This window comes from Enterobacter sp. ODB01 (genome assembly GCF_001623605.1).
In the GTDB taxonomy this organism is placed as follows: domain Bacteria; phylum Pseudomonadota; class Gammaproteobacteria; order Enterobacterales; family Enterobacteriaceae; genus Enterobacter; species Enterobacter kobei.
In genome coordinates, this window is the sequence record NZ_CP015227.1 from 2,868,233 (window position 1) to 2,924,192 (window position 55,960).

The 55,960-nt window shown below is 56.0% G+C and carries 61 protein-coding genes and 1 other annotated feature (2 of these 62 cut by a window edge); of the genes, 34 read left to right on the forward strand and 27 right to left on the reverse strand.

What is annotated here, in order from left to right:
* Nucleotides 1-142, reverse strand: the beginning of a protein-coding gene (locus A4308_RS13655) for a pyrimidine (deoxy)nucleoside triphosphate diphosphatase (protein WP_045281786.1). The gene continues 275 nt to the left of window position 1, outside the view; 142 of the gene's 417 nt are visible here — the first part of the coding sequence; it begins with the start codon at nt 140-142; its stop codon lies beyond the left edge, outside the window.
* Nucleotides 143-217: 75 nt separating this feature from the next.
* Between A4308_RS13655 and A4308_RS13660 the strand changes: the two genes are divergently transcribed.
* Complete coding sequence (locus A4308_RS13660) at nt 218-787, forward strand: carboxymuconolactone decarboxylase family protein (protein WP_045281787.1); 570 nt, start codon at nt 218-220, stop codon at nt 785-787.
* On the forward strand, nt 780-1,397 hold the full coding sequence (locus tag A4308_RS13665) for a CDP-alcohol phosphatidyltransferase family protein (RefSeq protein WP_045281788.1): 618 nt from the start codon (nt 780-782) through the stop codon (nt 1,395-1,397). The genes A4308_RS13660 and A4308_RS13665 overlap by 8 nt, the downstream gene beginning before the upstream one ends.
* Here A4308_RS13665 and A4308_RS13670 read toward each other — a convergent pair.
* The 6 genes from A4308_RS13670 to xthA form a co-directional block, all read right to left on the reverse strand.
* Nucleotides 1,394-2,701, reverse strand: a complete 1,308-nt coding sequence (locus tag A4308_RS13670; protein WP_014883460.1) for a sulfurtransferase — start codon at nt 2,699-2,701, stop codon at nt 1,394-1,396. The two genes, A4308_RS13665 and A4308_RS13670, sit on opposite strands and share 4 nt — an antisense overlap.
* Before the next feature lie 73 nt (nt 2,702-2,774).
* Entirely contained in the window at nt 2,775-3,395 is a 621-nt protein-coding gene (locus A4308_RS13675; protein ID WP_023332753.1) for an ATP-binding cassette domain-containing protein, read from the reverse strand.
* The gene (locus A4308_RS13680) at nt 3,395-4,924 is read right to left on the reverse strand and encodes a thiamine ABC transporter permease (protein ID WP_045281789.1); all 1,530 of its coding nucleotides are present in this window, start codon (nt 4,922-4,924) and stop codon (nt 3,395-3,397) included. The genes A4308_RS13675 and A4308_RS13680 overlap by 1 nt, the downstream gene beginning before the upstream one ends.
* The gene (locus A4308_RS13685) at nt 4,897-6,057 is read right to left on the reverse strand and encodes an ABC transporter substrate-binding protein (RefSeq protein WP_121528309.1); all 1,161 of its coding nucleotides are present in this window, start codon (nt 6,055-6,057) and stop codon (nt 4,897-4,899) included. The genes A4308_RS13680 and A4308_RS13685 overlap by 28 nt, the downstream gene beginning before the upstream one ends.
* 15 nt (nt 6,058-6,072) lie before the next feature.
* Entirely contained in the window at nt 6,073-6,756 is a 684-nt protein-coding gene (locus A4308_RS13690) for a TVP38/TMEM64 family protein (RefSeq protein WP_045281791.1), read from the reverse strand.
* A 6-nt stretch (nt 6,757-6,762) separates the two neighbouring features.
* Nucleotides 6,763-7,569 (reverse strand): exodeoxyribonuclease III, encoded by an 807-nt coding sequence (gene xthA, locus A4308_RS13695; protein ID WP_045281792.1) that lies wholly within the window; start codon nt 7,567-7,569, stop codon nt 6,763-6,765.
* Between the two features lie 433 nt (nt 7,570-8,002).
* On the opposite strand from xthA, the gene astC reads away from it, so the two are divergent.
* The 7 genes from astC (at nt 8,003) to ves (ending at nt 15,710) form a co-directional block, all read left to right on the forward strand.
* The gene (astC, locus tag A4308_RS13700; protein WP_023332757.1) at nt 8,003-9,223 is read left to right on the forward strand and encodes a succinylornithine/acetylornithine transaminase; all 1,221 of its coding nucleotides are present in this window, start codon (nt 8,003-8,005) and stop codon (nt 9,221-9,223) included.
* On the forward strand, nt 9,220-10,254 hold the full coding sequence (gene astA, locus A4308_RS13705; protein ID WP_023332758.1) for an arginine N-succinyltransferase: 1,035 nt from the start codon (nt 9,220-9,222) through the stop codon (nt 10,252-10,254). Before astC ends, astA begins: the two co-directional genes overlap by 4 nt.
* Entirely contained in the window at nt 10,251-11,738 is a 1,488-nt protein-coding gene (astD, locus tag A4308_RS13710; protein WP_045281793.1) for a succinylglutamate-semialdehyde dehydrogenase, read from the forward strand. Before astA ends, astD begins: the two co-directional genes overlap by 4 nt.
* The gene (gene astB, locus A4308_RS13715; RefSeq protein WP_023332760.1) at nt 11,725-13,050 is read left to right on the forward strand and encodes an N-succinylarginine dihydrolase; all 1,326 of its coding nucleotides are present in this window, start codon (nt 11,725-11,727) and stop codon (nt 13,048-13,050) included. Before astD ends, astB begins: the two co-directional genes overlap by 14 nt.
* A gap of 10 nt (nt 13,051-13,060) precedes the next feature.
* A complete protein-coding gene (gene astE / locus A4308_RS13720) occupies nt 13,061-14,026 on the forward strand; it encodes a succinylglutamate desuccinylase (RefSeq protein ID WP_045281794.1) in 966 nt (321 codons plus the stop codon).
* A gap of 337 nt (nt 14,027-14,363) precedes the next feature.
* Nucleotides 14,364-14,855, forward strand: a complete 492-nt coding sequence (spy, locus tag A4308_RS13725; RefSeq protein WP_014883470.1) for an ATP-independent periplasmic protein-refolding chaperone Spy — start codon at nt 14,364-14,366, stop codon at nt 14,853-14,855.
* Between the two features lie 297 nt (nt 14,856-15,152).
* On the forward strand, nt 15,153-15,710 hold the full coding sequence (gene ves, locus A4308_RS13730; RefSeq protein WP_014883471.1) for an environmental stress-induced protein Ves: 558 nt from the start codon (nt 15,153-15,155) through the stop codon (nt 15,708-15,710).
* Here the strand turns inward: ves and cho are convergent.
* Both cho and nadE read right to left on the reverse strand, forming a co-directional pair.
* Nucleotides 15,688-16,566: an excinuclease Cho gene (gene cho / locus A4308_RS13735; protein ID WP_014883472.1), complete on the reverse strand. Its 879-nt coding sequence runs from the start codon at nt 16,564-16,566 to the stop codon at nt 15,688-15,690. The two genes, ves and cho, sit on opposite strands and share 23 nt — an antisense overlap.
* A 179-nt stretch (nt 16,567-16,745) precedes the next feature.
* On the reverse strand, nt 16,746-17,570 hold the full coding sequence (gene nadE / locus A4308_RS13740; RefSeq protein ID WP_023332763.1) for an ammonia-dependent NAD(+) synthetase: 825 nt from the start codon (nt 17,568-17,570) through the stop codon (nt 16,746-16,748).
* A 232-nt stretch (nt 17,571-17,802) separates the two neighbouring features.
* Here nadE and osmE point away from each other — a divergent pair, with 232 nt between their 5' ends.
* From osmE to chbG, 7 genes are all read left to right on the forward strand, one after another.
* Nucleotides 17,803-18,147 (forward strand): osmotically-inducible lipoprotein OsmE, encoded by a 345-nt coding sequence (gene osmE / locus A4308_RS13745; RefSeq protein ID WP_010430142.1) that lies wholly within the window; start codon nt 17,803-17,805, stop codon nt 18,145-18,147.
* A gap of 281 nt (nt 18,148-18,428) precedes the next feature.
* Nucleotides 18,429-18,746 carry a PTS N,N'-diacetylchitobiose transporter subunit IIB gene (gene chbB, locus A4308_RS13750; protein ID WP_014883474.1) on the forward strand — a complete coding sequence of 106 codons (318 nt, stop codon included), beginning with the start codon at nt 18,429-18,431 and terminating at the stop codon, nt 18,744-18,746.
* Nucleotides 18,747-18,825: 79 nt separating this feature from the next.
* Nucleotides 18,826-20,184, forward strand: a complete 1,359-nt coding sequence (gene chbC / locus A4308_RS13755) for a PTS N,N'-diacetylchitobiose transporter subunit IIC (RefSeq protein ID WP_014883475.1) — start codon at nt 18,826-18,828, stop codon at nt 20,182-20,184.
* A gap of 47 nt (nt 20,185-20,231) precedes the next feature.
* Nucleotides 20,232-20,579, forward strand: coding sequence for a PTS N,N'-diacetylchitobiose transporter subunit IIA (gene chbA / locus A4308_RS13760; protein WP_014883476.1), 348 nt, complete (start codon nt 20,232-20,234; stop codon nt 20,577-20,579).
* Nucleotides 20,580-20,584: 5 nt separating this feature from the next.
* On the forward strand, nt 20,585-21,427 hold the full coding sequence (gene chbR / locus A4308_RS13765; protein ID WP_071819744.1) for a transcriptional regulator ChbR: 843 nt from the start codon (nt 20,585-20,587) through the stop codon (nt 21,425-21,427).
* Between the two features lie 110 nt (nt 21,428-21,537).
* Nucleotides 21,538-22,893, forward strand: coding sequence for a 6-phospho-beta-glucosidase (locus tag A4308_RS13770; RefSeq protein WP_023332765.1), 1,356 nt, complete (start codon nt 21,538-21,540; stop codon nt 22,891-22,893).
* 11 nt (nt 22,894-22,904) lie between these two features.
* Nucleotides 22,905-23,654: a chitin disaccharide deacetylase gene (chbG, locus tag A4308_RS13775; RefSeq protein ID WP_023332766.1), complete on the forward strand. Its 750-nt coding sequence runs from the start codon at nt 22,905-22,907 to the stop codon at nt 23,652-23,654.
* A 92-nt stretch (nt 23,655-23,746) separates the two neighbouring features.
* Here the strand turns inward: chbG and katE are convergent, their stop codons facing one another.
* A complete protein-coding gene (gene katE / locus A4308_RS13780) occupies nt 23,747-25,996 on the reverse strand; it encodes a catalase HPII (protein WP_045281795.1) in 2,250 nt (749 codons plus the stop codon).
* A 203-nt stretch (nt 25,997-26,199) separates the two neighbouring features.
* On the opposite strand from katE, the gene cedA reads away from it, so the two are divergent.
* Entirely contained in the window at nt 26,200-26,439 is a 240-nt protein-coding gene (gene cedA, locus A4308_RS13785; RefSeq protein WP_014883481.1) for a cell division activator CedA, read from the forward strand.
* Between the two features lie 47 nt (nt 26,440-26,486).
* Here cedA and tcyP read toward each other — a convergent pair whose 3' ends face one another.
* The 3 genes from tcyP to hxpB form a co-directional block, all read right to left on the reverse strand.
* Nucleotides 26,487-27,878 (reverse strand): cystine/sulfocysteine:cation symporter, encoded by a 1,392-nt coding sequence (gene tcyP / locus A4308_RS13790; RefSeq protein ID WP_014883482.1) that lies wholly within the window; start codon nt 27,876-27,878, stop codon nt 26,487-26,489.
* A 127-nt stretch (nt 27,879-28,005) separates the two neighbouring features.
* The gene (locus A4308_RS13795; protein ID WP_014883483.1) at nt 28,006-28,596 is read right to left on the reverse strand and encodes a metal-dependent hydrolase; all 591 of its coding nucleotides are present in this window, start codon (nt 28,594-28,596) and stop codon (nt 28,006-28,008) included.
* Nucleotides 28,597-28,696: 100 nt separating this feature from the next.
* Entirely contained in the window at nt 28,697-29,368 is a 672-nt protein-coding gene (hxpB, locus tag A4308_RS13800; protein ID WP_023332770.1) for a hexitol phosphatase HxpB, read from the reverse strand.
* A gap of 148 nt (nt 29,369-29,516) precedes the next feature.
* Between hxpB and A4308_RS13805 the strand changes: the two genes are divergently transcribed.
* Entirely contained in the window at nt 29,517-30,053 is a 537-nt protein-coding gene (locus A4308_RS13805; protein WP_014883485.1) for a YniB family protein, read from the forward strand.
* Between the two features lie 36 nt (nt 30,054-30,089).
* On the opposite strand, the gene A4308_RS13810 is transcribed toward A4308_RS13805, so the two are convergent.
* The 3 genes from A4308_RS13810 to pfkB form a co-directional block, all read right to left on the reverse strand.
* Nucleotides 30,090-30,950 (reverse strand): fructosamine kinase family protein, encoded by an 861-nt coding sequence (locus A4308_RS13810; protein WP_014883486.1) that lies wholly within the window; start codon nt 30,948-30,950, stop codon nt 30,090-30,092.
* Between the two features lie 105 nt (nt 30,951-31,055).
* A complete protein-coding gene (gene ghoS, locus A4308_RS13815) occupies nt 31,056-31,346 on the reverse strand; it encodes a type V toxin-antitoxin system endoribonuclease antitoxin GhoS (RefSeq protein WP_014883487.1) in 291 nt (96 codons plus the stop codon).
* Nucleotides 31,347-31,449: 103 nt separating this feature from the next.
* Entirely contained in the window at nt 31,450-32,382 is a 933-nt protein-coding gene (gene pfkB / locus A4308_RS13820; RefSeq protein ID WP_045281796.1) for a 6-phosphofructokinase II, read from the reverse strand.
* Nucleotides 32,383-32,678: 296 nt separating this feature from the next.
* Between pfkB and A4308_RS13825 the strand changes: the two genes are divergently transcribed.
* Complete coding sequence (locus A4308_RS13825) at nt 32,679-33,437, forward strand: DUF481 domain-containing protein (RefSeq protein ID WP_045281797.1); 759 nt, start codon at nt 32,679-32,681, stop codon at nt 33,435-33,437.
* Nucleotides 33,438-33,498: 61 nt separating this feature from the next.
* Here the strand turns inward: A4308_RS13825 and yniD are convergent, their stop codons facing one another.
* Nucleotides 33,499-33,606 carry a small membrane protein YniD gene (gene yniD, locus A4308_RS22520; protein WP_008500658.1) on the reverse strand — a complete coding sequence of 36 codons (108 nt, stop codon included), beginning with the start codon at nt 33,604-33,606 and terminating at the stop codon, nt 33,499-33,501.
* Nucleotides 33,607-33,704: 98 nt separating this feature from the next.
* Nucleotides 33,705-33,797, reverse strand: a complete 93-nt coding sequence (gene yncL, locus A4308_RS21985; protein WP_071819746.1) for a stress response membrane protein YncL — start codon at nt 33,795-33,797, stop codon at nt 33,705-33,707.
* A gap of 321 nt (nt 33,798-34,118) precedes the next feature.
* Between yncL and thrS the strand changes: the two genes are divergently transcribed.
* From thrS to selO, 14 genes are all read left to right on the forward strand, one after another.
* Nucleotides 34,119-36,047 (forward strand): threonine--tRNA ligase, encoded by a 1,929-nt coding sequence (thrS, locus tag A4308_RS13830; RefSeq protein ID WP_063308637.1) that lies wholly within the window; start codon nt 34,119-34,121, stop codon nt 36,045-36,047.
* A 3-nt stretch (nt 36,048-36,050) separates the two neighbouring features.
* Nucleotides 36,051-36,593, forward strand: coding sequence for a translation initiation factor IF-3 (gene infC / locus A4308_RS13835; RefSeq protein ID WP_059287945.1), 543 nt, complete (start codon nt 36,051-36,053; stop codon nt 36,591-36,593).
* Between the two features lie 97 nt (nt 36,594-36,690).
* Entirely contained in the window at nt 36,691-36,888 is a 198-nt protein-coding gene (rpmI, locus tag A4308_RS13840; protein ID WP_001124225.1) for a 50S ribosomal protein L35, read from the forward strand.
* 50 nt (nt 36,889-36,938) lie between these two features.
* The gene (gene rplT, locus A4308_RS13845; RefSeq protein ID WP_000124850.1) at nt 36,939-37,295 is read left to right on the forward strand and encodes a 50S ribosomal protein L20; all 357 of its coding nucleotides are present in this window, start codon (nt 36,939-36,941) and stop codon (nt 37,293-37,295) included.
* A 117-nt stretch (nt 37,296-37,412) separates the two neighbouring features.
* Nucleotides 37,413-37,537, forward strand: a sequence feature (Phe leader region).
* Nucleotides 37,418-37,462: a pheST operon leader peptide PheM gene (gene pheM / locus A4308_RS22525; protein ID WP_001386830.1), complete on the forward strand. Its 45-nt coding sequence runs from the start codon at nt 37,418-37,420 to the stop codon at nt 37,460-37,462. Its footprint overlaps the feature before it by 45 nt.
* Nucleotides 37,538-37,599: 62 nt before the next feature.
* The gene (gene pheS, locus A4308_RS13850; RefSeq protein ID WP_063308638.1) at nt 37,600-38,583 is read left to right on the forward strand and encodes a phenylalanine--tRNA ligase subunit alpha; all 984 of its coding nucleotides are present in this window, start codon (nt 37,600-37,602) and stop codon (nt 38,581-38,583) included.
* Nucleotides 38,584-38,598: 15 nt separating this feature from the next.
* On the forward strand, nt 38,599-40,986 hold the full coding sequence (pheT, locus tag A4308_RS13855) for a phenylalanine--tRNA ligase subunit beta (RefSeq protein ID WP_014883491.1): 2,388 nt from the start codon (nt 38,599-38,601) through the stop codon (nt 40,984-40,986).
* Nucleotides 40,987-40,990: 4 nt separating this feature from the next.
* Complete coding sequence (ihfA, locus tag A4308_RS13860; protein WP_003857805.1) at nt 40,991-41,290, forward strand: integration host factor subunit alpha; 300 nt, start codon at nt 40,991-40,993, stop codon at nt 41,288-41,290.
* A gap of 103 nt (nt 41,291-41,393) precedes the next feature.
* On the forward strand, nt 41,394-42,374 hold the full coding sequence (btuC, locus tag A4308_RS13865) for a vitamin B12 ABC transporter permease BtuC (RefSeq protein WP_014883492.1): 981 nt from the start codon (nt 41,394-41,396) through the stop codon (nt 42,372-42,374).
* A 33-nt stretch (nt 42,375-42,407) separates the two neighbouring features.
* Nucleotides 42,408-42,959 (forward strand): glutathione peroxidase, encoded by a 552-nt coding sequence (locus A4308_RS13870; RefSeq protein WP_014883493.1) that lies wholly within the window; start codon nt 42,408-42,410, stop codon nt 42,957-42,959.
* Nucleotides 42,959-43,714 (forward strand): vitamin B12 ABC transporter ATP-binding protein BtuD, encoded by a 756-nt coding sequence (btuD, locus tag A4308_RS13875; RefSeq protein ID WP_023332773.1) that lies wholly within the window; start codon nt 42,959-42,961, stop codon nt 43,712-43,714. Before A4308_RS13870 ends, btuD begins: the two co-directional genes overlap by 1 nt.
* A gap of 74 nt (nt 43,715-43,788) precedes the next feature.
* Nucleotides 43,789-44,253, forward strand: a complete 465-nt coding sequence (locus A4308_RS13880) for a C40 family peptidase (RefSeq protein ID WP_014883495.1) — start codon at nt 43,789-43,791, stop codon at nt 44,251-44,253.
* Nucleotides 44,254-44,545: 292 nt separating this feature from the next.
* A complete protein-coding gene (locus A4308_RS13885) occupies nt 44,546-45,256 on the forward strand; it encodes an EAL domain-containing protein (protein ID WP_045281799.1) in 711 nt (236 codons plus the stop codon).
* A gap of 67 nt (nt 45,257-45,323) precedes the next feature.
* A complete protein-coding gene (selO, locus tag A4308_RS13890; RefSeq protein WP_045281800.1) occupies nt 45,324-46,766 on the forward strand; it encodes a protein adenylyltransferase SelO in 1,443 nt (480 codons plus the stop codon).
* A 44-nt stretch (nt 46,767-46,810) separates the two neighbouring features.
* Here the strand turns inward: selO and A4308_RS13895 are convergent, their stop codons facing one another.
* From A4308_RS13895 to A4308_RS13915, 5 genes are read right to left on the reverse strand one after another with little or no spacing between them, the layout of a single operon-like run.
* Complete coding sequence (locus A4308_RS13895; RefSeq protein WP_023332776.1) at nt 46,811-47,581, reverse strand: 3-hydroxybutyrate dehydrogenase; 771 nt, start codon at nt 47,579-47,581, stop codon at nt 46,811-46,813.
* A 10-nt stretch (nt 47,582-47,591) separates the two neighbouring features.
* Complete coding sequence (locus tag A4308_RS13900; RefSeq protein WP_023332777.1) at nt 47,592-48,983, reverse strand: GntP family permease; 1,392 nt, start codon at nt 48,981-48,983, stop codon at nt 47,592-47,594.
* Between the two features lie 44 nt (nt 48,984-49,027).
* Nucleotides 49,028-50,209, reverse strand: a complete 1,182-nt coding sequence (locus A4308_RS13905; protein WP_023332778.1) for an acetyl-CoA C-acetyltransferase — start codon at nt 50,207-50,209, stop codon at nt 49,028-49,030.
* 9 nt (nt 50,210-50,218) lie between these two features.
* Nucleotides 50,219-50,875 carry a 3-oxoacid CoA-transferase subunit B gene (locus tag A4308_RS13910; RefSeq protein ID WP_014883500.1) on the reverse strand — a complete coding sequence of 219 codons (657 nt, stop codon included), beginning with the start codon at nt 50,873-50,875 and terminating at the stop codon, nt 50,219-50,221.
* 2 nt (nt 50,876-50,877) lie between these two features.
* On the reverse strand, nt 50,878-51,585 hold the full coding sequence (locus tag A4308_RS13915) for a CoA transferase subunit A (protein WP_014883501.1): 708 nt from the start codon (nt 51,583-51,585) through the stop codon (nt 50,878-50,880).
* 140 nt (nt 51,586-51,725) lie between these two features.
* On the opposite strand from A4308_RS13915, the gene A4308_RS13920 reads away from it, so the two are divergent.
* Nucleotides 51,726-52,649 carry a LysR family transcriptional regulator gene (locus A4308_RS13920; RefSeq protein ID WP_023332779.1) on the forward strand — a complete coding sequence of 308 codons (924 nt, stop codon included), beginning with the start codon at nt 51,726-51,728 and terminating at the stop codon, nt 52,647-52,649.
* On the opposite strand, the gene A4308_RS13925 is transcribed toward A4308_RS13920, so the two are convergent.
* The 4 genes in view from A4308_RS13925 to A4308_RS13940 are tightly spaced (each overlapping or abutting the next) and all read right to left on the reverse strand, a layout consistent with a single transcriptional unit that may run on beyond the window.
* Nucleotides 52,616-53,395, reverse strand: coding sequence for a heme ABC transporter ATP-binding protein (locus A4308_RS13925; RefSeq protein WP_023332780.1), 780 nt, complete (start codon nt 53,393-53,395; stop codon nt 52,616-52,618). The genes A4308_RS13920 and A4308_RS13925 overlap by 34 nt on opposite strands.
* On the reverse strand, nt 53,388-54,380 hold the full coding sequence (locus A4308_RS13930; protein WP_023332781.1) for a FecCD family ABC transporter permease: 993 nt from the start codon (nt 54,378-54,380) through the stop codon (nt 53,388-53,390). The genes A4308_RS13925 and A4308_RS13930 overlap by 8 nt, the downstream gene beginning before the upstream one ends.
* Nucleotides 54,380-55,201, reverse strand: coding sequence for a heme/hemin ABC transporter substrate-binding protein (locus A4308_RS13935; RefSeq protein ID WP_045281801.1), 822 nt, complete (start codon nt 55,199-55,201; stop codon nt 54,380-54,382). The genes A4308_RS13930 and A4308_RS13935 overlap by 1 nt, the downstream gene beginning before the upstream one ends.
* Nucleotides 55,198-55,960: the 3' portion of a hemin-degrading factor gene (locus tag A4308_RS13940; protein ID WP_045281802.1), read on the reverse strand. 266 nt of this gene lie beyond the right edge of the window; the window shows 763 of its 1,029 coding nt (coding positions 267-1,029); its start codon lies beyond the right edge, outside the window — the gene reads right to left on this strand; its stop codon occupies nt 55,198-55,200. The genes A4308_RS13935 and A4308_RS13940 overlap by 4 nt, the downstream gene beginning before the upstream one ends.

The following is a 55,960-nucleotide window of genomic DNA, read 5'->3' on the forward strand; positions in this document are numbered from 1 at the left end:
GAGGCTGGGTTTCACCGGCCTCGACTTTTCCGCCAGCGAATTCCCACATTCCCGGTTGATCGGCGTGAGCAGGGCGCTGCGCCAGTAAAATTTTGTCGTCTTTTTCGATGATGGCCGCAACGACATCGACTGTTTTTAGCATGGTCGTCAATACTTGATAGCGAAAAACGACATATTATCGTGCCCTTTCAAAGAGTCCAGTCATCAGGAGAAACAGGTGAAAGAGTCGTCCACCTGGGTAGAACCCATCCCAACCCTTCCGGCGAGCGTAAAACCGATTGCCGCCATGCAGCGAAAACACTTTGGTGCGGTCCTGAATCCCACGCGCTGGTGGGGGCGCATGCCGCGTCTGTTCTGGCTGGTCGTATTGTTTGTCGGTTTTCTGGAGCGAAGAAACGCGCGCCTGACGCCGCAACTCCGCTCGCTGCTGATGACGCGGGTATCGCAGCTGTGCCACTGTGCTTTTTGCATTGATGCTAACAGCCTGCGTCTGGCCGAGCGCAGCGGGGCGCTGGATAAAGTCCAGGCCGTGAGCGACTGGTCAGACTCTGACCTGTTCAGTGAACAAGAGCGCGCGGCGCTGGCCTATGCTGAGGCGGTCACCGCCACGCCGCCCAGGGTGGATGAAGCAATCAAAACGGCGCTGAAACGCCACTTTACCGATGAGGTTATTACTGAAATGACGGCGCTCATCGCCTTTCAGAATCTCTCCGCCCGCTTTAACGCCGCGCTGGATATTCCGGCGCAGGGGCTGTGCGCCACGTTTAAAGGGAAGCCTGATGCTTGACCGTCACCTGCACCCACGGATAAAACCCGGGCTGAATCGTCTGGTCTCTGCGCTGGATAAGCCGGGCATTACGCCCGACGGACTTACCCTGGCGGGGTTTGCCATCGGCCTGCTGACGTTGCCATTTCTGGCCCTCGGCTGGTACCCGGCAGCACTGGTCGCCATCGTCCTGAACCGCCTGCTGGATGGTCTTGACGGTGCGCTGGCGCGCCGGAGAGGGCTCACGGATGCGGGAGGGTTTCTGGATATCGCGCTCGATTTCCTGTTCTATGCGCTGGTGCCGTTTGGCTTTGCGCTGGCGGCACCTGAGCAGAATACGCTGGCTGCCGCCTGGCTGCTGTTCGCATTTATTGGCACCGGGAGCAGCTTTCTGGCCTTTGCGGCACTTGCGGCGAAGCACAATATCGACAACCCCGGCTATGCGCACAAGTCGTTTTACTACATCGGCGGGTTAACGGAGGGGACGGAGACCATCGTGCTGTTCGTGCTCTGCTGCCTGTTTCCGGCCCATTTTGCCGTGTTCGCGTGGATATTTGGCGCGTTGTGCTGGCTGACCACCACAACGCGCATCTGGAGCGGTTATGTGACGCTAAAGTCACTCAAACCTTAACGCGTACTCTCGGGCCCGCGCTCACCGCGGGAGACCGGGTTCTGCGGGTGACTGCTCCACTCATACCAGCCGCCGTCATAGACGGCGACGTTCTTCCAGCCCATCGCCCGGGCGTACATAAAGGTTTCAGCCGCTCGCCAGCCGGTGCCGCAGTAAAAGGCGACGTGCTGCTCCGGCAGGATATCCCACGTTTTCCACATGGCGGTGATGTCGTCGGCGCTGCGCATGGTGCCGTCCGGGTTGTGGAAATCTTCCATGTGGGTGGCATCGCTTCCCGCGTGGCCCCAGCGGGCGCCGGCAATGTCACCTTTTGGCTTGATGTAGCTGTAGCCGCTGGTTTCGCCGATAAATTCCGGCCACGAACGAATACTGACGAGAGAGGCATCCTGGCGGTGCAGCATACCGCGCGCCTGTTCCATATCCACCATCAGTTGCGGCTGACCAGGGATCGGTGCGCCAAAATCAGGGGCGGGTTTCACTTTCCCTGGCGTACCGCGTTCAACCGGCAGACCCGCATCTGACCACGCCTTCCAGCCGCCATCGAGTATGCGCACATCCTTCACGCCTGCATACAGCATAATCTGCGCCACGCGCGCGGCGGCGTAAACGTCACGACCATACAAAATGACGGTGGTATCGTGACGGATCCCGTGCTTCGCCAGCATCGCTTTCAGCTTGTCGTCGGAGACTTTATTCCACAGCGGCTCGCTTTCCACTTCGTTGGTGTCGATGTATCCCGCGCCGGGAATATGGTTCAGCAGATAAAACTTCGGCGCGCCCCAGGCCGCTTCTATGACTTTCCATTCACCCGCGGGCGCGGCTGTCACCGGTTTACCCTGCTGGAGCTGGTGGATCCACTGTGGATAGACCAGCTGTTCAAAGTGCGGCAGACGCTGCAGGCGGTCCGGGGTTTGCAGGGCATCGCTGAGCAGCGAGATAGCGTGATATCCGGCTTTCTCCAGGCGCGCTTTCACCGCAAGGTTGGCGCTATCGTCGCCGTACAGCGCGACAGGCGTCGCAGGCGAAAGCTGATGCTGTTTAGCCCAGCGCGCCAGCTGTTCGTCGCTCATTGCGTCAAGCCAGCTGGCCGCAAGGTTGAGCGCTGCGGGTTCATGCCCGGAAGGACCGCTGAGGGTCTGCGGCCAGCCGTTGTAGAACGCGCTGGCGCGGGTGTCGACAGGCGTACCGTGCTGCGCCTGAAGCTGGGACAGCGTGAGTGAATTGGCCATTTCAGCCGCCTGAGAGGAAAACGAAGCGAGGCCGCAGAGCAGGGCCAGCGCGGTCAGTTGAGAAACACGTTTCATCGAATAACCTGACGTCAGTAAAAGAGGGGGGCATTGTCGTCTCTCCCGAAACGGAAAACATTGCGTTAGCACATTATTGCCAGCGAGAAATCTCAATCACCTCGCCGGCGGGCGGAATATCGTCCTCATCATGGGTGACCAGCACCACCGGAATATTGCGCGCCCGGACGGTGTCAAACACCCAGGCCCGAAACGTCGTGCGTAACGCTTTATCGAGGCGACTGAAGGGCTCATCCAGCAGCAGTGCCTGCGGTTCAGCGAGCAGGGCGCGCAGCAGACTCACCCGGGCGCGCTCACCGCCGGAAAGGGTTGCCGGGTCGCTGGCGTAACGGTCGCCAAGCCCGGCGGAATTCAGCGCCAGCTCGACGGCTTCCCGACGTGCGCGTCCGGCGATCCGCTCAGGCAACGCCAGCAGCAAATTTTGTCCGACGCTGAACGCGTCAAACAGCAGCGCGTCCTGAAAGAGAATGCCCAGCCCGCGAGATTCGACGGGAAGGCCGTCGCAGCGACGCTCATCGAGCCACAGCTCGCCCCGTGCCTGAAAATCATCTGACAGCGCGCCGACCATCCAGGAAAAAAGGGTCGATTTTCCGCTGCCGGAGGGGCCCATCAGGGTGACGATCTCCCCGCGGGGAACGCAAAAATTGACCTCGCGGAAAAGCGGTTCGATGGTGAGATCCTTTACCTTCAACATTAACGTAATCCCTGACGATAGCGGCCCGCAAGGCGGGAGAAGAGTGAGGCCAGACCGAACACCGTGCCCGTGACCAGCAGTAAACCCAGCGCCCGGTTAGCGAGAACCGGGATGCTGCCCCCGCTGCTGAGCGCGACGGTCTCGGTGGTCAGCGTGGCGAAACGACCTGCGCCCAGCCACAGCGTCGGCATATATTGCGCCATGCTGACTGAAAAACCGGTGGCAAAGGCCAGCAGCGCAGGGCGCACCAGCAGAGGGCATTTCAGCAGGCAGAAGATTTTTGCCCGCCGCCAGCCGAGCGTCCTGGCGGTAAGAATAAGCCGGGGATCGAGCCTTTGCCAGGCCGGTTGCAGCACCAGCAGCATCCAGGGGAGTACCCAGAGCAGATGGCTCCAGAGCACGGCGGCATAGTGCCCGTCGAGGCCCAGATGTAACGCAATGGCATATTGCCCCGTGACCAGCGGTAGCGCCGTGAGCGCGAGCGGTAACCACACCCACGGAGCGCCTCGCTGCGGCCCCCATTCCAGCCAGAGAAAAATGACGATCAGGGCGACAAGGCTCGACAGCAGACCGAAAGAAAGGCTGGTACTCACCGGGCCAACATCGTCCCGTTGGGCCAGCATCAACAGCACCGCGGCGCAAAGTATCCCGCACGCGGGCAGAAATCCGCTGAATACACGCTCTGGCAGGGCGAGATGTGACCTGTGGCGTGCGCCCGTCGGATGTGCAAACGTGCGACGCCACACCTTCCGCAGCCCGTAGCCCAGCGCAGCAAGCGCGGCCAGCAGCAGAAGGAGAAGCAGGCACAGCAGCGTCCCTTTTGCCTGCTGCTGTACGTCTCCCTGGCTCAGCCACTGCCAGGCCAGCACGGCCAGCGTCGGCGGGTTACCGGGCCCGAGAACGATCGCCACGTCCACGACGGACAGCGACCACGCCAGCACCGCCAGCATCACCGCGCCGAGTACCGGCGCGATCGCCGGAAGGAGCAGCCAGTTAAGCGTCTGAAAACGCCCGTAGCCGAAGGTCTGCAGGACAATCTTCTGCGGTGCGAGCCGTTTTTCCGGCAGCACGGCGTAAATCGCCCACAGTACAAACGCGCTCTCTTTGACCGCGAGCGTCAGACCCAGCCCGATGCCGTAGCGGTCATACGGAGGTGAACAGACGGTGCAGACCTGATAAAACAGACCGCCTTCGGCAAACAGCAGCAACGCGCTGGAGGCGAAAGCCACATGGGGCACGGCCAGCAGCCACGGCAGGCGCGTACTGAGACGCCGCCAGCGTTTGCCGGGCCAGAAAAGGGCCACGAGAGAAAGGGCGATAAACAACGCCCCCAGCGTGGCGATAAGCGTTGAAACCAGGGTGGCGATGGCTGCCTGAGGCAATTGTGGGTCGTTCAGCAGCCGCTGCCAGTTAACGACAGAAAATGCCGGAGCAAGCAGCATGGCACCGGCGGGCAGGAGCGGCAGATAAATAATCGCCATCGCCAGCCAGACAAGCCAGCTTAACGGGTGCCGTAACGACGCAGCCATTCCTGCTCCAGCGCGTTAACCCAGGCGGACTGCGGCTCTGCCAGAACCTTCGGCAGCCCCTGCGGCGTATGAGCCAGCAGCTGTTTTGCTTCATCTTCGGGCAACGTTTTCACATCCAGCACGCTCGGGTCACCCCAGATGGCCGGGTCGGCCTTGCGGATTTGCGCCCGCGGTGACAGCAGGAAGTTGGCGACGACTTTTGCGCCAGCGCTTGCGCTGGCATTGGCCGGAATCGCCACAAAATGGACGTTGCCGAGCATCCCGTTGCGAAAACCAAAGCTGTAGCTGTCGGCAGGCAGTTCGCCGCTCGCCACTTTCTGCTGCCCATGCGCCGGGTTAAAGGTCAGCGACAGATTCAGGCTCCCGCTGGCAAGCAGGGTATCCATCCGGGCGGGCGAGGGAGGGAAGTCTTTCCCTTCACGCCACAGCAGCGGGTGCAATTTATCGAGATACGCCCAGAGCGGGGCGGTCACCTGAGCAAAGGTGTCATCGGGTGCTTTTTGCAACGCATCCGGATGAGCCGTGAGCGTCATCAGCAGCTGCTCAAGGAACGCGGTACCGGTAAAATCGGGCGGGCGGGGATAGCTGAGCTTGCCGGGGTTCTGCCTTGCGTAATCCAGCAACGCCTGCGGATCTTCTGGCGGCGTCGGCATGCTGGTTTTGCGGGCGATAAAGGTTAGCTGCGCGCCGCCCCACGGCGATTCCGCGCCGTCTGTGGGAATGGCGAAATCTTCGGTGACAGGTTTGCGGGTATCGACATAGCGCCAGTTGGGCAACCTCTGCGCCCACCCGGTTTGCAGGAGATTAGCCTCTTTTAGCGTGCGGAAGTTTTCGCCGTTGACCCACAGCAGGTCGACCGAGCCATTCGTTTTGCGCCCCGCGGCGGCTTCGGTCTGGATCCGTTTTACCGCATCGGCAGCGTCGGCCAGCGGGACGATTTTAAGGGTAATGGCGTAGTGCGTTTGCATCTCGCCGCTCACCCACTCAAGGTAGCGGTTGACCGCCGGATCGCCTCCCCAGGCGTTAAACCAGACAGTCTGCCCGTTGGCTTGTTGCTGGATACTTTGCCAGCTGTCGGCGGCATACAGGGGGGCGGCCAGCAGCAGGCCTGTCAGAAACGTGCAAAAACGCACACGGCGCATAATGCCTCACTTTTTGAACGAAGAGGTGTAACGGGAATACAGCCAGCGGGTAGCCAGCGGCAATAACCCCAATAGTGTAAAGGCGAAGACCATACCCGGCGACACAATATCGTGCAGCGATGTCACTTTTCCCAGCTCGCGCCCGGCGTTGAGGAAGACAACCGTGGCGGGCAGCATGGCGACCTGGCTAACCCACCAGTAGCGCCTCACCGTGATGCGGGTCACCCCCATCAGCAAATTCACCACAAAAAACGGGAACAGCGGCATCAGGCGCAGGGCAAAAAGATAGGCCGTACCCTCGCGCGCCATACCGGTATTCACCGTATTCATCTGTCGGGCAAAGCGCTGCTGAACCCAGTCGCGAAGGAGATAACGGCTGGCAAGCATGGCCAGCGTAGCCCCGAGCGTAGAGGCAAACGAGACCAGCACGGTGCCTTCCCACAGGGAAAACAGTGTCCCGCCCAGCAGGGTCAGGATCGCCGCGCCGGGAAGCGACAGGGCGGAGAGCGCTACGTAGAGTGCAAAAAAGATCATTGCGCTCTGCAGCGGCGCGCGGTCGACATAGGAGAGTAACGTCTGCTGGTGAGTTTTAACCCCTTCCAGAGAGAGCGTGCCCGGTGGCAGCATGACAAACGTCAGAATAAATGCGCCCAGAAGGGCGCACAGGAAGAGTAATTTTCGACTGTTCACGCGCGATCAGAGCTTGAATTTAGCCCACACCGGCGCATGGTCCGATGGCTTTTCCATGCTGCGGATATCGTAGTCGATCCCGGTTTCGATGCAGCGCTCAGCCAGCGGCAAGCTGGCCAGCAGCAGGTCGATACGCAGGCCACGGTTGTCGTCAAAGCCTTTTGAGCGGTAGTCAAACCACGAGAAGCGATCCTGGGTTTCAGGGTTCGCATGGCGGAAGGTATCCACCAGGCCCCAGCCCAGCAGGCGTTCCATCCACTCGCGCTCTTCCGGCAGGAAGGAACATTTGCCGGTACGTAGCCAGCGCTTGCGGTTCTCTTCGCCTATGCCGATATCCCGATCCGTCGGGCTGATATTCATGTCGCCCATGATCAGCACCGGATTCTCTTTTTTCAGTTCGGTTGTCAGGTAGTTCTGCAGATCCTGATAAAACTTCGCTTTGGCGGGGAATTTTGTCTCGTGGTCACGGCTCTCACCCTGTGGGAAATAGCCGTTAATGACCGTGATATTGCCAAGTGCAGAGGGCACTTCCGCCATGATGATACGGCGCTGCGCTTCTTCATTGTCCCCGGGGAAGCCGCGACGCACGGAAACCGGGGTTTCTTTAGTGAGCAGCGCGACGCCATAGTGACCTTTCTGACCGTGGTAGAAGACGTTGTAACCCAGTTTCGCGACTTCTTCGAGGGGGAACATGTCGTCGTGAACCTTGGTCTCCTGCAGGCCGATAACATCGGGCTGATGTTGCTCAACAATGGCTTCCAGTTGATGAGGACGGGCGCGCAGGCCGTTGATATTAAAAGAGACAAATTTCATAGTCGCTGCCAGTGCAAGGTGAATAGTGCATGGATGGTAGCAGAATTTGCATCAACTGTTACCGGGTTCGACCAATAACTGCGACAGATAATGCCGGTGGTGCAATATTTGCACCATCCTGACGCGTTTTGCCCCCGGACAGGGCGTAAACGGCCGGGAAATTTCGCGAGCGATCACAATTCCAGAATTATATTTGGCCTTTGCATACTCTTTCTTATTTTCATGCGGCAAAGCGCCGCTTATCGTAAAAATATTCACTTTTTATGCAGTAACAGTGAATAACTCCATGTCATAACTCATTGATATTCTGTTGCCTCAACCCGTTTATGCATTTTTATCGCTGGCTGGCACGAAGGCTGCAATCTACATTCACAGTGCAAACACTCAATTATTTAACATTCAAATAACCTTTTATTTACCGGATGAGGTCGCTATGTCTCTGTCAATTACGCGTGAAAATTTCGATGAATGGATGATGCCGGTATACGCGCCGGCGGCGTTTATTCCGGTTCGCGGGGAAGGCTCACGCCTGTGGGATCAGCAGGGGAAAGAGTACATCGACTTTGCCGGGGGGATTGCGGTGAATGCGCTGGGCCATGCGCATCCGGCGCTGCGTCAGGCGCTGAACGATCAGGCCGCGAAGTTCTGGCATACCGGTAACGGTTTTACCAACGAGCCTGCGCTTCGTCTGGCGAAAAAGCTCATTGACGCGACGTTTGCCGAAAAAGTCTTTTTCTGTAACTCCGGGGCGGAAGCCAACGAAGCGGCGCTGAAGCTGGCACGTAAATATGCCCACGACAAGTTCGGTACCCACAAGAGCGGGATTGTGGCATTTAAAAATGCCTTCCACGGACGCACGCTGTTTACCGTGAGCGCGGGCGGTCAGCCCTCTTATTCGCAGGATTTCGCACCGCTGCCGCCGGATATTCGCCACGGCATCTATAACGATCTGCAGTCTGCCAGCGAGCTGATTAACGACACCACCTGCGCGGTGATCGTCGAACCGATGCAGGGCGAGGGCGGCGTGCTTCCGGCGCAAAAAGCATTCCTTCAGGGGCTGCGCGAATTGTGCGATCGCCATAATGCGCTGCTGATTTTCGACGAAGTACAGACCGGCGTCGGCCGCACCGGCGAGCTGTATGCGTATATGCACTACGGCGTGACGCCGGATATTCTCTCAACCGCCAAAGCGCTGGGCGGCGGCTTCCCGATTGGGGCCACGTTGACGACCGATAAATTCGCCAGCGTGATGACCGTGGGCACCCATGGCACCACCTACGGCGGCAACCCGCTGGCGACCGCTGTGGCCGGACAGGTTCTCGACATCATTAACACCCCTGAGGTGCTGAAGGGCGTTAAGCAGCGTCACGACTGGTTTGTTGAACGCCTGAACGCCATCAATGGCAAGACCGGACTGTTCAAGGAAATTCGCGGCCTGGGGCTGTTAATTGGCTGCGAGCTCACCCCTGAGTTTGCCGGAAAAGCTAAACTTATTTCACAGGAAGCGGCAAAAATGGGCGTGATGGTGCTGATTGCCGGTGCCAACGTGGTGCGTTTTGCTCCCGCGCTGATTGTCAGCGAGGAAGAGGTGCAAACCGGTCTGGATCGATTTGCACTGGCGTGTGAAAAAGTGAAGTCCGGGGTGTCATCATGATGGTCATCCGTCCCGTTGAGCGCGGCGATATCGCCGGGCTCATGCAGCTTGCCGGTAAGACGGGAGGCGGGCTGACCTCGCTTCCTGCCGATGAAAAAACGCTGTCGGCGCGCATTGAGCGCGCCCTGCAAACCTGGCAGGGGACGTTGCCAAAAAGCGAACAGGGCTACGTGTTCGTGCTGGAAGATACCGAGACGGGGACGGTGGCCGGGATCTGCGCCATTGAAGTGGCCGTCGGTCTTAACGACCCGTGGTATAACTACCGCGTTGGCACCATGGTTCACGCGTCGAAAGAGCTGAACGTCTATAACGCGCTGCCGACGCTGTTTCTCTGTAATGACCACACGGGTGCCAGCGAACTCTGCACGCTGTTCCTCGACCCGGCGTGGCGCAAAGAGGGCAACGGTTATCTGCTCTCCAAATCGCGCTTTATGTTTATGGCTGCCTTCCGCGATCGCTTTAACGAAAAAGTGGTCGCCGAGATGCGCGGCGTGATTGATGACACCGGCTACTCGCCGTTCTGGGAGAGCCTGGGCGAGCGCTTCTTCTCTATGGAGTTCAGCCGTGCAGACTATCTCTGCGGCACAGGCCAGAAAGCCTTTATTGCCGAGCTGATGCCGAAGCATCCTATCTATACCCATTTCCTTAGCCCGGAAGCGCAGGCGGTGATCGGCGAAGTGCATCCGCAAACCGCGCCAGCTCGTGCAGTGCTGGAGAAAGAGGGCTTCCGCTACCGTAACTATGTCGACATCTTTGACGGCGGACCGACGCTTGAGTGCGATATCGACCGCGTTCGCGCGATCCGTAAAAGCCGCCTGGTAGAGGTCTCTGAAGGTCAGCCCGCGCCAGGCGACTGGCCGGCATGTCTGGTGGCGAACGAAAATTACACCCACTTCCGCGCCATGCTGGTGCGGACTAACCCGAAATGTGAACGTCTGGTGCTGACGGCTGCAGAACTGGATGCCCTGAAATGTAACGCCGGCGATACGGTTCGTCTGGTGCGTCTCTGCCCTGAGGAGAAAACAGCATGACATTATGGATTAACGGTGACTGGGTAACGGGCGAAGGCGAGCTGCGCGTAAAGACCAATCCGGTAGGTAATGAGGTGCTCTGGAAGGGAAATGACGCCAGCCCCAGCCAGGTGGAACAAGCCTGTCATGCCGCGCGTCGTGCGTTTCCGGCGTGGGCAAAACAGCCTTTCGCCACGCGCCAGGCCATTATTGAAACGTTTGCCGGGCTGCTGGAGGCGAATAAAGCTGAGCTCATGCGCATTATTGCTTTCGAAACCAGTAAGCCACGCTGGGAAGCAGCAACGGAAGTGACGGCGATGATCAACAAAATCGCCATTTCGGTAAAGGCATACCATACCCGCACCGGCGAGCAACACACCGAGATGCCGGACGGCGCGGCGACGCTGCGCCATCGTCCGCACGGCGTGCTGGCGGTATTTGGCCCGTACAACTTCCCGGGACATCTGCCGAACGGCCACATTGTTCCCGCACTGCTGGCGGGCAATACCGTTATTTTCAAGCCGAGCGAGTTAACCCCCTTAACCGGCGAGGCGGTGGTGAAGCTGTGGGAACAGGCCGGGTTGCCGCCGGGCGTGCTGAACCTGGTGCAGGGCGGTCGCGAAACCGGTCAGGCGCTCAGTGCGCTGAGCGATATTGACGGCCTGCTGTTCACCGGCAGCGCCGGAACGGGCTATCAGCTGCATCGCCAGCTGGCGGGACAGCCGGAAAAAATTCTGGCGCTGGAGATGGGGGGCAACAACCCGCTGATTGTTGAAGACCCCGATGATATTGACGCCGCGGTGCACCTGACGATCCAGTCCGCCTTTATCACCGCCGGACAGCGTTGCACCTGTGCCCGCCGCCTGCTGGTGAAACGAGGAGCACAAGGGGATGCCTTCCTGAAACGCCTGGTCGACGTCAGCGCACGTCTGGTCCCCGCCGCGTGGGATGCCGATCCGCAGCCGTTTATGGGGGGACTGATTTCCGAACAGGCCGCGCTGAATGTGCTTAATGCCTGGCAAAACCACGTTGCGCGCGGCGCGAAAACCCTGCTGGAACCCAGGCAGGTACAGCCGGGAACCTCGCTGCTTACGCCGGGTATTGTTGAGATGAGCGGCGCGAGCAACGTGCCGGATGAAGAGGTCTTTGGCCCGCTGCTGTGCGTCTGGCGTTACGACGATTTTGATGCGGCGATTGCGATGGCAAACAACACCCGCTATGGCCTGTCGAGCGGACTCATTTCGCCGCATCGCGAGAAGTTTGATCAACTGCTGCTGGAAGCGCGCGCCGGGATTGTAAACTGGAATAAACCGCTGACCGGTGCGGCGAGCACCGCGCCATTCGGCGGCGTGGGTGCGTCGGGTAACCATCGCGCCAGCGCGTGGTATGCCGCGGATTACTGTGCATGGCCGATGGCGAGCCTGGAAACCCCGGCGCTGAGGCTGCCGGAGACGCTCAGTCCGGGGCTGGATTTTAGCGAAGGGGATCGTCATGAAAGCGCGTGAAGTCAACTTTGACGGGCTGGTGGGGCTGACCCACCACTATGCCGGTCTCTCCTTTGGTAATGAAGCCTCGACGAAGCATCAGTTTCAGGTCTCCAACCCGAAACTGGCGGCGAAGCAGGGCCTGCAGAAAATGAAAGCGCTGGCAGATGCCGGGTTTCCACAGGCGGTGATCCCGCCGCAGGAACGGCCGAACGTGGCGGTGCTGCGCCAGCTCGGCTTTACCGGGAGTGATGAGCAGGTGGTCGAAAAAGCGGGCACGCAAACGCCACATCTGCTCTCGGCGGCGAGCTCCGCCTCCTCTATGTGGGTGGCGAACGCGGCGACCGTCGCACCGTCAGCCGATACGCTGGATGGCAAAGTCCATCTGACGGTGGCTAACCTGAACAACAAATTCCACCGCGCCACCGAAGCGGAAACCACCGAGCGCGTGCTGCGCGCTATTTTCAACCATGACGCCCATTTTGAGGTGCATCAGGCTCTGCCGCAGGTGGCGATGTTCGGCGACGAAGGCGCGGCCAACCATAACCGTCTCGGAGGCGACTATGGCGAGCCTGGCGTACAGGTGTTTATCTACGGGCGCGAGGAGGGCGGTCATTCTGCCCCCGTTCGCTATCCTGCCCGCCAGACGCTGGCCGCCAGCCAGGCGGTCGCTCGCCTGAACCAGGTCAATCCTTCACAGGTGATTTTTGCCCAGCAGAACCCACAGGTGATTGACCAGGGCGTGTTCCATAACGACGTGATTGCCGTTTCCAACCGTCAGGTGCTGTTCTGCCATGAGCAGGCGTTTGCGCATCAGGAGAAACTGCTCGCGACACTGCGCGAACGCGTACCCGGCTTTATGCCCATTCAGGTGCCCACGCAGGCCGTCAGCGTGCAGGACGCGGTTGAAACGTATCTGTTCAACAGCCAGCTGCTGAGCCGCGATGACGGCAGCATGATGCTGGTGCTACCGCAGGAGTCACAGGATCATAAAGGCGTCTGGCAATACCTGACGCAACTGGTTAAGGCCGATAACCCTATTGACGAACTGCGCGTGTTTGATCTGCGTGAAAGCATGGCTAACGGCGGCGGTCCTGCCTGCCTGCGTCTGCGCGTGGTATTAACGCCGAATGAAATGCAGGCCGTTAACCCGGCAGTCATGATGAACGAAGCGCTGTTTACCACCCTTAATGACTGGGTGGATCGCTACTATCGCGACCGGTTAACGCAGGCGGATCTGATTGACCCGCAGCTTCTGCGTGAAGGGCGCGAGGCGCTGGACGCGTTGACATCAATCCTGCAACTGGGATCGGTTTATCCGTTCCAGCGCTAAAGGAGTGGGTATGGAAAATTTACTGGCGCTGACCCTGGCCGATAAAATGCCGGAACAGAAAGAGGGGGATGGCCCCTCATTCCGCTGGCGATGGCTGGGGCGCGGGGGGCTTGAGCTGACGCCGACTACCGACAGCGAGCTATCGCTGCTGCTCTCAACGGGCATTCACGGCAATGAAACGGCGCCCGTTGAGATTGTCGATTTGCTACTGCGTGCGTTATATCGCGGAGATATCACCCTTACGTGTCGCGTACTGGTGGTGCTGGGCAATCCGCCTGCGCTGGCGCAAAACAAACGTTACCTGGTGAGTGACATTAACCGCATGTTTGGCGGTCGCTGGTCGCAGTTTCCGCAAAGTGAAGAAACGGCAAGGGCCGCGTGGCTTGAGAATGTCGTGACCGCGTTTTTCTCCACGGCGGGGCCAGTGCGCTGGCATCTTGATCTCCATACCGCGATCCGCGCGTCTTACCATGTGCGCTTTGGCGTGTTACCGCAGCGGAATCAGCCCTGGGATGAAGCTTTTCTGCGCTGGCTGGGGGACGCCGGGCTGGAGGCGCTGGTCTTTCATCAGTCGCCGGGCGGAACGTTTACCCATTTTACCTGCGAACATTTTGCTGCCCTGGCCTGTACGCTGGAACTGGGAAAAGCGCTTCCTTTCGGTGAGAACGATCTGACGCGTTTTGCTCCCACGCATCTCGCGCTGCGGGCTCTGCTCGGGGGAGAGGCTCCCGACCATGAGCATCCGCCCGTTGAGCGGTATCGCGTCGTACAGCAGATCACCCGCCGCAGCGATGCTTTCCAGCTTCATATGGCCGCGCACACCCTGAACTTCACGCCGTTTCGCAAAGGAGCGCTGCTGGCGGAAGATGGGGAAGAACGTTACGAAGTGCAGAAAACAACGGAATATGTGTTGTTCCCTAACCCTACCGTCGCGTTTGGCCTGCGAGCGGGTCTGATGCTGGAAAAAATATCATGAACCTTTCCCCTCTCATCATCCGGGAGGGGAAAATAAAAACGTTTCTTAACGTTTAAAGTGCTGGTCCTTGTTTTGCGGAATATTCCTGGTGAATTGCTTTATTATTCATCTTCACTTCGCTATACTTTTTCGAAATCGCTTTAAATTCATCGTTTTGAATATTTTTTGTTGCAACTCTCCACGCTTTATCCTTATTTCCTCCACATTTGGCGAAAAATTGTTTTGTACACTTTCATTGTTTTACTGTTGCTCTGACTAATTGACGATAAACCCCGTAAAGTTAATCTCGTCAACACGGCATAGCGCCGAAGAATAACTGAAAGAAAGGAAATAAATTATGCGTAAGTTTACTGCACTGTTTGTTGCTTCTACCCTGGCTCTGGGCGCTACCAGCATGGCGTTCGCCGCAGATACCGCAACCACGACTGCCGCACCGGCCGAAGGCAAAATGATGATGCATCATAAAGGCCCGGGTATGCACAACGAGATGATGATGTTTAAGGGGCTCAACCTGACGGATGCGCAGAAGCAGCAGATCCGCGACATCATGAAAAGCCAGCGCGACCAGATGAAGCGTCCTCCGCTGGAAGAGCGCCGCGCAATGCATGACATCATTGCCAGCGACACCTTCGATAAGGCGAAAGCCGAAGCGCAGATCGACAAAATGGCCGAGCAGCATAAAGCCCGCATGCTGGCCCACATGGAAACGCAGAACAAGATCTACAACATTCTGACCCCGGAACAGAAAAAACAGTTTAATGCCAATTTTGAGAAGCGTCTGACAGAACGTCCGGCGATGGAAGGTAAAATGCCAGCACCGACCGAATAATCGGTTCAACATCTTAAGACCGCCGGGATCCTGTCCACAAAAGCGCAACCGCTGTGGACAGGACCGGCGGTTTTTCTTTCCTGCCCTCTTGTCTGCCGCTGCCAGCGCGGTATTCTCCTGTAGTCGCTTCAGAGAATGTTTGTAGAGTCATGGCGTTAGCAATTTTTTTGACGTTCCGCTAAGGCCTGCCCGCTTTGCTGCCGATACTGTGTCTGTGAATACCTAATGATAACAAACAAGACTGCAAGGGTAGCGATATCCTTGCCCTGGCACGGGTTGTGCCATTCAGGAGTGGTGATGGAGTTCTTTGATATCCGTAAAATGCCGGTCAGCCTCTGGCGTAATGGTGCTGGCGAAACGCGAGAAATTTGTTGTATCCCTCCCGCAACGCGCGATTTTTGCTGGCGAGCCAGTATTGCGACGATCGCCAGCAACGGCGAATTCTCCGCTTTTCCCGGAGTTGACCGGGTCATTACCTTGCTGGAGGGCGGGGAGGTGACGCTGGATGCCGGACAGGCGTTCCGCCATACTCTTAAACCGCATCAACCTTACCATTTTGCCGGCGATTTGCCGGTAAAGGCATTGCTTTCCGATGGCAGGATGGCGATGGACTTCAACATCATGACCCGGCGTGACTGCTGCAAGGCGAAAGTGCGCGTTGCCGACCGTACCTTTACGACGTTTGGCTCGCGTGGCGGCGTGGTGTTTGTGCTAAGCGGGGCGTGGCAGCTGGGTGATAAACTGCTGACGGCCGATCAGGGCGCCAGCTGGGAGGAGGGGACCCATACTCTGCGTTTGCTGGAGTCTCAGGGTACCCTGCTGTTCAGTGAAATTAACTGGCTGCCGGGTCACTGAGCATAATGACCTCAAACTTGCCGGTTAAAACGGGCTTGCAGAGGATTTTATAGCCATCCTGATCGAACCCGGCGGGGGTGCGTAACAGGGTTGCCGCGTCGCTTAAATCATCGACAGCCCCCAGCCAGAGCCAGTTATTGACGATGTGATACTGCGTCATCGTTTCACCCACTTCTTTTAGCGCCACGGCGCCCTCCCACGGCCAGCAGTTGATGCTGATGGCCGCAAGACCGCTCAGGAGGCGGGCGTGATGCGCCTCAACGCTCTCTTTGCCGCAGCAGGCGCCTGCGCAGCGCTTCAGCGCGGAGCGAAAACAGGCGCGGCCACGCGTGGTGCCTTCTAAACCTAAAAGGCTGTAGCAAAGCTGTAGCTCGTCGGCCAGTGTTTGCAGAGCCTGAAGGGCCGCGCGTTTGTTGGCAAATAATCCAAAAAGGTTTGGCGCATGAGAAAAATCGACGTCGCGGGCGTAAACCACCTGCGGCTTACCGTCGCTGATCTGCAGGGAACAAAGCTGACGGTTACGGCGCAGGCGCTTATTAAAGAGCGGTTGTTGCTCTTTTATCAGCCGGGCCTCCAGCAACAGCGCACCCATTTCTCCCGCCGTCTGAAACCAGGTGATGCGCCGCGACTGGCGCAGCATGGCGGCCTCATCCGGGGTACGCAGGTGGGATAACACCCGGCTGCGAATATTGACGCTTTTGCCGATATAAAGCGGCAAGGTGTCGCTTTCACCGTGAAAAATGTACACGCCAGGCTGTTTTGGCAGCGCCTCAAGCCAGGGGCGAAGGTGCTCGGGATATTCGTAGATAGCCGCCGCTTCAAACTCAAGACGCGGGGCGGATTGACGCCTGCTCACATATTACTCCGTATACTGTTCAGGTATACAGTGTAGCAGGTGCGCTGTGGTTAAAAAAGAGCCGGGTGGCGGCTACGCCTTACCCGGCCACATTGTGCGGTCTGTTGCCCTCACCCCAACCCTCTCCCACGGGAGAGGGGGCAAACACTAAAAACGGCAACGGGGTTGCCGTTTTGCTTTTATTTCCAGAAGTCGTCAAACACCGTAATCGGCGTGTGGCGCTTGTGTTCGGTTTTCAGATACCAGCTTTCAATGATCTTCGCGGTACCTTCATCCAGCTGTTTGCCTTCCAGATAATCATCAATATTGTCATAGGTGACGCCAAGGGCCGCTTCATCCGGCAGGGAAGGGCGATCGTCTTCCAGATCCGCCGTCGGTGCCTTTTTATACAAGTGCTCAGGACAGCCCAGCGCGGCAAGCAGCTGTTTACCCTGACGCTTGTTCAGACGGAAAATCGGGTTAATGTCGGTGCCGCCATCGCCATATTTGGTGAAGAAACCGGTGATGGCTTCTGCCGCATGGTCGGTGCCGACAACCACGCCTTTGGTCATTCCGGCGATGCTGTACTGGGCTTTCATACGCTCGCGAGCTTTCTCGTTGCCGCGAACAAAATCGCTCAGCTCAATGCCCGCTTCGCGCAGTGCCTGCTCGCTTGCCAGCACCGCCCCTTTAATATTGACGGTGAGTACGCGATCGGGCTGGATGAACGCGATGGCATCCTGGCAATCCTGTTCATCGGCCTGCACGCCATAGGGAAGACGCACGGCGATAAACTGCAATTTCTCATCGCCCGTTTCTTCGCGAAGCTCTGAAATCGCCATCTGACAGAGTTTACCGGTCAGGGTGGAGTCCTGCCCGCCGCTGATGCCCAGCACCAGGGATTTCAGGAAAGCGTTCTTTCTTAAGTACGATTTTAAAAAATCCACGCTACGGCGGATCTCTTCATGTGCATCTACCGCGGGCTTCGCGCCCAGTGCCTGAATAATCTCGTGTTGCAGAGCCATCACGCCCTCCATATGCAGAACATAAACAGAATGTGTTAACTGTTAAAACTAACCCTTTGGACGAGAAACGACAAGGATCGCAGTTTCGAGTGCGCTAATTTGCGCCGATTTAGCAGGTTATCGTTGTTTTATTAGAATTTTCCGAAATTCGTCTGGCGTAATTCACAAAGTTGAACAATAGTACTTTTTATTCCATGCTTAGATAACACGCTGATAAACAAGAGGACGGAATATGAACAAGAACGTAGCAGGAATTCTTAGCGCAGCGGCAGTACTGACGATGCTGGCAGGGTGTACGGCTTACGATCGCACCAAGGATCAGTTTACACAGCCCGTGGTTAAAGACGTTAAAAAAGGGATGACCCGTTCGCAGGTCGCTGCGATCGCCGGTAAACCTTCTTCTGAAGTGACAATGATTCATGCGAAAGGGACCTGCCAGACCTATATCCTGGGTCAACGTGATGGTAAGGCAGAGACCTACTTTGTCGCCCTGGATGACACTGGTCATGTTATTAACTCCGGTTATCAGACCTGTGCTGAATACGACACCGATCCCCAGGCTCCAAAGGCTCAGTAACCCAGCTTGTCTGAAGATGTTAACGAACCGGCCCATGGGCCGGTTTTTTTGTGTATACGTAAATCTTATTTCTTTGCGCGAATTATTTGCCCGAAATGTGAAGGTAGTCAACAAGCCAGGTCAATGAGAGACAATTTCAACCTGTTCAGAATTATCCCCTGTCTGTACCATTGCGTATACTCACTCCAACAACAAACAACAGTATGCAAACTACCTGTCTGCCGGGACAGCAAGTCGAGTGATAGCGCGATGGCAGGTAGACCTACAAGAGGGAAATTACGATGGAAAAGAAACATATCTACCTGTTCTGCTCAGCGGGCATGTCAACCTCACTGCTGGTGTCAAAGATGCGTGCGCAGGCTGAAAAGTATGAAGTCCCTGTGGTGATTGAAGCGTTTCCAGAAACGCTGGCGGGCGAGAAAGGCCAGAAAGCCGATGTTGTTTTACTGGGGCCACAAATCGCCTATATGTTGCCCGAAATACAACGACTGCTACCCAACAAACCGGTCGAAGTGATCGACTCGGGGCTGTATGGCAAGATTGATGGTTTAGGTGTTCTGAAAGCTGCTGTGGCAGCCATTAAAAAAGCTGCTAATTAATTTTTATTTTTCCCGTCAAAGAGTTATTTCACACACAATACGCCGTAACACGAGTTACGGCATTTAAGGGTATTTACCTATGAGTAAAGTCATCGCTTCACTTGAAAAGGTACTCCTTCCTTTTGCTGTTAAAATAGGAAAGCAGCCTCACGTTAATGCCATTAAAAACGGCTTTATTAAATTAATGCCGTTGACGCTGGCCGGGGCCATGTTCGTTTTAATTAACAACGTTTTTCTGAGCTTTGGTGAAGGTTCCTTCTTTTATTCATTAGGCATTCGGTTAGACGCTTCCACAATTGAAACCCTTAATGGTTTTAAAGCCATCGGCGGCAACGTATATAACGGTACGTTAGGTATTATGTCGCTGATGGCGCCTTTCTTTATTGGCATGGCACTGGCAGAAGAGCGAAAAGTGGATCCGCTGGCTGCCGGGTTATTATCCGTTGCTGCATTTATGACCGTCACGCCTTACAGCGTAGGGGAGGCGTATGCCGTCGGCGCCAACTGGTTGGGTGGGGCGAACATCATCTCCGGTATTGTTATCGGTCTGGTGGTGGCGGAAATGTTCACCTTTATTATTCGTCGCAACTGGGTTATCCGCTTGCCGGATAGCGTACCGACGTCCGTTTCTCGTTCATTTTCCGCGTTGATTCCGGGCTTTATTATTCTCTCCATTATGGGGATTATTGCCTGGGCGCTCTCTCACTGGGGCACGAACTTCCACCAGATCATCATGGATTCTATCTCCACGCCGCTGGCGTCGATGGGTGGTGTGGTCGGTTGGGCGTATGTGATTTTCACCTCTCTGCTGTGGTTCTTCGGCGTACATGGTTCACTGGCACTGGCTGCGCTGGATAGCGGAATTATGACCCCGTGGGCACTGGAAAACGTGGCACTTTACCAGCAGTACGGCTCCGTTGACGCGGCGCTGGCAGCAGGTAAAACCTTCCATGTGTGGGCGAAGCCGATGCTTGACTCCTATATCTTCCTGGGTGGTACCGGGGCGACCTTGGGTCTGATCATCGCGGTCTTTATTGTCTCTCGTCGTGCTGACTATCGTCAGGTAGCTAAACTGGCGCTGCCATCAGGTATCTTCCAGATTAACGAACCGATTCTGTTTGGCCTGCCAATCATCATGAACCCGGTCATGTTCATTCCGTTCATCCTGGTTCAACCACTGCTGGCAGCCATCACCCTGACGGCTTACTACATGGGCATTATTCCGCCGGTGACCAACATTGCACCGTGGACCATGCCAGCGGGGCTGGGCGCGTTCTTCAATACCAACGGTAGCGTCGCGGCCTTCCTGCTGGCGATATTCAACCTCGGGATTGCGACCCTGCTCTACATGCCATTCGTGGCAATTGCGAACAAAGCTGCCACCATCATTGATGAAGAAGAGAGCGAAGAGGACATTGCCCTCTCACTGAAATTCTAAGATTGACCGACGCGGGGAAACCCGCGTCAGCCACAAGGAGCTTAAACATGTTAGATTTGGATAGTATCGTCGCAGACGACGCCGCAGAGAACGATCTTGAAGAAGTGGTGATGGGGCTTATCATCAACTCCGGGCAGGCCCGCAGCCTGGCGTATGCCGCACTGAAGCAGGCCAAGCAGGGTGATTTTGCCGCCGCGAAAACCATGATGGAACAGTCCCGTACCGCGCTGAACGAAGCGCACCTGGTGCAGACAAAGCTTATTGAAAGCGATCAGGGTGAAGGGAAGATGAAGGTCAGCCTGGTGCTGGTACACGCGCAGGATCACCTGATGACCTCCATGCTGGCGCGCGAGCTGGTGGCGGAGTTGATTGAGCTTCACGAGAAAATGCACTAAGTCGGATGTTGCAGCAGGAGGTCAGCACGATGGAAATTAAAACCGCACTTGAACAGCAGCTGTTTAATGGCAAAAATTTTCACGTGGTTATCTACAACAAGACGGAGAGCGCCAGTGGTCTGCACCAGCATGACTACTACGAGTTCACGATTGTTCTGACCGGCCGCTACTACCAGGAGATCAACGGTAAGCGCGTCCTGCTTGAGCGAGGGGATTTTGTCTTCCTGCCGATGGGGTCCTATCACCAGAGCTTTTACGAATTCGGTGCAACCCGCATTCTGAATGTCGGCGTCAGCAGGCGCTTCTTTGAAAAGCACTATCTGCCGCTGGTACCGTTCTGCTTTGTGGCGTCTCAGGTTTATCGCGTGAAAAACGAGTTCATGACCTGGATTGAAACGGTTATTGCCTCGCTTAACTTCCGTGAAAATGAATTTGACGAGTTTATTGAAACGGTGACTTTCTATGTGATGAACCGGCTGCGTCATCATCGTGAAGAGCAGCAGGTGACGGATGATATTCCACAGTGGCTGCGCAGCACTGTTGAACTGATGCACGATAAAGCCCAGTTCAGTGACAATGCGCTGGAGAATATGGTTTCCCTGTCGGGAAAATCCCAGGAATATCTGACCCGCGCGACGCAGCGGTATTATCGTAAAACACCTGTGCAAATTATTAATGACATTCGCATTAACTTTGCCAAAAAACAGCTGGAAATTACTAACTACTCGGTCACCGATATTGCTTACGAATCGGGATACAGTAGCCCCAGCCTGTTTATTAAAACGTTTAAGAAATTAACGTCATTCACCCCGAACAGTTACCGCAAAAGTTTGACGGTAATGAATTAACTTTCGGCGGTTTTATCCGCCACGAATATTGCTTTAATGGCTTGCCCAAATAGCGGGAAGAGTACGCTATACCTTGCAGGCGATTAACCTGATACGCAAAGGGAGATATTATGCAAAAGAAATTAAAAGTCGTAACCATTGGTGGCGGCAGCAGCTATACCCCGGAATTACTTGAAGGTTTTCTGAAACGTTATCATGAATTACCGGTCAGCGAATTATGGCTGGTGGACGTGGAGGAAGGTCAGGAGAAGCTGAATATTATTTTCGACCTGTGCCAACGCATGGTTGAGAAAGCGGGCGTACCTCTGACCGTGCATAAAACGCTGGATCGTCGACTGGCGCTGAAAGATGCAGATTTCGTAACCACCCAGCTGCGCGTTGGGCAGTTGAAAGCGCGTGAACTGGACGAGCGTATTCCGTTGAGCCACGGTTATCTCGGTCAGGAAACTAACGGTGCCGGTGGCCTGTTCAAAGGCCTGCGTACCATTCCGGTTATTTTCGACATCGTTAAAGACGTGGAGGAAATCTGTCCAGACGCGTGGGTGATTAACTTCACTAACCCGGCAGGGATGGTGACCGAAGCGGTCTATCGTCATACCGGTTTCAAGCGCTTTATTGGCGTCTGTAATATTCCAGTCGGCATGAAAATGTTTATCCGTGACGTGCTGGAACTGACCGATAATGACGATCTCTCTATCGATCTGTTCGGTTTGAACCATATGGTGTTCATTAAAGATGTCATCGTGAACGGAACATCGCGTTTTGCTGAACTGCTGGACGGGGTCGCCTCGGGTCGTCTGACCGCTGCGTCTGTGAAAAACATCTTTGACCTGCCGTTCAGCGAAGGGCTGATCCGCTCGTTGAATCTGCTGCCGTGCTCCTACCTGCTTTATTACTTCAAGCAGAAAGAGATGCTGGCCATCGAAATGGGCGAGTATTACAAGGGGGGCGCGCGGGCGCAAATCGTTCAGAAAGTTGAGAAGCAGCTGTTCGACTTGTATAAAGATCCGAACCTGAACGTCAAGCCGAAAGAGCTTGAGCAGCGCGGCGGGGCCTATTATTCCGATGCGGCGTGTGAAGTGATCAACGCCATCTACAACGACAAGCAGGCGGAGCACTATGTTAACGTGCCGCACCACGGCCACATCGACAATATCCCGGCTGACTGGGCCGTTGAGATGACCTGCATTCTGGGACGCGATGGCGCTAAACCGCATCCGCGCATTACTCATTTTGATGACAAAGTTATGGGTCTGATCCACACCATTAAAGGCTTTGAAGTGGCGGCAAGTCAGGCGGCGCTGAGCGGCGAGCTGAATGACGTGCTTCTGGCACTGAACCTCAGCCCGCTGGTGCATTCCGACCGCGATGCGGAGCAGCTTGCAGCAGAGATGATCCTGGCGCATGAAAAATGGTTGCCGAACTTCGCCGCCACGATCGAGAAGCTGAAGTTCAAACACCACTGAGAGGACGCACAATGGAAAACCTGCTGATCGTTAATGCTGATGATTTTGGCCTCTCGAAAGGTCAGAACTACGGCATTATTGAAGCCTGTCGCCGGGGGGTTGTGACATCCACTACGGCACTGGTTAATGGTGAAGCGGTTGAACATGCGGCGCAGCTAAGCCGCGACGTGCCTGAGCTGGGCGTCGGGATGCATTTTGTGCTGACGCTCGGTATGCCGCTTACGCCAATGCCGGGCCTGACCCGTGACGGACAGTTAGGTAAATGGATTTGGGAACAGGCGGAGCAGGACGCTCTGCCGCTGGAAGAGATTGCCCGCGAGCTGGACTGTCAGTTCAACCGCTTTGCTGATCTGTTTGGTGATCTGCCAACACACATCGACAGCCATCACCACGTGCATATGATCCCGGCAATTTTCCCGATCGTTGCGGCGTTTGCTCAACGCAAAGGCGTAGCGATGCGCGTGGATCGTGAGGTGCAAGGGTTGCCGGACAGTGCGGTGACAACCACCGCAGGGTTCAGCAGCGCGTTTTACGGCGAGGCGATCGACGAAGCGCTGTTCCTGAAGGTGCTGGATGATTCTGCAGCCCGGGGAGAAAAGTCACTGGAGGTCATGGCGCACCCCGCATTTGTCGATAATATCGTGCGCAAGAGCGCGTACTGCTGGCCGCGCCTGGCGGAGCTGGATGTGCTGACGTCGCCGTCGCTGAAATACGCGATTGCCGAACGTGGGTATCGGTTGGGGACATTCCGGGATCTGTGAGAAGTGCCGGGGGGCGGCTTCGCCTTACCCGGCCTACGAACGACCTGCAAACTGTTGTAGGCCGGGTAAGCGCAAGCGCCACCCGGCTTTTTTTACGCCGGGATCTGGTCAATCTTGCTGCTGCGTGACCAGACACGGTGCGCGGCGAGCAGGTCAAACAGCTTCGTGATAAAGGCGTCGTCCACGTTATCGCCCTCGACAATGCCGTCCTCACCTTGCTCGGCAACCTTCAGCTGGGATTTAAACTGACGCGCATCGCCGGACAACGCGATCGGTTTCAGGTGCTTATAAGCTTCCAGCAGGTAATAGACGGCGTCACCGTTGTTCAACAAGCTGGCAATATCCCCGCACGGAACAATCACCGCATCGACGGTCAGCGAGGGTGCCCCGGCAAAGGTCGCAGCCACCGGCAGCACGGAACCGTCATCAGCCGTCACTTCACCCATTCGGGAATAAAGCAGTTTGGCGTGTACGCCCTGGGTTTTCAGCGCCTGCATAATGCCCAGTACGTCACTGGCCCGGGTTTTATCGTTCAGCAGGATGGCGACCACGCGGCCTTTAATTGAGCCACCTGGCACCGCATACAGACTCAGCGACGGATCTTTCTTCACGCCGTTGACCTCTTTTGGCGGAGCAAGGTTGCGCTGCTCGTCGGTGAGGGTAATACCCAGGTTATCCGCCACGCTCTGGGCGAGCTGAATATCAATGTGCGCAAGCTGATCGACCACGCGCTCGCGGATGTAGGTGCGCACCACCTTACTTAACTCGAAGCTAAAGCCGCCGATGATGTGCTGCTGCTCAATCGGCGTCTGGCTGTTCCAGAACAGGCGAGGATGGGCGTAATACTCGCCGAAGGAAGGGCTGCGCTCGCGAATTTTGTTGCCATCGATACGCTCCTGGTACGACTCAAAACCTCCGCGTTTCGGGCCTGGCGGTGTTTCGCGCGGCCAGTTATCGTTGATCGAGTTAGGCTCGTAGTTAGCCGGATTGGTATCAATGTCCTGACGATGCATCCCGTCGCGCTGGAAATTGTGGTACGGGCAGGTCGGACGGTTAATTGGAATTTCGTGGAAGTTCGGCCCGCCAAGGCGGCTGATCTGCGTATCGGTGTACGAGAACAAACGTCCCTGTAAGAGCGGATCGTTGGTGAAATCCAGTCCCGGCACGATATGCCCCGGGTGGAACGCGGCCTGCTCGTTCTCGGCAAAGAAATTATCCGGGTTGCGGTTGAGCACCATTTTCCCCACCAGTTGAACCGGCACCAGCTCCTCGGGGATCAGTTTGGTCGGGTCAAGAAGGTCGAAATCAAACTTAAATTCATCCTCTTCCGGAATGAGCTGCAGGCCCAGTTCATATTCAGGGAAATCGCCGGCTTCAATGGACTCCCACAGCTCACGACGATGGAAGTCAGGATCGCGCCCGGTCAGCTTCTGCGCCTCATCCCACACCAGCGAGGCTTTGCCCGCCACCGGCTTCCAGTGGAACCGGACGAACGTGGCTTTTCCTTCCGCGTTAATCATACGGAAGGTGTGAATACCAAACCCCTCCATCGTGCGATAGCTGCGCGGAATACCCCGGTCAGACATCGCCCACATCACGTTGTGTAACGTTTCAGGTTGCAGAGAGATATAGTCCCAGAAGGTGTCGTGCGCACTTTGTCCCTGCGGTATGGCCCAGTGGGGCTCCGGTTTTACCGCATGGACAAAGTCAGGAAATTTATGCGCATCCTGAATGAAAAACACCGGGGTGTTATTGCCCACCAGATCAAAAATACCCTCTTCGGTATAAAACTTGGTGGCGAAACCGCGAATATCACGCACCGTGTCTGCCGAACCCGCGCCACCCTGTACGGTGGAGAATCGGACAAACACCGGGGTAATTTTATCCGGGTCGGAGAGGAAATCTGCTTTGGTGATCGCTTTCAGGCTCTTGTACGGCTGGAAGTAGCCATGCGCAGCCGAGCCGCGCGCGTGAACGATACGTTCCGGAATTCGCTCGTGGTCGAAATGGGTAATTTTTTCCCGCAGGATAAAGTCTTCCAGCAGTGTGGGGCCGCGCGAGCCGGCGCGAAGAGAGTTTTGATCGTCAGCAATGCGCACGCCCTGATTGGTCGTGAGTGCAAAACCTTCACCACCTTTACGGTGTGGCTCAAGCGATTTCAGCTTCTCGTTCCCGGTGTCCGGCGATTTCATGCTTCCCGGTGCGGTAGGCTGTTCGCCGGGGGCGGAAGGGCCTGGCGAGGGGCGGTGAGAGCCGTCAGCAGGGGCGAGAGAGTCCATACCCGGTTGAGATTCTTCAGTGCCATGAATCGGTGATTGATGTGTATTATCTTTGTTCGACATTGCACGCTTCTCCTTTATCCATTGCTAAAAACCCTATTAAGGATAGAACAATGTCGTGAGATAGCTCGCGAACTAAGAGTTTTCACATGCCGCCATTAACGAAAGGAGCCCTCTCAGCCATTAGGAGCGCGACGGAAGGGAGCAGAATCGGCTATCATAGAATTTTCCTGCTTCAAGAATTTGCTTTAGTGAACCCGTCGCTTATGAAACCTCTTCGTCAACAAAACCGCCAGGTTATTAGCTATGTGCCCCGCGTGGAACCCGCGCCGCCTGACCATGCCCTGAAAGTGGAGGGTTTTCGTGATGTCTGGCAGCTTCGTGGTAAATATGTGGCGTTTGTCCTGATGGGGGAGCATTTCCGTCGATCGCCGACGTTTTCCGTGCCGGAGTCTGCCCAGCGATGGGCGGTGCAAATCCGCCAGGATGAAGAGGTTGAAGAATAACAGCCATAAAAAAACCGCCATCAGGCGGTTTTTTTATTTCCCGGCGATTACCGGTGCGCCAGTTCGGCGTCGTCTTCACTTTCCAGAATGGCTTTGTCGGTCTGCTTCAGCCACTGGCTGGTCAGCGTACCGGCGGTCATGGAGCCGCTCACGTTCAGCGCGGTACGACCCATGTCGATCAGCGGTTCAACGGAGATCAGCAGCGCGACCAGCGTCACTGGCAGACCCAGTGCAGGCAGCACAATCAGCGCAGCGAAGGTTGCGCCGCCACCAACACCGGCAACACCGGCGGAACTGATGGTCACAATGCCGACCAGCGTGGCGATCCAGACCGGATCCAGCGGGTTGATACCCACGGTCGGGGCAACCATCACCGCCAGCATCGCCGGGTAGAGACCCGCACAGCCGTTCTGACCGATGGTGGCACCAAAGGACGCAGAGAAGCTGGCGATAGATTCTGGCACGCCCAGGCGACGGGTCTGCGCTTCAACGTTCAGAGGAATAGACGCGGCGCTGGAGCGGCTGGTGAAGGCAAAGGTCAGTACCGGCCAGACTTTGCGGAAGTATTTCAGCGGGCTGACGCCGTTCACGCCCAGCAGGATACCGTGGACCACGAACATGATGCCCAGGCCCAGATAAGAGGCGACGACAAAACTGCCCAGCTTAATGATGTCCTGCAGGTTAGAGCCCGCAACCACTTTGGTCATAAGCGCCAGCACGCCGTATGGCGTCAGCTGCATGACCAGACGCACCAGCTTCATCACCCAGCTTTGCAGGGTATCAATCGCCGTCAGCACACGCTCGCCTTTCGGCGCATCGTCTTTCAGCAGCTTCAGTGCGGCCACACCGAGGAATGCCGCGAAGATCACCACGCTGATGATGGACGTTGGGCTGGCGCCGGTCAGGTCAGCAAACGGGTTCTTCGGAATGAAGGAGAGCACCATCTGCGGAACCGTCAGATCGGCCACTTTACCCACGTAGTTGGTTTGAATCGCGGTCAGGCGTGCTGTTTCAGCCGTGCCCTGCACCAGACCTTCGGCCGTCAGGCCAAACAGGTTGGTTACCAGCACACCCACCAGCGCGGCGATCAGCGTGGTAAACAGCAGGGTACCAATGGTCAGAAAACTGATTTTACCCAGTTGAGTGGCGTTATGCAGGCGGGCAACGGCACTCAGAATAGAGGCGAACACCAGCGGCATCACGATCATCTGCAGCAGCTGGACATAGCCGTTGCCGACAATGTTGAACCACTGAATAGAGTCTTTCAGAACTGGATTATCGGAGCCATAAATCGCCTGCAACGCCAGACCAAATACGACACCCATGGCCAGACCAACCAGCACTTTTTTCGCCAGGCTCCACTGTTTGTGGCGCGTCTGCGCGAGAAGCAATAGCAATACAACGAACACAACAACGTTCGCGATGAGTGGAAAATTCATCCCCGTTCTCCTGATTTATTATGGGATCGGTTTTTCCCGATCCTGTTGGCGGAAGGTTAGCAGAAGTGTGATGTCGCGCTTATATCCAAATGGAATGGTTTATGACAAACGGAATGATTTTGTTGGTTTACTGTTCAATCTGGTGATGAATAAAGCGATTGAACTGAAATTGCAGCGAATTGATCATCTGCGAAGACCAGCGCACTGCACTGTTTTCGGGCAATGTCTGTGGCATCCAGACGGCGTAAGCGAAGAGCGCCATGCACAATACGCGCTCAAGCTGGTTCCCTTTCTGTGGCGCAAGGATGGGAAAACGAAAGCGCCAGCGACACGGCCAGAGAAGTGGAACGCCAGCGGGCGTCAGCATATCTGCAAGAATATGGCTTAAGTAGCCGAGCACCATCCCCTGAATGGCATCAGCAGGGACGATCCAGCTTTCGGGCACTTTTAAATAAAAAAGGGTAAGCAGCCCAAAAACGGCCAGCAGGCTGTGCGTAAACCCCCGGTGGCCGAACGCGCGGGCGATGGGTTTCGATACCCACTTCAGGCGTTGTCCAAGAAATGATTTGGGATGATCAATATCGGGCAGCAGACAGGTCAATACGGCGGAAGGGACAATATGCCACCAGTCCCCCTGTGCGAGCACGGGAGTGAGTTCAGCGTTTTTGGCAAATACTGCGCACGCTATGGAAAAAAGGAGGTGGCCTTCCGCCGTCATGATAAAACCCACGAAACTGTCAATTCATACAGTATAGGGTTTTTATACAGTAGGCGGAAGAGGTGACGGTGTAACTGTTTGTCACAAATGGAGCATGTTGTTAGCCGCCCTTAAGGTGATGCGCCGTGAGTTCTGTCAGCGAATTAAGCTTCACATCGGCAAGGGCAAAACGGGGATCGTGGCGGCCTTCCTCTGCCGGAACCACAATGGAGCGCATACGTGCGGCTTTGGACGCGATCATGCCGTTAACGGAATCTTCCAGCGCGACACAGGTAAGCGGATCAAGACCCAGCTTAGCGGCACAGTCCATATAGACCTGCGGGTGCGGTTTGCTGTAGGGCAATTTTTCAGCTGACGCCAGGGCGTCAAAACTGTCGCGCAGCTCAAACATAATGAGCACTTTTTCCAGCATATGCAGCGGTGAAGCGGAGGCCAGGCCCACCTTCAGCCCCTGAGCCTTACACAACGCGACCGCTTCACGCACGCCAGGCAATAGCGGCTTGTTCTCCTCCACCAGCGCGATGGCGCGGCTGATAATGCGCGCGGTGACTTCGTCGCGATCTGGGCCACTCCACGGCTGGTGGGCGTACCAGAGGTCTACGACCATATCAATGCGCAGGCCCAGCGTGTCGGGAAGTTCATTACGGCGGCTGATATCAACGCCCAGGCTGGCCATCACGTCCAGCTCGGCGCGATCCCACAACGGCTCGGAATCAATCAGTAATCCATCCATGTCAAAAATAGCGGCAAGTATCTGGCGCGGTGTCGACATCACAACGTCTCCTTATCCAGGGTGTTCGACAGACGATAAGTGCTAAGCACACTTAGCAATTTAGCATATTGCTTTCAAAGATCGGGCGAAAATGCTGTCCAGCAGGTAGACTTAGCCACAAATAACGCGTCTTTATGAAGAGGAACTGATGACGTATCAACAAGCTGGACGCATTGCTGTCTTAAAACGTATTGCTGGCTGGGTGATTTTTATTCCCGCCGTCATCTCTACGCTGATTTCTGTGCTCAAATTTATGTACGATCACAGCGAAAAACAGCCAGGCATTAATGCCGTCATGCTTGATTTTGCGCATGTCATGATTGAGATGATGCGGTTCAACACCCCGTTCCTGAATGTCTTCTGGTTCAACTCGCCAACGCCGGATTTTCACCAGCAGCTTAATATTGGGTTCTGGGTCATCTATGCGTTGATTTTTATTGCCATGGCGTTACAGGCATCCGGTGCGCGAATGAGTCGCCAGACCCGTTTTCTGCGCGAAGGCGTTGAGGATCAGTTAATTCTGGAACAGGCGAAAGGCCCGGAAGGAATGAGCCGGGAGCAGATTGAATCCCGCATTGTGGTACCGCGTCACACCATTTTCCTGCAAATTTTCCCGCTCTATATTTTCCCCATTATCATCATTGTGGCGGGATACTTCTTCTTCTCTCTGCTGGGTTTTCTCTGACAGATGAGGGTGGCGGCACGGCCACCCGATTTGTCCCTATGCCGCAAGTACGCGTTCAAGCGCACGCTGGGCGTTGACCAGATGCTGCCCGCCAAAAAGGATAGCGCGGTTCATCAGCGTATAAAGCTGATACACCGGTTGGCGCTCGAGAAAATCGGACGGCAGAGGGGAGACTGACTGATAGCCATCATATATTTGCGGGGGCTGCTCTGGATGCAGGGGCAGCATGGCCAGATCGCACTCTCTGTCACCCCAGTAGCAGGCCGGGTCGAAGATATAGGGGCCGTTGGGACCCAGCGCGCAGTTGTCGGACCATAAATCGCCGTGCAGTAGAGATGCCTGCGGCTGATGGGAGGCCAGGCGCTGTTGTACATGCTCAACGATGGCATCAATATTGCCAAATTCCAGCCCTTTTTCGGCGGCCAGTTCAAGCTGCCATCCGATGCGCTGTTCGGCAAAAAACGTCGACCACCGACGCTGCCAGGCGTTGGGCTGTGGGGTAGTGGAAAGGTCGTTGTCAAAATCGAGCCCAAACTGGGGCTGGTCGCTCCACTGGTGCAGGCGCGCGAGCTGTTGTCCAAGAATGAAGGCGTTATGGGCATCCAGCGGGCGGGGAGGGAGATAGTCCATGACCAGGAAACTGTAGTCCCGGTCGCTGCCCAGAGCCAGCACCTGCGGTACTGTCACCGTTTTACTGCGAGACAACAGTTCCAGCTGGTCGGCTTCAGCGGTGAATATCGGGAGCAGTTCTCGCTCATCACACTTCACGAAAAGATCGCGTCCTGCGTAGCGTAAATGCCACGCGGCGTGGATCTCTCCGCCTGGCAGTTCGTTACGCAGTTCAATTTCACCTTCACCCAGTTGCTCACTTAAAAGATGACTGATAGCCTGCCACATGTTGACTCTCCCATGTTGTCTGCCAGATCATAAAGTTAGCGCATAATTGCGGTAAAAAAATACGAACTAACGCACACCTGAGCGGTTTAAATTCATGCAGCGCACTTATTGTTCTTTTTTGTGCCAGCTTTCCCACGTTTCCACGGTGATGTCGGCGGGCTTGTCGGTCACACTTTCCACCAGGCTGGCGGCCAGGGCGTGAACGTCTTCTTCACTCAGGGCCGCGATCAAACCAAATGTCAGCGTGCCTAAATCATGAATATGGCCGTCATCGTCCGTCAGCGTGAGCAGAAAATTCGCGCGAGTAAAGGCGTTATTGAGCTCGTTCAGCTCGGTCAGTGACGCTTCACGAAGATTGATGGTTGCGACATAGCGGGTGATATCACCACTGCTCATAATTCACCTCGTTGTTATTCTGAAAGTTTTTTTAGCATAGTCGATATGCCATATTTGGCGACTTTAAGGTAAATTCCCCTTCGATTGGGAAGGGGAATAGAGGTCAGTCTTTTGAAAGGTAATCGACGATTTTCTGCGTATCGGCAAGCGAACACAGCCGCGTCCCCTGATTAATGGTGGCGGCACTCCCCGCCGCGACGCCATAACGCGTCATTTCCAGAAGAGAAGCACCCTGCGCCAGTTTTAGCGCCATCGCGCCGACCATGCTGTCGCCCGCACCCACGGTACTCTGGCTTTTCATGGGCGGCGGCACAACCTGCACAAAGCCCGTCTTGTCGACAGCCAGTGCCCCCTGAGGACCGAGAGAGACGACCACGCGGTGCGCTTTGCCGCTGCGAACCAGTTCTTCTGCGGCGGTACGCACGTCATCAGGCTGGTTAAGTTCGCGATTCACAAGCGCGCTAAGCTCTTTCTGGTTAGGTTTAACGAGTTCAAGATGCCCGGGGACTAACGCTGCCTGCAGGGCTTCACCTGAGCTGTCGACGATGCAGCGGATACCACGCTGAAGCACTGCCTTAACCAGCGCCGTCAGCTTTTCCGTTTTGACGCCTGGCGGTAGACTACCGCTGATAACCAGCAGTGAGCCGCTTTCAATGGTCAGTACCTTCTCTTCAAGTTGACGAAACTCATCATCGCTCAGTCTGGCGCCCGGCATCACGAAACGATACTGCTCCCCGCTGGATTCGACGTGGACATGCAGATTCTGCCGGGTCCAGTCCTGAGCCGCTACGGTGTCTACGGCAACCTGTTCATCCGCCAGCAAAGAGACCAGATGTTCCCCCGTGGCACCCCCGGCAGGGAATATGGCGGTGGCTTTACCGCCAAGATGGGTAATTGCGCGCGCCACGTTAATGCCGCCGCCGCCCGGCTCAAACACAGGGGCGCTACAGCGTAGTTTACCTTCAGGGTAAATGTGCGGGGTGATAGTCGCGGAGTCGAGGGAAGGGGAGAGTGTCAGCGTATAAATAGAAGCCATCATAACCTCCTTTTAGTATGGGTTCTTTTAAGCCTGGCACCGATCGACAGGAAGGCAATGTAAATAACAGTATGATTTTAAAAATGAATGCTTAAACAAGCGTGATAAAAGATATATAAAATAAAACGCGCTTTGGGATCGTTCTTATTCAAAAAATGAAATAAGAAAATATTGCTATGTTATTTGCGCCTTTTTATAATTTGTTACCTTTCTCTGGACGCCTTGTCATTGATCCTCAAGAAAGTTTCCGAGACCGTGGTGGTCTCTTTTTTTGTTGTACGGACTCCTTAAATAAAATGAAGCTTTTGAAGACAGTACCCGCAGCACTGATGCTGGCGGGTGGCGTATTTGCATCACTGAATGCAACCGCCGATGACACCGTTTTTACTGTCATGGACGATCCCTCCACTGCCAAAAAACCCTTCGAAGGTAATCTGAATGCCGGGTATCTCGCGCAATCAGGTAACACAAAAAGCTCTTCTCTGACGGCGGACAGCACCCTGACCTGGTACGGTAATACCACAGCATGGTCGCTGTGGGGGAATGCCAGCAACACGTCCGCTAACGATGAACGCTCTTCCGAGAAATATGCGGTAGGTGGACGTAGCCGTTACAACATGACCGACTATGACTACATATTCGGTCAGGCAAGCTGGTTAACCGACCGTTATAATGGCTATCGCCAGCGTGATGTATTCACGACGGGTTATGGTCGTCAGTTCCTGAATGGGCCTGTACACAGCTTCCGTTTTGAATTCGGTCCTGGTGTTCGCTACGACGAGTACACCAACGGCGAAGATGAAACCCAGCCGCTGGGTTATGCGTCAGGTACCTACGCATGGCAGATGACCGATAACACCAAATTCACTCAGGGTGTGTCTGTGTTTGGTGCCGAGGATACGACGCTGAACTCTGAAAGTGCCCTAAACGTGGCTATCAATGAACACTTCGGTTTGAAAGTGGCCTACAACGTGACCTGGAACTCTTCACCACCAGCAAGCGCGCCTGAACATACCGATCGCAGAACCACCGTTTCACTGGGTTATAGAATGTAATCATGGCGGGCCGAAAATATCGGCCCGTTTCTCATCTCTGCCAGACGTCCCTTCTGATTCTCTAACCCCAAATCATTGCCGCCCAACGAAGTAGCAGCATCGCGCCGCAGATGGCAATCAGCACCAGCACCATTTTCCAGTGTTTTACGGCAAATCGTTTTGTTGGCATAACCTAATCCTTGTCCGTTGATACGCATAGTCTATCAAACGGGGCCGAAATATGCCCCTTCCCGGAAGCAATCGGGTTATGCCGGTATGGGGTTCAGCTCAGAACCAGTGGAATCGATCGGCGAGAATCAACAATAAACCGGTTGCTGACAGGATATTTAATATCACTACCGTTCTACTGGATACGTTCATGGTAAGCACCTGTGGATTTTAAAGGCCTGTTCAAAGTTAGCTCAGCATCGGCGAAATGCGAGGGCCAGAGAGACGCAATCTGCAAATATCTGCAACATGCCAGTCCTTCATTGTGGCAGCAGAGGGTGCAATCCCCTTGCTGTTAGTGTTAACATTAAGTCCCTTGCCGTAAACCCGCATTTATCTGAATTCGGCAGGTGCAGGATAACGAACCAATTTGACGATTGTTGGTCAGATGTTTCGTAATCTACTGTTTAATCACGATTATTTTCTTTGTATATGCTCTTATGTGTGGGGCATCACTGCAAATAAGGATATAAAATGCCTGTAATTACTCTTCCTGATGGCAGCCAACGCCATTTCGACCGCGCTGTTAGCCCAATGGATGTTGCCCTGGATATCGGTCCTGGCCTCGCGAAAGCGACCATCGCCGGCCGTGTGAACGGTGAGCTGGTTGATGCGTCCGATCTGATTGAAAACGATGCGACGCTTGCAATCATCACCGCGAAAGACGAAGAAGGTCTGGAGACCATTCGTCACTCCTGTGCGCACCTGTTAGGTCATGCTATCAAGCAGCTGTGGCCAAACACCAAAATGGCGATTGGTCCGGTTATCGACAACGGTTTCTACTATGACGTTGACCTTGACCACACCCTGACCCAGGAAGATATCGACGCGCTCGAAAAACGTATGCACGAGCTCGCCGAAACGAACTATGACGTCATCAAGAAGAAAGTCAGCTGGCACGAAGCGCGTGAAACCTTCGTCAAGCGTGGCGAGAGCTATAAAGTCTCTATTCTTGACGAGAACATCTCTCATGATGACAAGCCAGGCTTGTACCATCACGAAGAATACATCGACATGTGCCGTGGACCGCACGTGCCGAATATGCGTTTCTGTCATCACTTTAAACTGATGAAGATCGCAGGCGCCTACTGGCGTGGCGACAGCAACAACAAAATGTTGCAGCGTATTTATGGTACCGCATGGGCCGATAAAAAAGCCCTGAACGCCTATCTGCAGCGCCTGGAAGAAGCGGCGAAGCGTGACCACCGTAAAATCGGTAAACAGCTTGACCTGTATCACATGCAGGAAGAAGCGCCGGGTATGGTATTCTGGCATAACGACGGCTGGACCATCTTCCGTGAACTGGAAACGTTCGTACGCTCCAAGCTGAAAGAGTACCAGTACCAGGAAGTAAAAGGCCCGTTCATGATGGACCGTGTGCTGTGGGAAAAAACCGGCCACTGGGACAACTACAAAGATGCGATGTTCACCACCTCGTCCGAGAACCGTGAATACTGCATTAAGCCAATGAACTGCCCGGGCCACGTTCAGATCTTCAACCAGGGTCTGAAATCCTACCGTGACCTGCCGCTGCGTATGGCGGAGTTCGGTAGCTGCCACCGTAACGAGCCATCAGGTGCGCTTCACGGTCTGATGCGTGTTCGTGGCTTTACTCAGGATGATGCGCATATCTTCTGTACTGAAGATCAGGTTCGTGATGAAGTTAACGCCTGTATTCGTATGGTCTACGATATGTACAGCACCTTTGGCTTTGAGAAGATCGTGGTCAAACTCTCAACGCGTCCGGAAAAACGTATCGGTAGCGATGAGACATGGGATCGCGCAGAAGCGGATCTCGCCGTGGCGCTGGAAGAGAACGGTATTCCGTTCGAATACCAGCTGGGCGAGGGCGCATTCTACGGTCCGAAAATTGAATTTACCCTGTATGACTGTCTCGACAGAGCTTGGCAGTGCGGTACTGTACAGCTGGACTTCTCCCTGCCGCAGCGTTTAAGCGCCTCTTATGTTGGCGAAGACAACGAACGTCAGGTACCGGTTATGATTCACCGTGCAATCCTCGGTTCACTGGAGCGCTTCATCGGCATCCTGACCGAAGAGTTCGCGGGCTTCTTCCCAACCTGGCTTGCGCCAGTGCAGGTAGTGGTGATGAACATTACCGATTCTCAGGCAGATTACGTTAAAGAATTGACGCAGAAACTACAAAATGCGGGCATTCGCGTAAAAGCAGACTTGAGAAATGAGAAGATTGGCTTTAAAATCCGCGAGCACACTTTACGTCGTGTCCCGTATATGTTGGTCTGTGGTGATAAAGAGGTGGAAGCAGGCAAAGTTGCCGTTCGCACCCGCCGTGGTAAAGACCTGGGCAGCCTGGACGTAAGTGAAGTGATTGAGAAGCTGCAACAAGAGATTCGCAGCCGCAGTCTTCAACAACTGGAGGAATAAGGTATTAAAGGCGGAAAACGAGTTCAAACGGCACGTCCGAATCGTATCAATGGCGAGATTCGCGCCCAGGAAGTTCGCTTAACAGGTCTGGAAGGCGAGCAGCTGGGGATTGTGAGTCTGAGAGAAGCAATCGAAAAGGCTGAAGAAGCTGGAGTAGATTTAGTTGAAATCAGCCCTAACGCCGAACCGCCAGTTTGTCGTATCATGGACTACGGCAAGTTCCTTTATGAAAAGAGTAAGTCTTCTAAGGAACAGAAGAAGAAGCAAAAAGTTATCCAGGTTAAGGAAATCAAATTCCGTCCTGGTACCGACGATGGCGATTATCAGGTAAAACTCCGCAGCCTGATTCGCTTTCTGGAAGATGGCGATAAGGCCAAGATCACACTGCGTTTCCGCGGTCGTGAAATGGCCCACCAACAGATCGGTATGGAAGTGCTTAACCGCGTCCGTGAAGATCTGAGTGAACTGGCAGTAGTCGAATCCTTCCCTACGAAGATCGAAGGCCGCCAGATGATCATGGTGCTCGCTCCTAAGAAGAAACAGTAAGGCCTTCAAGCAGCAAAATCTGTGGAGCCTTCGGGTTTCATAGGTTTTGTTCGCCTATGTTTCGTTTATTTAACAATGCGAAGTGGAAGTTATTAAAATGCCAAAAATTAAGACCGTACGCGGTGCTGCTAAGCGCTTCAAAAAAACCGGTAAAGGTGGTTTTAAGCACAAGCACGCTAACCTGCGTCACATTCTGACTAAGAAAGCTACCAAGCGTAAACGTCACCTGCGTCCAAAAGCCATGGTTTCTAAAGGCGATCTGGGCCTGGTAATCGCGTGCCTGCCGTACGCATAAGTCGTTAACGTTTAACTTTTTTAACTTAGAATAGATACAGGAGAGCACACATGGCTCGCGTAAAACGTGGTGTAATTGCACGTGCACGTCACAAGAAAATTTTGAAACAAGCTAAAGGCTACTACGGTGCGCGTTCACGCGTATACCGCGTTGCCTTCCAGGCTGTTATCAAAGCAGGTCAGTACGCTTACCGTGACCGTCGTCAGCGTAAGCGTCAGTTCCGTCAACTGTGGATTGCGCGTATCAACGCAGCAGCACGTCAGAACGGTATTTCTTACAGCAAATTCATCAACGGCCTGAAAAAAGCCTCTGTTGAAATCGACCGTAAGATCCTGGCTGACATCGCAGTATTCGACAAAGTAGCGTTCACCGCTCTGGTCGAAAAAGCGAAAGCAGCACTGGCATAAGCCAGTTGAGAGAGGGGGCTTTGCCTCCTCTTTTCATTTAACACCATCAGAAGATTGACATTTATCCGTGCAGGCTTTTCAATAAGTTCTCAACGGTTTTTACCCAACAAGGTAACGCAAGCATGAATGCTGCTATTTTCCGCTTCTTCTTTTACTTTAGCACCTGACTCCAGGAGGCTAGCGCGTGAAAGATGAAACGAAAAACAGCGCCAGATAAGCCTCCCGATGGAGGCTTTTTTTGTATCTGAATTTGAGAGAATAACTCCACCAAATCGGTGTCTGCACCGACATAATGAGGAAAATCATGTCACATCTCGCAGAGCTGGTTGCCAGTGCAACAGCCGCCATTAATCAGGCCTCAGATGTTGCCGCGTTAGACAATGTCCGCGTCGAATATCTTGGGAAGAAAGGGCACCTGACCCTTCAAATGACAACCCTGCGTGAACTGCCGCCAGAAGAACGCCCGGCAGCGGGTGCGGTGATTAACGAAGCTAAAGAGCAGGTGCAGCAGGCACTGAACGCGCGTAAAGCCGAACTGGAAAGCGCGGTGCTGAATGCGTGCCTGGCCGCAGAGACGATCGACGTTTCTCTGCCGGGTCGCCGTATCGAAAACGGGGGGCTGCATCCGGTTACCCGTACCATCGATCGCATTGAAAGTTTCTTCGGTGAGCTCGGCTTTACCGTGGCGACTGGCCCGGAAATTGAAGATGATTATCACAACTTCGATGCCCTGAATATTCCTGGCCATCATCCGGCACGCGCTGACCACGACACTTTCTGGTTTGACGCCACGCGTCTGCTGCGTACCCAGACCTCTGGCGTACAGATCCGTACCATGAAGGATCAGGAACCGCCAATCCGCATCATCGCGCCGGGTCGCGTCTATCGTAACGATTACGATCAGACCCATACCCCAATGTTCCACCAGATGGAAGGTCTGATTGTTGATAAAAACATCAGCTTCACCAACCTGAAGGGCACTTTGCACGATTTCCTGAACAACTTCTTCGAGGAAGACCTGCAGGTTCGTTTCCGTCCATCCTACTTCCCGTTCACTGAACCGTCTGCGGAAGTTGACGTGATGGGCAAAAACGGCAAATGGCTGGAAGTGCTGGGTTGCGGCATGGTGCATCCAAATGTACTGCGCAACGTCGGTATCGATCCGGAAGTGTACTCCGGCTTTGCCTTCGGTATGGGCATGGAGCGTCTGACCATGCTGCGTTACGGTGTGACCGATTTACGTGCATTCTTCGAAAACGATCTGCGTTTCCTCAAACAGTTTAAATAAGGGCAGGACAGAACAATGAAATTCAGTGAACTGTGGTTACGCGAATGGGTCAATACCACGCTGGACAGCGACGCGCTGTCTGACCAGATCACCATGGCGGGCCTGGAAGTTGACGGCGTTGAGCCGGTTTCCGGTGCCTTCACCGGCGTCGTGGTCGGTGAAGTGGTCGAGTGCGGCCAGCATCCGAACGCCGACAAACTGCGCGTGACAAAAGTGAATGTCGGCGGCGACCGCCTGCTGGACATCGTTTGCGGTGCGCCAAACTGCCGTCAGGGCCTGAAAGTCGCCGTGGCAACCGTGGGTGCGGTACTGCCGGGTGATTTCAAAATTAAAGCGGCTAAACTGCGCGGTGAGCCTTCTGAAGGTATGCTGTGCTCCTTCTCCGAGCTGGGTATTTCCGACGATCACAACGGCATCATTGAGCTGCCGCTGGATGCGCCAATTGGCACCGATATCCGCGAATACCTGAAGCTTGATGACAACACCATCGAGATCAGCGTTACGCCAAACCGCGCTGATTGCTTAGGTATCATCGGCGTGGCGCGCGACGTGGCCGTGCTGAACCAGACCGAACTGAACGCGCCGGAGATCGTACCGGTAGAAGCGACCATCAGTGACGTACTGCCTATTCAGGTTGACGCCGCGGATGCTTGCCCACGCTACCTCGGCCGCGTGGTAAAAGGCATCAACGTGAAAGCGCCAACACCACTGTGGATGAAAGAGAAACTGCGCCGCTGCGGCATTCGCTCTATCGACGCGGTGGTTGATGTCACCAACTACGTTCTGCTGGAACTGGGTCAGCCAATGCATGCGTTCGATAAAGATCGTATCGAAGGCGGTATTGTTGTCCGTATGGCAAAAGAGGGCGAAACCCTGGTTCTGCTTGACGGCACCGAAGCGAAGCTGAACGCGGATACGCTGGTGATTGCTGACCACAGCAAAGCGCTGGCGATGGGCGGTATCTTCGGTGGCGAACACTCTGGGGTAAATGACGAAACGCAAAACGTCCTGCTGGAATGCGCCTTCTTCAGCCCGCTCTCTATCACCGGTCGCGCACGCCGTCATGGCCTGCACACCGATGCGTCTCACCGCTACGAGCGTGGCGTTGACCCTGCGCTGCAGTACAAAGCGATGGAGCGAGCGACTCGCCTGCTGATCGACATCTGCGGCGGTGAAGCCGGTCCGGTTATCGATGTCACTCACGAAGCGACGCTGCCGAAACGCGCAACCATTACCCTGCGCCGCAGCAAGCTCGATCGCCTGATTGGTCATCATGTTGCCGATGCCCAGGTGACCGACATTCTGACGCGTCTGGGCTGTGAAGTGACCGAAGGTCAGGACGAGTGGAAAGCCGTTGCGCCATCCTGGCGTTTTGACATGGAAATCGAAGAAGATCTGGTGGAAGAAGTGGCCCGCGTATACGGCTACAACAACATCCCGGACGAGCCCGTTCAGGCCGGTCTGGTGATGGGTACCCATCGTGAAGCCGACCTGTCCCTGAAGCGTGTGAAAACCATGCTTAACGACAAAGGCTACCAGGAAGTGATCACCTACAGCTTTGTTGATCCTAAGCTGCAGCAACTGATCCACCCGGGCGAGGAGGCGTTGATCCTGCCAAGCCCAATCTCCAGCGAAATGTCCGCAATGCGTCTGTCCCTGTGGACCGGGCTGCTGGGCACTATCGTTTACAACCAGAATCGCCAGCAAAACCGCGTGCGAATTTTCGAAAGCGGTTTGCGCTTTGTACCGGATAATCAGGCAAATTTAGGCATCCGTCAGGATCTCATGCTGGCTGGTGCTATCAGTGGCAACCGTTATGAAGAGCACTGGGACCTGGCAAAAGGTACGGTTGATTTCTACGATATGAAAGGCGATCTGGAAGCCATTCTGGATCTGACCGGTAAATTATCTGAAATTGAATTCCGTGCAGAAGCGATTCCAGCCCTGCATCCGGGCCAGAGTGCGGCGATCTATTTAGACGGCAAACGCATTGGTTTCATTGGTGTTGTTCATCCTGAGCTGGAGCGTAAGCTGGACCTGAACGGCCGTACCATCGTGTTTGAGCTGGAGTGGAGCCCGGTTGCAGACCGCGTCATTCCTCAGGCGCAGGACGTCTCCCGCTTCCCGGCGAACCGCCGTGATATCGCGGTTGTGGTCGCGGAAAACGTTCCCGCAGCAGATATTTTGGCCGAATGTAAGAAAGTTGGCGTAAATCAGGTAGTTGGCGTAAACTTATTTGACGTGTACCGCGGCAAGGGCGTAGCAGAAGGTTTCAAGAGCCTCGCTATCAGCCTTATCCTTCAGGATACCAGCCGTACACTCGAAGAAGAGGAGATTGCCGCTACCGTCGCCAAATGTGTAGAGGCATTAAAAGAGCGATTCCAGGCATCATTGAGGGATTGAACCTATGGCGCTTACAAAAGCTGAAATGTCAGAATATCTGTTTGATAAGCTTGGGCTTAGCAAACGGGATGCCAAAGAGCTGGTAGAGCTGTTTTTCGAAGAGATCCGTCGTGCTCTGGAAAATGGTGAGCAGGTAAAACTCTCCGGTTTTGGCAATTTTGATTTGCGAGACAAAAACCAACGTCCGGGCCGTAACCCGAAGACGGGGGAAGATATTCCCATTACAGCCCGCCGCGTGGTGACCTTCAGACCCGGCCAGAAGTTAAAAAGCCGTGTCGAAAACGCAACGCCCAAAGCAGAGTAATATGAACTAACCAAAAAGGCCGCCCACGCGGCCTTTTTTCTTTGCGCTCTCTGGCAAACCGACCGTAAAATCAAAGACATCACACGCTAATAAAACCACGCTCATGCTTGATTATGCTCATCGCCAACACCGTTCCGACCGACGTCGCCTGCTATTGCTGGCGCTGTTGCTGATTGTCGCCGCGGGTATCAGCCTCTGCGCGGGCGACAGCTGGATTGGGCCCGAACGCTGGCTGGGGCCTGACGGGCAACTCTTCGTCTGGCAAATTCGTCTGCCGCGCACCGTGGCGGTGATGCTGGTCGGTGCTGCACTGGCGCTGTCAGGTACCGTTATGCAGGCGCTGTTTGAAAACCCGCTGGCGGAACCCGGGCTGCTCGGGGTGTCGAACGGTGCAGGCGTCGGGCTGATTGCGGCGGTAATGCTGGGCGGAGGAGAACTCTCCGGATGGAGTATTAGCCTCAGCGCCATTTTCGGCGCATTACTGATCACCATCATCCTGCTTCGCTTTGCCAGACGCCACTTGTCGACCAGCCGCCTGCTGCTTGCCGGGGTTGCGCTGGGGATCATCTGCAGCGCGCTAATGACCTGGGCGGTATACTTCTCGACCTCCTTTGACTTGCGTCAGCTGATGTACTGGATGATGGGCGGCTTTGGTGGCGTTGACTGGCATCAGGGCTGGCTGATGGCACTTCTGGTGCCTGGAATTGTATGGGCAGCCCTGCAGGCGCAGCCGCTGAACATGCTCGCGCTGGGGGAGATCTCAGCACGTCAGCTCGGCATGCCGATGGCGTTCTGGCGTAACGTGCTGGTCATTGCCATCGGTTGGCTGGTGGGCGTGAGCGTGGCGCTGGCGGGAGCGATTGGTTTTATCGGGTTGGTTATCCCGCATATGCTGCGTCTGTGTGGCTTCACGGACCATCGAACCTTGCTTCCGGCTTCGGCCGTGGCCGGAGCCGTCACGCTGCTGGTGGCTGATATCATCGCTCGTCTTGCCCTGACAGCCGCGGAGTTACCGATTGGTGTGGTAACCGCCACGCTGGGCGCGCCAGTCTTTATCTGGCTACTATTAAAATCCGGACGTTAAAAAACGACCCATAAGACAACCTGAGGGAATGCTATGCAGACTGATATCCTGAATACCGAAGTGACGACCATTGATGGCGAGAAAACCACGCTGGAAAGCTACAAAGGCAACGTGTTGCTTATCGTCAACGTGGCGTCCAAATGCGGCCTGACGCCACAGTACGAACAGCTGGAGAACATTCAGAAAGCCTGGGAGAAAGACGGTTTCACCGTGCTGGGCTTCCCGTGCAACCAGTTCCTGGGCCAGGAGCCGGGCAGCGAAGAAGAGATCAAAACCTTCTGCAGCACCACCTATGGCGTAACGTTCCCGATGTTCAGCAAAATTGATGTTAACGGCGAAGATCGCCATCCGCTGTACGCGAAGCTGATTGCTGCCGCGCCGAAGGCCGTTGCGCCTGAGGGCAGTGGTTTTTACGAGCGTATGGCCAGCAAAGGCCGCGCGCCGCTCTATCCGGACGATATTCTGTGGAACTTCGAAAAATTCCTGATCGGTCGCGACGGCCAGGTCGTTCAGCGCTTCTCGCCGGATATGACGCCTGAGGATCCGATTGTCATGGAATCGATCAAGCTGGCGCTGGCAAAATAATGTCACTGCTGATGCAGCTCACGGACGTCGCCGAGAAGGGGCGTCTGGAGCCGATGACCGGCGCTATCAATGCGGGGGAAATCCTGCATCTGGTTGGGCCAAACGGCGCGGGAAAAAGCACGCTGCTGGCGCGGATGGCAGGGCTGACCACCGGGCCCGGGCAGATCACACTGCTGGAACATCCTCTTGCTGACTGGTCTCCCGGCTCGCTGGCCCACCGGCGCAGCTATCTGGTGCAGCAGCAGGTGCCGCCGTTTGCGATGCCGGTCTGGCATTATCTGATGCTGCATTTGCACGACAAACAGAATACGGCACTGCTTACGGAGGTGGCGGCGGCGTTAGGACTGGAAGATAAACTGCCCCGCCATGCCAGCCAGCTTTCCGGCGGTGAATGGCAGCGAGTGCGTCTGGCGGCGGTCATTCTGCAGATCCACCCCGCAGGCAACCCTCACGGGCGGATGTTGCTCCTGGACGAACCCATGAGTGGTCTGGATGTCGCCCAGCAGGCGGCGCTGGATTCGCTGTTAAGCGCGTTGAGCCGGAAAGGTATTGCCGTGGTGATGAGCAGCCACGACCTTAACCATACGTTGCGCCATGCCCATCGGGTGTGGCTACTGTCGCGCGGCAGGATGATTGCCAGCGGCGCGCGGGACCAGGTTCTTACGCCGCCACATCTGGCACGTGCCTATAACATGTCGTTCCGCAGGCTGGATATCGAGGGACATAAGATGCTGATTTCTACGGGGCAGGAGTAACCGTTTCTTGCCTGTTAACGCACTTGCGCGCTAAATTACCGAAAGAACAATAAAAGCAGAGGATTCGTCTGAAAATGCGATTCTGGTTTATCCTGGTGGCGGCACTCTTTCTTGCGGGATGCAGCAGCCATCGTGCACCGCCGCCTAATCCGCGGCTTTCAGATTCTATCACCGTCATTGCCAGTCTGAACGACCAGCTGAGCAACTGGCGCGGGACGCCTTATCGCTACGGCGGTATGAGTCGCGGCGGGGTGGACTGCTCTGGTTTTGTGCTGATGACGTTTCGTGACAAGTTTGATTTACAGCTTCCGCGCGAAACGCGCAAGCAGGCTGAAATTGGGACTGAAATTGATAAAGACGATCTGCTGCCGGGAGACCTGGTCTTTTTCAAAACCGGTTCGGGAGAAAGTGGCCTGCATGTCGGCATTTATGACACGGACAACCAGTTTATTCATGCCTCAACAAGCCGTGGTGTGATGCGCTCTTCTCTGGATAATGTTTACTGGCGTAAAAATTTCTGGCAGGCACGACGTATTTAATCTGCCCGAACACGTCTCACTGCCGGCAGGGTAACTATTAAATCATGCCGGTTTTTCTTGAATAAGCTGATTAAAGTTAAATTTACCTAAAATTAGCGTCATCCTTATGTGTCTGTTTTATCTAAAACTGGCTATTACTCTGTAACCAGGATAAGATTATTTTAGATTCAGGGATAAATCTGAAAATTAATACGGAACTAATGAAATTAAACTTATTAAAATCAAGACAGTGGAATTGTGTCGGCAATTGCTCCAGGATGTCCTCTCTCATCTTTAATGCGGGGCGAGTGCAATGATGATTACGCTAGATAATGCATACCAGTCTGAACTGATGCTTTTGCCTGCACGTAATAGTGCTGGCGAGCTTAAAGGTTTAGAGGTTCTGGTTAACTTTACTGGCGTCGGCACCGATGTGAGGATCCCCACTGAGCTCGTTATCCCCCGGCTTTCAGCGGCAGAAGAGTTAACGCTGTTTAACGAAAAACTGCAATTGCTTGATACCTGTAAACTGTTTTTTATTCAGCATCAGTTAATTGCATGGATCAATATTACACCGGCTATTGTTGAATTTTTATTAAGTAATGGGAATGCTGTTTCAATTCTTGAGCGGTATCCTTTTCTTGAGTTTACTGTTAATGAGAATTATCCAGGTTTAAATAACGGAAAGGATGATCTGCAACTGGCGAGAATGGCGATCCATTTCCCCCTGGTCCTCGCAAACTTTGGTGCAGGCGCGGCATCGCTCAAAGCTGTCTATGATGGATTATTTAAACGGGTGATTCTCGATAAAGGTTTCATCCAGCAGCGGGCTTCGGAGCTCTCTTTCGAACCTTTTATGCGCGCTATCCTCTGGCAAATAACGCCGCACTGCCAGTCGGTGATCGTCTCCGGTATTGACGACCACGGTCTGCTGCAACGCGTCTTGTCCTTCAATTTTGGCGCCATGCAGGGCACGCTGTGGCCCGCTGTCCCGGCGGAGCACGTCACGACGCTGGTTCAGTAGCGATAACCCTGTCTTTCGCCCGTGTTTAAGTTCGGGCAAACCCTCTACACTAAAAGCAGGAGGACTTATGACCCTGTCTTTTACTGCTCACTGGCATGACGAGTTGCCTGGCTTTTACACCGCACTCAAACCCACACCGTTACACAATTCACGTCTTATCTGGCACAACGACCGGCTGGCCGATGAACTGGCCGTTCCGCCTGAGATGTTTAAGCCTTCCGGGGGCGCGGGCGTCTGGGGAGGCGAAACGCTTCTGCCCGGTATGCAACCCCTTGCCCAGGTCTATAGCGGACACCAGTTTGGCGTCTGGGCGGGACAGCTGGGCGACGGCAGGGGGATCCTGCTGGGTGAACAACAGCTTTCCAACGGAGAGACGGTTGACTGGCATCTGAAAGGTGCAGGTCTTACCCCTTATTCTCGGATGGGCGATGGCCGCGCAGTATTACGTTCAACAATACGTGAATGCCTGTCCTCTGAAGCCATGCATGCTCTGGGGATCCCCACCACGCGCGCGCTGTCGATTGTCACCAGCGACACGCCGGTTATGCGCGAAACGGTAGAAAAAGGGGCGATGCTGATGCGTATCGCACAAAGCCATCTGCGCTTTGGCCATTTTGAGCACTTTTACTATCGTCGTGAGACGGACAAGGTTCGTCAGCTCGCGGACTACGCTATTCGTCGCCATTGGGCGCATTTGCAGGATGAGGCTGATAAATACGTTCTCTGGTTCCGGGACGTGGTCGCCCGTACCGCCAGGATGATTGCTCGCTGGCAAACGGTGGGCTTTGCTCATGGGGTAATGAACACTGACAATATGTCGCTCCTCGGGCTGACCTTTGATTATGGGCCGTTTGGTTTTCTGGATGATTATCAGCCGGGTTATATCTGCAACCACTCTGACTATCAGGGACGTTACAGTTTTGACAACCAGCCAGCGGTTGGGCTATGGAACCTGCAGCGGTTTGCGCAAACATTGTCGCCGTTTATGGATGTCGATGCCCTGAATGATGCACTCGACAGCTATCAGGACGTTTTGCTGCGAGAATATGGCACGCTGATGCGCAACAAGCTGGGGCTGATGACCCAGGAGAAAGGGGATAACGAGATCCTGAACGATCTGTTTGCACTGATGGCGCGTGAGGGGAGTGATTATACCCGCACTTTCCGGATGCTGGGCCAGACGGAGCAGCACAGTGCTGCATCGCCGCTGCGCGACGAGTTTATTGACAGGCAGGCCTTTGACGACTGGTTTGCACGTTACCGCTCCCGCTTGCAGCAGGAACAGGTCGATGACGCCGCCCGTCAGACGCAGATGAACGCGACGAATCCCGCGATGGTGTTGCGCAACTGGCTGGCGCAGCGGGCGATTGAACAGGCAGAGCAGGGAGAGTATGACGAGTTGCACCGTCTGCACCTGGCGTTGCGCACGCCGTTTGCCGACCGGGATGATGACTATATCAGCCGCCCGCCAGACTGGGGCAAACGGCTGGAAGTGAGTTGCTCAAGTTAAACATTTCTGGCCGGGTAGCGGCTTCGCCTTACCCGGCCAGAAACTCACTGTGCCACCCAGCCGCCATCCATATTCCACGCGGCGCCGCGAACGTTAACGGCGCTGTCGCTGCATAAAAACAGCGCCAGTTCGCCCAACTGCTCCGGGGTGACAAATTCACCTGAAGGCTGCTTTTCCCCGAGAAGCTGGTCTTGCGCCAGTTCCGGCGGGACGCCATCCGCGATGCGCTTATCGATTTGCTGTTGTACCAGCGGGGTCAGCACCCACCCCGGGCAGAGGGCATTGGCGGTCACGCCGGTGCGTGCGGTTTCCAGCGCCAGGGATTTGGTAAAGCCCACCACGCCATGCTTGGCGGCAACGTAGGCGGACTTCTCTTTCGACGCAACCAGCCCGTGAACGGAGGCGATATTAATGATGCGTCCCCAGTTTTGTTCACGCATGGCGGGCAACGCCAGCCGGCTGGTGTGAAACACCGCAGAAAGGTTAATGGCGATAATGTCGTTCCATTTCTCCACCGGGAAGGTCTCCACCGGAGCCACATGCTGTATCCCGGCATTGTTAACAAGAATATCCACGCCGCCAAACTGCGATTCGGCGTAGCGCATCATGGCTTCAATCTGCAACACGTCACGCAGGTCGGCATCGTGGTAGCCCGGCTTTTTGCCCAGTTGTGCAATTTCTTCTCGCGCTGATCCGCTGTCACCGAAACCGTTGAGAATCAACTGCGCCCCTGATTTCGCCAGCACGCGAGCGATCCCCAGGCCAATGCCGCTTGTCGAGCCGGTCACCAGGGCGATTTTACCGTTCAGATTCATTTTTCTCTCCTTACACAATGCCGGTCAGATAGAACACGGCAATGACAAAAAGCACTGCCAGGCTTTTAATGATAGTGATAGCGAAAATGCCGCCGTAGGCCTGACGATGGCTCAGGCCGGTGATGGCCAGCAAGGTAATCACCGCCCCGTTATGGGGAAGCGTATCCATCCCGCCGCTTGCCATTGACGCCACGCGGTGCAACACCTCAAGCGGGATTTTGGCCGCGTGGGCGGCAGCAACAAAGGTGTCCGCCATGGCCGCAAGGGCAATACTCATTCCGCCGGACGCTGAGCCGGTGATCCCGGCGAGAACGGTCACGCTGATGGCTTCGTTCAGCAACGGGTTCGGGATGGCAGACAGCGCTTTAGATAACACCAGAAAACCGGGCAGGGCGGCGATAACCGCGCCGAAACCGTATTCCGAGGCGGTATTCATCGCCGCGAGGATGGCGCCGCTCACCGCCGTTCGGCTGCCTTCTGCCAGACGTCCCCGGATATTGCGAAAACCAAAAATCAACACCAGCACAATACCGGAGATCAGCGCCGCCTCCACGGCCCAGATGGCGGTGATCTTGCTCACCTCGGTCACAATCGGTTTCACCAGTCCTGGCAGGGTAAGCTCATGACTCGTACCGTACCAGCCGGGGATCCAGCGGGTAAACAGCAGGTTCAGTATGCCCACGACCAGCAGCGGGGAGAGAGCAATCAGCGGATGCGGGAGATGAATATTGTCCGGCGTTTCAGGTTCGTTTTTCAGGTCCGCGCCATAACCTTCATTGTTATTGATCGCCTTACGCCGCTGCCGCTCCAGCCAGAGCAGGCCAAAGAAGATAATAAACAGAGAGCCGATAAGACCCAGCCACGGGGCCGCCCAGGCGTTAGTGCCAAAGAAGCTGGTGGGAATAATGTTCTGGATTTGCGGTGTGCCGGGCAGGGCGTCCATGGTAAACGAGAACGCCCCCAGCGCCACGGTAGCGGGGATTAACCGTTTAGGAATGCCGCTCTGGCGGAACAGTTCGGCGGCAAACGGGTACACCGCAAATGCCACCACGAACAGCGACACGCCGCCGTAGGTTAACAGCGCACACACCAGGACTATCACGGGGATAGCGTGCCGACGACCGAGGATCTGGATCGCGGCGGCAACGATGGATCGTGAAAAACCGGAAAGCTCAATCAGCTTGCCAAACACCGCCCCCAGCAGGAACACCGGGAAATAGAGTTTAACGAAGCCGACCATCTTTTCCATAAACAGGCCAGTAAACGTCGGGCCGACGGCACCCGGATCGGTCAGCAGCACGGCACCAAGCGCCGCAATCGGCGCAAACAAAATCACGCTGTATCCGCGGTAGGCCGCCAGCATCAGTAATCCCAGCGCCGCCAGGGCTATTAACACACTCATTACGACTCCTTACTTTAATTATTATTCGGGTACCAACGAGAGGTTTAACGCTCAACGGTCAGGGCAATGCCTTGTCCGCCGCCAACGCACAGGGTGGCAAGTCCCTTTGTTACCCCCCGGCGCTGCATTTCATGGAGCAGGGTCACCAGGATGCGACAGCCGGATGCGCCAATCGGATGGCCCAGGGCGATGGCGCCACCGTTAACGTTGACGTTCTGTTCATCCCAGCCAAGCTCTTTGCCCACCGCCAGTGCCTGTGCGGCAAAGGCTTCGTTGGCTTCAATGAGATCGACGTCGTCGAGCGTCCAGCCCGCCCGCGCCAGCGCCGTCCGACAGGCGCTGACCGGGCCGATGCCCATCATCGACGGATCAACGCCCGTCACGGCGTAACTCACAATGTGGCCAAGGACAGGTAACCCGCTTTCCCGCGCCTTTTCCTCGCTCATCAGCAGTACCGCGGCGGCCCCATCGTTAAGGGTGGAGGCGTTCCCCGCCGTGATCGTGCCCTCGTCATGCAAAAATGCGGGGCGGAGCTGTGCAAGCTGCCCGGCGGTGGTTTCCGGGCGTGGCTGTTCATCATGGCGGACAATCTGTGGCGCACGTTTGCCCTGTTTCACCGTCACTGGCGCTATCTCGGCGTCAAACCGACCAGTCTCAATGGCGGACGCCGCCTTTTGCTGTGACCGGAAGGCGAAGGCATCCTGTTGCTCGCGGGAAATGCCGTACTCACGGGCGACGTTTTCCGCGGTGATGCCCATGTGGTAATCGTTGAATGCGTCCCACAGGCCGTCGGTAATCATGCTGTCCTGCAGGCCCGTATGCCCAAAACGCAGCCCTGAACGTGCGCCATCCAGCAGATACGGGGCGTTACTCATGCTCTCCTGACCGCCAGCGATAACCACGTCTGCGTCACCGCAGCGGATTGCCTGGGCGGCGAGCTGTACCGCTTTCAACCCCGCGCCGCACACCAGATTGACCGTTGTCGCCGGGGTGCTGACGGGTAATCCGGCAGTGATGGCCGTCTGGCGGGCGGGGTTTTGCCCGCACCCGGCCGTCAGCACCTGACCGAAAACCAGTTCGTCTATTTGCTCTGGGTGAAGGCCGCTGCTCTCCAGCAGACGCTGTACCGTGACGGCACCCAGCTCAACGGCTGAAAGGGGCGAGAGCGATCCGCGAAAACTGCCAATGGGGGTTCGCGTTGCCCCGACAATCATGACCTTTTTCATGTTGAGTCCTCAGTTGAAGCGCATCTCGCGAACGTCGTCCGCCACAATGATTTTTCCGGCCGTTTTACGGACAATCTCGTCGATACCGACACCCGGGGCGTACTCCCGCAGGATGAACGCGCCGTCCGCTATCTCCAGCAACGCGAGATCGGTCAGGACCCGACGGATGCAGCCCACACCGGTGAGCGGCAGCGTGCAGCGCGGCAGCAGTTTGGAGTCACCGTTTTTTGCAGCGTGGGTCATCACCACAATGATGTTCTGCGCCCCGGCAACGAGATCCATCGCGCCACCCATCCCTTTCACCATCTTTCCGGGGATCATCCACGAGGCAATGTTGCCCTCGACATCGACTTCAAATGCGCCCAGCACGGTCAGATCCACATGGCCGCCGCGGATCATGGCAAACGACTGGGCCGAGTCGAAAATGGCCGCGCCGGTCCGCGCAGTGACCGTCTGTTTACCGGCGTTGATCATGTCGGCATCAAGGCTCTGCTCATCGGGAAAAGCCCCCATTCCGAGCAGACCGTTTTCCGACTGCAGCATCACGTCCATTTCCGGGGGAATATAATTCGCCACCAGCGTAGGGATGCCGATCCCCAGGTTGACGTAATACCCGTCGCGCAGTTCGCGGGCAACGCGCATCGCCATCTGTTCTCGGGTTAACATCGTCAGACTCCTTGCGCGCGCAGCGTGCGCTGTTCAATGCGTTTTTCAAACTGGCCGACAATCAGCCTGTCGACGTAAATTCCCGGCGTATGAATAGCCGACGGAGGCAGTTCACCCGGCGGAACAATCTCTTCCACCTCCACAACCGTGATTCGGCCCGCCGTTGCCATCAGTGGATTAAAATTTTGCGCGGTATGGCGATAGATAACGTTGCCGTACCAGTCCGCTTTCCAGCCCTTAACCAGCGCGAAATCACCGGTAATGGCCTCTTCAAGAATGTAATTTTTACCGCCAAACTGGCGCACATCTTTGCCCGCTGCCACGGGGGTGCCATAACCGGTAGCCGTATAAAACGCCGGAATACCGGCCCCGCCCGCGCGGACCTTTTCTGCCAGCGTCCCCTGCGGAGTAAGTTCGATTGCCAGTTCCCCGCTCAGTACCTGCTGCTCAAACAGCGCGTTCTCGCCGACGTAAGACGCCACCACTTTGCGAACCTGGCGCGTTTCGAGCAGTATCCCCAGACCGAAACCATCCACGCCGCAGTTGTTCGACACGACCGTCAGATCTTTCACCTGACGGCGTCGAACCTCTGCAATCAGGTTCTCAGGAATACCGCACAGCCCGAAGCCGCCCGCCAGCAAGGTCATGCCGTCCGTCAGCCCATCCAGCGCCTGCGCATAGCTGCTGACGCGCTTATCCAGTCCTGCCATAGTCATCCCTCCCGTTAACCGTGCCGGTATCATTAGGGGTGGCGACTCATTTGTTAATTTTGAATTTGTGACCCACTCATTTGGATTTCTTATTAATTTCCTGTTAACTAAATTTTTTCAATTAGTTAACAGGATGAAAAATGAGAATGAGTGTCAAACAGTTACGCGCGTTTTTAGCGGTAGCTCACACTCTCAATTTCGCGCACGCCAGCGAACGCTTAAATCTTTCCCAGCCAGCGCTGAGCCTGACGATTAAAAGCCTGGAAGATGCGCTCGGTGGGCCGCTGTTGCAGCGGAGCACGCGCAAGGTTGCCCTCACGCAGGAGGGAGAAACATTTCTGCCGATGGCGCGGCAGCTGCTGGCCGACTGGGATAACGTGGAAGAGGCAATGCACCAGTGTTTTACGCTCCAGCGCGGCAAAATCTCGGTCGCGGCGATGCCGTCGTTTGCCGCCAACGTTTTACCGGAAGTGCTGAAAGCGTTTCGCGATCGCCATGCCGGGGTCAACGTCACCGTGCATGATGTCATCAACGAGCAGGTGATTGAGATGGTGCGGGAAGGGCGGGTTGAGATGGGGATTGCCTTTGAGCCGGCACCCACGCATAACCTGCTGTTTACGCCGCTGGGGCTGGACAGGTTTGTCGCCATTGTGCCGAAAGATTCCGCGCTTGCGGGAAAAAAGCGCCTGGCATGGGAGGAGTTGCTGACGCTGGATTTCATCACCCTGCAGCGCCCTTCGGCGGTACGTCTGATGATGGAGGAGGAGCTGGCGCGGAGCGGCAGAAAGCTGGACGTGGCGCTGGAGAGTCATCAACTGGTGACGGTAGGGCGCATGGTCGCCAGCGGGCTGGGTGGCAGCGCCGTGCCGGCGCTCTGCGAGGCGCAGATGGCTTCCCTGGGCGCGGTCTGTATTCCGCTGGATAACCCGCCCATTGAAAAGTGCATCGGGGTGATCCATCCCGGGCACACGCAGCTCTCTAAAGCGGCGCATGCCCTGCTGGAAACGCTGAAGGATTTTTATCACCCCACTCAGGGAGCGAGGAACACCTGCGGCACGGCATGAGCCGGATGGCTGCCGACCAGCACCTGCGCGCCATACCAGCGCGCCAGCGTCCCGGCCTGCAAAACGTCCTCCGGTGCCCCCCGGGAGACCAGCCTCCCGTTATGCAGCAGCAGGATACGATCCGCCCACAGTGCCGCCAGATTAAGATCGTGCAGAACCACGCAGACGTGGAGATGCCCCCGACGGGTCAGGGTTTTCATCAGGCGCAGCAGATGTTGCTGGTGGAAGAGATCCAGTGCGGAGGTCGGTTCATCAAGAAACAGCCAGCCGCGTGGGGCGCCGTCGCACCAGAGTTGGGCCAGTGCCCGAGTGAGCTGGATCCGTTGCTGCTCGCCTCCGGAGAGTGCCGAATAGCGTCTGCCCGCCAGGGGTAAACAGCCTGTGATCGCCATGACCTCCTCAACCACTGACGCCTCAGGGGAGCGCGTCCAGGGGGCGCGCCCCATACCGACCACGGCTTCCACCGGCCAGTCGAATCCGGGCTGCGTATTTTGACGCATCACTGCCCGGTAGCAGGCGAGGGTCTCCGTTGGCCAGTCCGCAAGCGGCGTGCCTGCCAGACTGCACCGCCCGCTTGCGGGTGTGAGATAGCCGGTCAGCAGCCGTAATAATGTCGATTTCCCGGCACCGTTAGGGCCAATCAACGCGACCAGCTCACCCTGAGATAAGGTCAGTGAAACATCGTCGATCAGCGTCCGTTGCCCGGCGTGAAAGACCAGGTTTTCCGCACAATAGCGTTCAGCCATGCGCACCTCCACGACGAAAGATAAGCCACAGGAACCACGGCGCACCGAGAAGGCTGGTCAACAACCCAACGGGCATTTCCGCCGGGGTGACCAGAGTGCGCGCCAGCGTATCGGCAGCCAGCAGCAGTAACGCTCCGGCCAGCACCGAGCCGGGGATCGCGGCCCGGTGGTCGGCCCCTAGCCACATACGCATCAGGTGTGGGACCACAAGGCCAACAAAGCCAATCACGCCGCTGATGGCCACCGCCGCAGCGACCAGCAGGGCGCTGCACAGCAGCAGGATCCGCTGTACCCGGGCAACATCCACCCCGAGATAGTGCGCCTCTTCATCACCCAGCTGCAGCAAATTGAGTGGGCCAGCCAGCCGCCAGATAATCAGAACCGCAGGCACCATCAGCGAGGTCACCGCAAGCAGGGTGGACCACTGCGCCTGCCCGAGGCTGCCCATTCCCCAGAGCGAAAGCTGGCGAAGCTGCGCATCGTTGCTAAGCCAGGAAAGGAGACCGACGGCCGCGCCGCACAGGGCGTTGATGGCGATCCCCACCAGCAGTAAACGGGACAGGGAACCGTGACGCTGCTGGCTGAGCAGGAAGATCACAACGGTTGCAGCCAGCGCGCCGAGGAATGCCGCAACCATCGGGGCGTAAAGCATCATCAGGGCCGGCAACGTGACAGGAATAACCACCCACAGCGCGACCGCCAGCGCCGCGCCGCTGCTGATCCCAAGCAAACCCGGGTCTGCCAGCGGGTTGCGGAACAGTCCCTGCATCACGCACCCGGCCAGCGCCAGCGCGCCGCCAATCACCAGCGCCAGCAGCACGCGGGGCAGGCGAATGGTCAGCCAGATCTGACGCATCGCCTCATCGCTGCCGTTCCACAGCAGGCTGACCGGCAGAGGCAATGCTCCAAAGCCTGTTGCCGTAAGGGTCATGATGCTCAGAATTGCGGCCAGCATCCACAGCGACAGTGCGATCCGCCGGGACATCAGGGCAGTTGCTCCGCTTTAACACGCAACTGCCGGATGGCTTCCGGCGTGCGCACGCTGAAACCCAGCAGCGCCATGTCATCAATCGCCAGCAGCTGTTTGTGCCGTCCCGCCGGGGTTTGCGCCAGTCCGGGCAGCTTCCACAGATTCGCCTCGCCACCCAGCGCGTTCACGCCGTCCTGCGAAATCACCACCAGGTCGGGCTGGCTGGCAATAATCCCTTCCTGCGACAGTGGCTGATACCGCGTGAAACCCTGCATCGCGTTCTGCAACCCGGCGGCACGAATGGCGGCATCGGCGCCGGTTTGCTGTCCGGCGGCCATGGCGGTCATTCCCCCGTGGTTGAGGATAAACAGCACCCGCTTGTTGAGCGGTTCTGCGGGCAGAGCCGCCACCGCCTGACGTAGCGAGCGGCGCAGGCTCTCTCCCTGCGCTTCACGGTGGGTGGCCTCGGCAATAATGCGGATCTTTTCGTCAATGACGCTCAGATCGTTGCGGCCAGGAACGGTAATCACCCTGACGTGACTGCGTTCAACCTGCTTTAACGCCAGAGACGGCTGCGCCTGGTCGCTGGCCAGCACCAGCGTGGGACGCATGGACAAAATCCCTTCGGCGTTAAGCTGGCGCAAATAGCCCACGTCCGGGAGCGCGTTCGCTGCCTGCGGCCACTGGCTGGTACTGTCGCGTGCGACCAGCGAAGAGTCCGCGCCAAGCGCATAAACAATCTCCGTGACGTCGCCGCCAAGGGTGACAATTTTCTCCTGCGCGGCGGCAAACGCCACCAGCGGCAGGGCGGTCAGCAGGGCAAACCACGTTTTCATGCGGCCAGCCCTTTTGGCGTCAGGGCATCAATCTGGCTACGCCACTGGCTCTGCTCCGGCTCGCCTTCCGTACGCTGACCATAGAGTTGGGCAATTTGCGTGCCGTCTGCGGCAAACAGTTCCAGGCTGGTGACGTGACCGTCTGCAGTCGGTTTGCGCGTGACCCAGCTCTCCGCAATCGTTTCCTCCAGCAGATGCAGGGTAAAGGTGGGGTTAAAGATGTTCAGCCAGCCTTTCAACGGCACGACTTTCTCCACCGCGCCGGTGAAGATCTGCACGCAGCCGCGGTTACCCACGAAGATCATGATTTCGTTGCCGTGCTGGCGCGCGGTTTCCAGCAGCAGTGCCAGCGCATTGTTTTCAACCTGGCAGGCGAGGTCGTCGCCCACCAGGCGAAATGCCTGCTGGCGGCTGAGGTTGTGGCGTTTCAGCAGGCCGAAGAACTGGTGCACGTCAGTCATCGCACGCCACGCTTTGTCCACGAGGGCGGCATCTGCATTTTCGGCATACAGCGGGGTCTCGGCAACCTTCAGCTCAAGCGGCGGGTTATCGGCAAAGATAAAGCGGGTCAACACGTCAGCCCAGGCGGCGAGGTCGGTGTTGTCCGTGGTGTAAACTTTCAGTACGGCATCACCCTGATGATCAAAAAACTGAATGCTCTGCCGCTCGCCGCGTGCGGTGGTTTCGCTGAGATGAAACGCGCTTGCCCACTGGTTGAGGAACAGGCGCAGATCCAGTCCGCGCGGGTTCAACACCAGC

Bases quoted from the DNA above. Each gene is read 5' to 3' on its own strand.
- A4308_RS13915 (WP_014883501.1), bottom strand. From the start codon at position 51,585: ATGGCAGGACTGGATAAGCGCGTCAGCAGCTATGCGCAGGCGCTGGAT.
- ihfA (WP_003857805.1), top strand. From the start codon at position 40,991: ATGGCGCTTACAAAAGCTGAAATGTCAGAATATCTGTTTGATAAGCTT.
- thrS (WP_063308637.1), top strand. From the start codon at position 34,119: ATGCCTGTAATTACTCTTCCTGATGGCAGCCAACGCCATTTCGACCGC.
- chbA (WP_014883476.1), top strand. From the start codon at position 20,232: ATGTTAGATTTGGATAGTATCGTCGCAGACGACGCCGCAGAGAACGAT.
- astC (WP_023332757.1), top strand. From the start codon at position 8,003: ATGTCTCTGTCAATTACGCGTGAAAATTTCGATGAATGGATGATGCCG.
- ves (WP_014883471.1), top strand. From the start codon at position 15,153: ATGGAGTTCTTTGATATCCGTAAAATGCCGGTCAGCCTCTGGCGTAAT.
- ghoS (WP_014883487.1), bottom strand. From the start codon at position 31,346: ATGAGCAGTGGTGATATCACCCGCTATGTCGCAACCATCAATCTTCGT.
- A4308_RS13805 (WP_014883485.1), top strand. From the start codon at position 29,517: ATGACGTATCAACAAGCTGGACGCATTGCTGTCTTAAAACGTATTGCT.
- pfkB (WP_045281796.1), bottom strand. From the start codon at position 32,382: ATGGCTTCTATTTATACGCTGACACTCTCCCCTTCCCTCGACTCCGCG.
- yncL (WP_071819746.1), bottom strand. From the start codon at position 33,797: ATGAACGTATCCAGTAGAACGGTAGTGATATTAAATATCCTGTCAGCA.
- A4308_RS13925 (WP_023332780.1), bottom strand. From the start codon at position 53,395: ATGGCTGAACGCTATTGTGCGGAAAACCTGGTCTTTCACGCCGGGCAA.
- btuD (WP_023332773.1), top strand. From the start codon at position 42,959: ATGTCACTGCTGATGCAGCTCACGGACGTCGCCGAGAAGGGGCGTCTG.
- A4308_RS13670 (WP_014883460.1), bottom strand. From the start codon at position 2,701: ATGAAACGTGTTTCTCAACTGACCGCGCTGGCCCTGCTCTGCGGCCTC.
- hxpB (WP_023332770.1), bottom strand. From the start codon at position 29,368: ATGTCGACACCGCGCCAGATACTTGCCGCTATTTTTGACATGGATGGA.
- A4308_RS13910 (WP_014883500.1), bottom strand. From the start codon at position 50,875: ATGTTAACCCGAGAACAGATGGCGATGCGCGTTGCCCGCGAACTGCGC.
- chbG (WP_023332766.1), top strand. From the start codon at position 22,905: ATGGAAAACCTGCTGATCGTTAATGCTGATGATTTTGGCCTCTCGAAA.
- nadE (WP_023332763.1), bottom strand. From the start codon at position 17,570: ATGGCTCTGCAACACGAGATTATTCAGGCACTGGGCGCGAAGCCCGCG.
- A4308_RS13810 (WP_014883486.1), bottom strand. From the start codon at position 30,950: ATGTGGCAGGCTATCAGTCATCTTTTAAGTGAGCAACTGGGTGAAGGT.
- selO (WP_045281800.1), top strand. From the start codon at position 45,324: ATGACCCTGTCTTTTACTGCTCACTGGCATGACGAGTTGCCTGGCTTT.
- A4308_RS13825 (WP_045281797.1), top strand. From the start codon at position 32,679: ATGAAGCTTTTGAAGACAGTACCCGCAGCACTGATGCTGGCGGGTGGC.
- A4308_RS13900 (WP_023332777.1), bottom strand. From the start codon at position 48,983: ATGAGTGTGTTAATAGCCCTGGCGGCGCTGGGATTACTGATGCTGGCG.
- A4308_RS13665 (WP_045281788.1), top strand. From the start codon at position 780: ATGCTTGACCGTCACCTGCACCCACGGATAAAACCCGGGCTGAATCGT.
- tcyP (WP_014883482.1), bottom strand. From the start codon at position 27,878: ATGAATTTTCCACTCATCGCGAACGTTGTTGTGTTCGTTGTATTGCTA.
- A4308_RS13770 (WP_023332765.1), top strand. From the start codon at position 21,538: ATGCAAAAGAAATTAAAAGTCGTAACCATTGGTGGCGGCAGCAGCTAT.
- chbB (WP_014883474.1), top strand. From the start codon at position 18,429: ATGGAAAAGAAACATATCTACCTGTTCTGCTCAGCGGGCATGTCAACC.
- astB (WP_023332760.1), top strand. From the start codon at position 11,725: ATGAAAGCGCGTGAAGTCAACTTTGACGGGCTGGTGGGGCTGACCCAC.
- A4308_RS13895 (WP_023332776.1), bottom strand. From the start codon at position 47,581: ATGAATCTGAACGGTAAAATCGCCCTGGTGACCGGCTCGACAAGCGGC.
- A4308_RS13675 (WP_023332753.1), bottom strand. From the start codon at position 3,395: ATGTTGAAGGTAAAGGATCTCACCATCGAACCGCTTTTCCGCGAGGTC.
- rplT (WP_000124850.1), top strand. From the start codon at position 36,939: ATGGCTCGCGTAAAACGTGGTGTAATTGCACGTGCACGTCACAAGAAA.
- xthA (WP_045281792.1), bottom strand. From the start codon at position 7,569: ATGAAATTTGTCTCTTTTAATATCAACGGCCTGCGCGCCCGTCCTCAT.
- rpmI (WP_001124225.1), top strand. From the start codon at position 36,691: ATGCCAAAAATTAAGACCGTACGCGGTGCTGCTAAGCGCTTCAAAAAA.
- pheT (WP_014883491.1), top strand. From the start codon at position 38,599: ATGAAATTCAGTGAACTGTGGTTACGCGAATGGGTCAATACCACGCTG.
- pheS (WP_063308638.1), top strand. From the start codon at position 37,600: ATGTCACATCTCGCAGAGCTGGTTGCCAGTGCAACAGCCGCCATTAAT.
- A4308_RS13795 (WP_014883483.1), bottom strand. From the start codon at position 28,596: ATGACGGCGGAAGGCCACCTCCTTTTTTCCATAGCGTGCGCAGTATTT.
- astE (WP_045281794.1), top strand. From the start codon at position 13,061: ATGGAAAATTTACTGGCGCTGACCCTGGCCGATAAAATGCCGGAACAG.
- btuC (WP_014883492.1), top strand. From the start codon at position 41,394: ATGCTTGATTATGCTCATCGCCAACACCGTTCCGACCGACGTCGCCTG.
- A4308_RS13680 (WP_045281789.1), bottom strand. From the start codon at position 4,924: ATGGCTGCGTCGTTACGGCACCCGTTAAGCTGGCTTGTCTGGCTGGCG.
- yniD (WP_008500658.1), bottom strand. From the start codon at position 33,606: ATGCCAACAAAACGATTTGCCGTAAAACACTGGAAAATGGTGCTGGTG.
- astD (WP_045281793.1), top strand. From the start codon at position 10,251: ATGACATTATGGATTAACGGTGACTGGGTAACGGGCGAAGGCGAGCTG.
- A4308_RS13920 (WP_023332779.1), top strand. From the start codon at position 51,726: ATGAGAATGAGTGTCAAACAGTTACGCGCGTTTTTAGCGGTAGCTCAC.
- osmE (WP_010430142.1), top strand. From the start codon at position 17,803: ATGAACAAGAACGTAGCAGGAATTCTTAGCGCAGCGGCAGTACTGACG.
- A4308_RS13905 (WP_023332778.1), bottom strand. From the start codon at position 50,209: ATGAAAAAGGTCATGATTGTCGGGGCAACGCGAACCCCCATTGGCAGT.
- astA (WP_023332758.1), top strand. From the start codon at position 9,220: ATGATGGTCATCCGTCCCGTTGAGCGCGGCGATATCGCCGGGCTCATG.
- A4308_RS13880 (WP_014883495.1), top strand. From the start codon at position 43,789: ATGCGATTCTGGTTTATCCTGGTGGCGGCACTCTTTCTTGCGGGATGC.
- chbC (WP_014883475.1), top strand. From the start codon at position 18,826: ATGAGTAAAGTCATCGCTTCACTTGAAAAGGTACTCCTTCCTTTTGCT.
- A4308_RS13885 (WP_045281799.1), top strand. From the start codon at position 44,546: ATGATGATTACGCTAGATAATGCATACCAGTCTGAACTGATGCTTTTG.
- A4308_RS13935 (WP_045281801.1), bottom strand. From the start codon at position 55,201: ATGAAAACGTGGTTTGCCCTGCTGACCGCCCTGCCGCTGGTGGCGTTT.
- chbR (WP_071819744.1), top strand. From the start codon at position 20,585: ATGTTGCAGCAGGAGGTCAGCACGATGGAAATTAAAACCGCACTTGAA.
- cedA (WP_014883481.1), top strand. From the start codon at position 26,200: ATGAAACCTCTTCGTCAACAAAACCGCCAGGTTATTAGCTATGTGCCC.
- A4308_RS13870 (WP_014883493.1), top strand. From the start codon at position 42,408: ATGCAGACTGATATCCTGAATACCGAAGTGACGACCATTGATGGCGAG.
- katE (WP_045281795.1), bottom strand. From the start codon at position 25,996: ATGTCGAACAAAGATAATACACATCAATCACCGATTCATGGCACTGAA.
- spy (WP_014883470.1), top strand. From the start codon at position 14,364: ATGCGTAAGTTTACTGCACTGTTTGTTGCTTCTACCCTGGCTCTGGGC.
- A4308_RS13930 (WP_023332781.1), bottom strand. From the start codon at position 54,380: ATGTCCCGGCGGATCGCACTGTCGCTGTGGATGCTGGCCGCAATTCTG.